The 57,671-nt window shown below is 35.8% G+C and carries 53 protein-coding genes (1 of these 53 only partly in view); 6 read left to right on the top strand and 47 right to left on the bottom strand.

Annotation, left to right across the window (positions count from 1 at the left end; genetic code table 11):
• On the top strand, nt 1-295 hold the 3' end of the coding sequence (gene dxs / locus J7E57_RS16205; RefSeq protein ID WP_215166126.1) for a 1-deoxy-D-xylulose-5-phosphate synthase. 1,634 nt of this gene lie to the left of the window's left edge; only the last 295 of its 1,929 coding nucleotides appear in the window; its start codon lies off the left edge, out of view; the stop codon is at nt 293-295.
• A gap of 470 nt (nt 296-765) precedes the next feature.
• Here dxs and J7E57_RS16200 read toward each other — a convergent pair whose 3' ends face one another.
• The 46 genes from J7E57_RS16200 to J7E57_RS15975 all read right to left on the bottom strand — a co-directional run bounded on the left by J7E57_RS16200 (nt 766) and on the right by J7E57_RS15975 (nt 52,972).
• The gene (locus tag J7E57_RS16200) at nt 766-2,361 is read right to left on the bottom strand and encodes a gliding motility protein RemB (protein WP_215166124.1); all 1,596 of its coding nucleotides are present in this window, start codon (nt 2,359-2,361) and stop codon (nt 766-768) included.
• A gap of 109 nt (nt 2,362-2,470) precedes the next feature.
• Nucleotides 2,471-3,862: an undecaprenyl-phosphate glucose phosphotransferase gene (locus J7E57_RS16195; protein ID WP_215166122.1), complete on the bottom strand. Its 1,392-nt coding sequence runs from the start codon at nt 3,860-3,862 to the stop codon at nt 2,471-2,473.
• Nucleotides 3,863-4,132: 270 nt separating this feature from the next.
• Nucleotides 4,133-5,230, bottom strand: a complete 1,098-nt coding sequence (locus J7E57_RS16190) for a mannose-1-phosphate guanylyltransferase (protein ID WP_215166115.1) — start codon at nt 5,228-5,230, stop codon at nt 4,133-4,135.
• Nucleotides 5,231-5,232: 2 nt separating this feature from the next.
• The gene (locus J7E57_RS16185) at nt 5,233-6,351 is read right to left on the bottom strand and encodes a glycosyltransferase (RefSeq protein ID WP_215166113.1); all 1,119 of its coding nucleotides are present in this window, start codon (nt 6,349-6,351) and stop codon (nt 5,233-5,235) included.
• Complete coding sequence (locus J7E57_RS16180) at nt 6,352-7,314, bottom strand: GDP-mannose 4,6-dehydratase (protein WP_215166111.1); 963 nt, start codon at nt 7,312-7,314, stop codon at nt 6,352-6,354.
• The gene (locus J7E57_RS16175; RefSeq protein WP_215166109.1) at nt 7,311-8,576 is read right to left on the bottom strand and encodes a glycosyltransferase family 4 protein; all 1,266 of its coding nucleotides are present in this window, start codon (nt 8,574-8,576) and stop codon (nt 7,311-7,313) included. The genes J7E57_RS16180 and J7E57_RS16175 overlap by 4 nt, the downstream gene beginning before the upstream one ends.
• A 62-nt stretch (nt 8,577-8,638) precedes the next feature.
• On the bottom strand, nt 8,639-9,409 hold the full coding sequence (locus J7E57_RS16170) for a glycosyltransferase family 2 protein (protein WP_215166107.1): 771 nt from the start codon (nt 9,407-9,409) through the stop codon (nt 8,639-8,641).
• Nucleotides 9,396-10,643, bottom strand: coding sequence for a glycosyltransferase family 4 protein (locus J7E57_RS16165; protein WP_215166105.1), 1,248 nt, complete (start codon nt 10,641-10,643; stop codon nt 9,396-9,398). Before J7E57_RS16165 ends, J7E57_RS16170 begins: the two co-directional genes overlap by 14 nt.
• A gap of 145 nt (nt 10,644-10,788) precedes the next feature.
• Nucleotides 10,789-12,126 carry an O-antigen ligase family protein gene (locus J7E57_RS16160; protein ID WP_215166103.1) on the bottom strand — a complete coding sequence of 446 codons (1,338 nt, stop codon included), beginning with the start codon at nt 12,124-12,126 and terminating at the stop codon, nt 10,789-10,791.
• A 162-nt stretch (nt 12,127-12,288) separates the two neighbouring features.
• Nucleotides 12,289-13,197: an NAD-dependent epimerase/dehydratase family protein gene (locus tag J7E57_RS16155; protein WP_215166101.1), complete on the bottom strand. Its 909-nt coding sequence runs from the start codon at nt 13,195-13,197 to the stop codon at nt 12,289-12,291.
• On the bottom strand, nt 13,190-14,170 hold the full coding sequence (locus J7E57_RS16150; protein ID WP_215166093.1) for a Gfo/Idh/MocA family protein: 981 nt from the start codon (nt 14,168-14,170) through the stop codon (nt 13,190-13,192). Before J7E57_RS16150 ends, J7E57_RS16155 begins: the two co-directional genes overlap by 8 nt.
• On the bottom strand, nt 14,170-14,859 hold the full coding sequence (locus J7E57_RS16145; RefSeq protein WP_215166091.1) for an NDP-hexose 2,3-dehydratase family protein: 690 nt from the start codon (nt 14,857-14,859) through the stop codon (nt 14,170-14,172). Before J7E57_RS16145 ends, J7E57_RS16150 begins: the two co-directional genes overlap by 1 nt.
• Nucleotides 14,860-14,862: 3 nt before the next feature.
• Nucleotides 14,863-15,618 (bottom strand): NDP-hexose 2,3-dehydratase family protein, encoded by a 756-nt coding sequence (locus J7E57_RS16140; RefSeq protein WP_215166089.1) that lies wholly within the window; start codon nt 15,616-15,618, stop codon nt 14,863-14,865.
• 20 nt (nt 15,619-15,638) lie between these two features.
• Nucleotides 15,639-16,796, bottom strand: coding sequence for a glycosyltransferase (locus tag J7E57_RS16135; RefSeq protein WP_215166087.1), 1,158 nt, complete (start codon nt 16,794-16,796; stop codon nt 15,639-15,641).
• The gene (locus tag J7E57_RS16130; RefSeq protein WP_215166085.1) at nt 16,775-17,665 is read right to left on the bottom strand and encodes an NAD-dependent epimerase/dehydratase family protein; all 891 of its coding nucleotides are present in this window, start codon (nt 17,663-17,665) and stop codon (nt 16,775-16,777) included. Before J7E57_RS16130 ends, J7E57_RS16135 begins: the two co-directional genes overlap by 22 nt.
• Complete coding sequence (locus tag J7E57_RS16125; RefSeq protein WP_251029939.1) at nt 17,662-18,288, bottom strand: acyltransferase; 627 nt, start codon at nt 18,286-18,288, stop codon at nt 17,662-17,664. Before J7E57_RS16125 ends, J7E57_RS16130 begins: the two co-directional genes overlap by 4 nt.
• The gene (locus J7E57_RS16120; protein WP_215166083.1) at nt 18,285-19,601 is read right to left on the bottom strand and encodes a lipopolysaccharide biosynthesis protein; all 1,317 of its coding nucleotides are present in this window, start codon (nt 19,599-19,601) and stop codon (nt 18,285-18,287) included. Before J7E57_RS16120 ends, J7E57_RS16125 begins: the two co-directional genes overlap by 4 nt.
• Nucleotides 19,547-20,449 (bottom strand): glycosyltransferase, encoded by a 903-nt coding sequence (locus J7E57_RS16115; RefSeq protein ID WP_215166081.1) that lies wholly within the window; start codon nt 20,447-20,449, stop codon nt 19,547-19,549. Before J7E57_RS16115 ends, J7E57_RS16120 begins: the two co-directional genes overlap by 55 nt.
• A gap of 19 nt (nt 20,450-20,468) precedes the next feature.
• On the bottom strand, nt 20,469-21,773 hold the full coding sequence (rfbH, locus tag J7E57_RS16110) for a lipopolysaccharide biosynthesis protein RfbH (RefSeq protein ID WP_215166079.1): 1,305 nt from the start codon (nt 21,771-21,773) through the stop codon (nt 20,469-20,471).
• Nucleotides 21,763-22,644 carry an SDR family oxidoreductase gene (locus J7E57_RS16105; RefSeq protein ID WP_215166077.1) on the bottom strand — a complete coding sequence of 294 codons (882 nt, stop codon included), beginning with the start codon at nt 22,642-22,644 and terminating at the stop codon, nt 21,763-21,765. The genes rfbH and J7E57_RS16105 overlap by 11 nt, the downstream gene beginning before the upstream one ends.
• Nucleotide 22,645: 1 nt before the next feature.
• Nucleotides 22,646-23,182 carry a dTDP-4-dehydrorhamnose 3,5-epimerase family protein gene (locus J7E57_RS16100; protein WP_262899384.1) on the bottom strand — a complete coding sequence of 179 codons (537 nt, stop codon included), beginning with the start codon at nt 23,180-23,182 and terminating at the stop codon, nt 22,646-22,648.
• Nucleotides 23,182-24,273, bottom strand: coding sequence for a CDP-glucose 4,6-dehydratase (gene rfbG, locus J7E57_RS16095; RefSeq protein ID WP_215166073.1), 1,092 nt, complete (start codon nt 24,271-24,273; stop codon nt 23,182-23,184). Before rfbG ends, J7E57_RS16100 begins: the two co-directional genes overlap by 1 nt.
• A gap of 1 nt (nt 24,274) precedes the next feature.
• Nucleotides 24,275-25,051, bottom strand: coding sequence for a glucose-1-phosphate cytidylyltransferase (rfbF, locus tag J7E57_RS16090; protein WP_215166071.1), 777 nt, complete (start codon nt 25,049-25,051; stop codon nt 24,275-24,277).
• 6 nt (nt 25,052-25,057) lie between these two features.
• Nucleotides 25,058-26,095: a ferredoxin--NADP reductase gene (locus J7E57_RS16085; protein ID WP_215166069.1), complete on the bottom strand. Its 1,038-nt coding sequence runs from the start codon at nt 26,093-26,095 to the stop codon at nt 25,058-25,060.
• Entirely contained in the window at nt 26,095-27,036 is a 942-nt protein-coding gene (locus J7E57_RS16080) for a GDP-L-fucose synthase family protein (protein ID WP_262899383.1), read from the bottom strand. The genes J7E57_RS16085 and J7E57_RS16080 overlap by 1 nt, the downstream gene beginning before the upstream one ends.
• Nucleotides 27,037-27,044: 8 nt before the next feature.
• Nucleotides 27,045-28,172: a GDP-mannose 4,6-dehydratase gene (gene gmd, locus J7E57_RS16075; protein WP_215166060.1), complete on the bottom strand. Its 1,128-nt coding sequence runs from the start codon at nt 28,170-28,172 to the stop codon at nt 27,045-27,047.
• Between the two features lie 12 nt (nt 28,173-28,184).
• Nucleotides 28,185-30,545, bottom strand: a complete 2,361-nt coding sequence (locus J7E57_RS16070; RefSeq protein WP_251029938.1) for a GumC family protein — start codon at nt 30,543-30,545, stop codon at nt 28,185-28,187.
• An 11-nt stretch (nt 30,546-30,556) separates the two neighbouring features.
• The gene (locus J7E57_RS16065) at nt 30,557-31,363 is read right to left on the bottom strand and encodes a polysaccharide biosynthesis/export family protein (protein WP_215166058.1); all 807 of its coding nucleotides are present in this window, start codon (nt 31,361-31,363) and stop codon (nt 30,557-30,559) included.
• Nucleotides 31,364-31,533: 170 nt separating this feature from the next.
• On the bottom strand, nt 31,534-32,274 hold the full coding sequence (locus tag J7E57_RS16060; protein WP_215166046.1) for a tyrosine-protein phosphatase: 741 nt from the start codon (nt 32,272-32,274) through the stop codon (nt 31,534-31,536).
• Nucleotides 32,275-32,817: 543 nt separating this feature from the next.
• Nucleotides 32,818-34,101, bottom strand: coding sequence for a nucleotide sugar dehydrogenase (locus J7E57_RS16055; RefSeq protein WP_215166044.1), 1,284 nt, complete (start codon nt 34,099-34,101; stop codon nt 32,818-32,820).
• Between the two features lie 520 nt (nt 34,102-34,621).
• Complete coding sequence (rfbA, locus tag J7E57_RS16050; protein ID WP_215166037.1) at nt 34,622-35,482, bottom strand: glucose-1-phosphate thymidylyltransferase RfbA; 861 nt, start codon at nt 35,480-35,482, stop codon at nt 34,622-34,624.
• 66 nt (nt 35,483-35,548) lie between these two features.
• Complete coding sequence (gene rfbD / locus J7E57_RS16045) at nt 35,549-36,412, bottom strand: dTDP-4-dehydrorhamnose reductase (RefSeq protein ID WP_215166024.1); 864 nt, start codon at nt 36,410-36,412, stop codon at nt 35,549-35,551.
• Nucleotides 36,409-36,957 carry a dTDP-4-dehydrorhamnose 3,5-epimerase gene (gene rfbC / locus J7E57_RS16040; RefSeq protein ID WP_215166022.1) on the bottom strand — a complete coding sequence of 183 codons (549 nt, stop codon included), beginning with the start codon at nt 36,955-36,957 and terminating at the stop codon, nt 36,409-36,411. Before rfbC ends, rfbD begins: the two co-directional genes overlap by 4 nt.
• A complete protein-coding gene (rfbB, locus tag J7E57_RS16035) occupies nt 36,957-38,009 on the bottom strand; it encodes a dTDP-glucose 4,6-dehydratase (RefSeq protein WP_215166020.1) in 1,053 nt (350 codons plus the stop codon). Before rfbB ends, rfbC begins: the two co-directional genes overlap by 1 nt.
• A gap of 967 nt (nt 38,010-38,976) precedes the next feature.
• Nucleotides 38,977-39,540 (bottom strand): DUF3109 family protein, encoded by a 564-nt coding sequence (locus J7E57_RS16030; protein WP_215166179.1) that lies wholly within the window; start codon nt 39,538-39,540, stop codon nt 38,977-38,979.
• A 2-nt stretch (nt 39,541-39,542) separates the two neighbouring features.
• A complete protein-coding gene (locus J7E57_RS16025) occupies nt 39,543-40,316 on the bottom strand; it encodes a DUF3108 domain-containing protein (RefSeq protein ID WP_215166177.1) in 774 nt (257 codons plus the stop codon).
• A gap of 102 nt (nt 40,317-40,418) precedes the next feature.
• A complete protein-coding gene (locus J7E57_RS16020; RefSeq protein WP_215166013.1) occupies nt 40,419-40,934 on the bottom strand; it encodes a DUF2480 family protein in 516 nt (171 codons plus the stop codon).
• A 65-nt stretch (nt 40,935-40,999) separates the two neighbouring features.
• Complete coding sequence (locus tag J7E57_RS16015) at nt 41,000-43,075, bottom strand: SurA N-terminal domain-containing protein (protein WP_317196560.1); 2,076 nt, start codon at nt 43,073-43,075, stop codon at nt 41,000-41,002.
• A 320-nt stretch (nt 43,076-43,395) separates the two neighbouring features.
• On the bottom strand, nt 43,396-43,968 hold the full coding sequence (locus tag J7E57_RS16010; RefSeq protein WP_215166009.1) for a hypothetical protein: 573 nt from the start codon (nt 43,966-43,968) through the stop codon (nt 43,396-43,398).
• Nucleotides 43,968-45,281, bottom strand: a complete 1,314-nt coding sequence (locus J7E57_RS16005) for an OmpP1/FadL family transporter (protein ID WP_215166007.1) — start codon at nt 45,279-45,281, stop codon at nt 43,968-43,970. Before J7E57_RS16005 ends, J7E57_RS16010 begins: the two co-directional genes overlap by 1 nt.
• Nucleotides 45,262-45,996, bottom strand: coding sequence for a type III pantothenate kinase (locus J7E57_RS16000; protein ID WP_215166005.1), 735 nt, complete (start codon nt 45,994-45,996; stop codon nt 45,262-45,264). Before J7E57_RS16000 ends, J7E57_RS16005 begins: the two co-directional genes overlap by 20 nt.
• Nucleotides 45,997-46,150: 154 nt before the next feature.
• The gene (locus tag J7E57_RS15995) at nt 46,151-47,131 is read right to left on the bottom strand and encodes a DUF6427 family protein (RefSeq protein WP_215166003.1); all 981 of its coding nucleotides are present in this window, start codon (nt 47,129-47,131) and stop codon (nt 46,151-46,153) included.
• A complete protein-coding gene (locus J7E57_RS15990; RefSeq protein WP_215166001.1) occupies nt 47,128-47,601 on the bottom strand; it encodes a hypothetical protein in 474 nt (157 codons plus the stop codon). Before J7E57_RS15990 ends, J7E57_RS15995 begins: the two co-directional genes overlap by 4 nt.
• A gap of 362 nt (nt 47,602-47,963) precedes the next feature.
• Nucleotides 47,964-48,953 (bottom strand): glycosyltransferase family protein, encoded by a 990-nt coding sequence (locus J7E57_RS15985; RefSeq protein ID WP_215165994.1) that lies wholly within the window; start codon nt 48,951-48,953, stop codon nt 47,964-47,966.
• Nucleotides 48,954-48,973: 20 nt separating this feature from the next.
• Complete coding sequence (locus J7E57_RS15980; RefSeq protein ID WP_215165992.1) at nt 48,974-49,828, bottom strand: UDP-2,3-diacylglucosamine diphosphatase; 855 nt, start codon at nt 49,826-49,828, stop codon at nt 48,974-48,976.
• A 648-nt stretch (nt 49,829-50,476) separates the two neighbouring features.
• Complete coding sequence (locus tag J7E57_RS15975) at nt 50,477-52,972, bottom strand: YfhO family protein (protein WP_215165985.1); 2,496 nt, start codon at nt 52,970-52,972, stop codon at nt 50,477-50,479.
• Between the two features lie 130 nt (nt 52,973-53,102).
• Here J7E57_RS15975 and J7E57_RS15970 point away from each other — a divergent pair, with 130 nt between their 5' ends.
• From J7E57_RS15970 to J7E57_RS15950, 5 genes are all read left to right on the top strand, one after another.
• Nucleotides 53,103-54,188 (top strand): alginate lyase family protein, encoded by a 1,086-nt coding sequence (locus tag J7E57_RS15970; protein ID WP_215165983.1) that lies wholly within the window; start codon nt 53,103-53,105, stop codon nt 54,186-54,188.
• A gap of 62 nt (nt 54,189-54,250) precedes the next feature.
• On the top strand, nt 54,251-54,757 hold the full coding sequence (locus J7E57_RS15965) for a GbsR/MarR family transcriptional regulator (protein ID WP_029278585.1): 507 nt from the start codon (nt 54,251-54,253) through the stop codon (nt 54,755-54,757).
• Nucleotides 54,758-54,898: 141 nt separating this feature from the next.
• Entirely contained in the window at nt 54,899-55,714 is an 816-nt protein-coding gene (locus J7E57_RS15960; protein ID WP_215165976.1) for a DUF393 domain-containing protein, read from the top strand.
• Between the two features lie 5 nt (nt 55,715-55,719).
• Nucleotides 55,720-56,643 (top strand): TIGR01777 family oxidoreductase, encoded by a 924-nt coding sequence (locus J7E57_RS15955; RefSeq protein WP_215165974.1) that lies wholly within the window; start codon nt 55,720-55,722, stop codon nt 56,641-56,643.
• A gap of 52 nt (nt 56,644-56,695) precedes the next feature.
• Nucleotides 56,696-57,145 carry an SRPBCC family protein gene (locus J7E57_RS15950; protein ID WP_215165972.1) on the top strand — a complete coding sequence of 150 codons (450 nt, stop codon included), beginning with the start codon at nt 56,696-56,698 and terminating at the stop codon, nt 57,143-57,145.
• A 6-nt stretch (nt 57,146-57,151) separates the two neighbouring features.
• Here J7E57_RS15950 and J7E57_RS15945 read toward each other — a convergent pair whose 3' ends face one another.
• Nucleotides 57,152-57,601: a nuclear transport factor 2 family protein gene (locus J7E57_RS15945; protein ID WP_215165969.1), complete on the bottom strand. Its 450-nt coding sequence runs from the start codon at nt 57,599-57,601 to the stop codon at nt 57,152-57,154.
• Between the last annotated feature and the right edge of the window lie 70 nt (nt 57,602-57,671).

Here is a 57,671-nt window from a genome sequence, read left to right as displayed (position 1 = left end):
GCGTTTTGTAAAACCTTTAGATGAAGCTTTATTACATGAAGTTTTTGCTAAATACAAAAATGTAATCACGGTAGAAGATAGCTCATTACCTGGTGGAGTAGGCTCTGCGGTATTAGAATTTATGGCCGATCATGGTTATAGCGCCAATGTAGTCCGCTTAGGTATTCCAGATCAGTTTATAGAGCATGGCGAACAGGCCGAGCTCTGGGCGGAGTGTGGTTATGATAAAAATGCAATTATAGCGGCAGTAAGAAAAGTTGCTGTGAAAAGGACAACAGATAGTATGGCCGGGTAATAGCCTGTTGTATTTATTGTCATTCTGAGGGGGTTAAGATAAATCGTCATCTCGACCGCAGTGGAGAGATCTTTGACTATGTTTAAAAGATCTCTCCACTCCGCGTTGCTTCAGTCGAAATGACGACCGATTTTTAGAATCTTTCAATGGTAGCCCAGCGAAGAATCTAAATCATCCAGGTAAAGATCCTTCTTATCGTCAGGATGACATGTCAATAACTTGAGTTCGATTAATAATGTGACTCTTAGCGCTATTCTTTAGGTATTTTAGTATTAGTGTCGTCACCCTGAATTCATTTCAGGGTCTTAATAGCAGGAAAGATGCTGAAATAAATTCAGCATGACGATCGCGTGAGGTAAAGTGGCTATAATACACTAACTATATTCAAATATTAATCGAACTCAGGTTAATAAACAAAAGAGCCCCAGTTAATAAGATAACTGAGGCTCTTTTGTTTATTATTTAGTTTATTAAAAATCAGAATACAAATTCCTGAACGAACTCCGTAAACCGAAAGTAATTAATCCTGTAGTATTTTTACCTAAACTGTTACTTTCTCTCCTAACCACACCGCCCAGCTCTAAGCGTAGGTTGTATTTCGGGTTAACCACATAGGCAACTTTCCCTTCAGCATAAAAAAGATCAGTGCGGATCCCTTGAGTAGTATAATTTCCATTGGGCTGCACAGCATCTGTATATGGTTCAAAAATATTTTTACCATAATTCTGTCCGGCAATATCCAAACCATATTTAGCATACATCAGTTCGCCACTAAAATCAAAGCGTTTGTAAGAATAGTTTAATAAACCAACAAGCTCTCTAAAGTTAGCCCCAAAGGGATGTGCTAGCGGCTCATTATAGTTGGCATAATTGCCAATACGGGTTCTGGAAGAAAATGTGTAGGGTTTAGCCGTATTGTATTCCAATAAGTAGTTTAAACCCGCTACATGAAATACATCTGCACCTCTTAATCCCAATTGCCATCCATATTTATTTCTGGAGCTACCTGAGCTAGAAAAGAAATTTTTAGCCTCAAACTCATCTAATGAAAACTGGCCGTAAGCCACCAATTCTTTTGCAAATTCATACTTTGTAGTAAAACCCAATAAAGCATTATCCGGAGAACCGCTCGAGGCTTCTACCGGCCTTAAAAAGATGATGGGATTGGCATAGCCCCAATCAAATCCTCTTTTATTCCCTGCATCATCAGTCTGTGCCCAAATAATAGAGTCGAAAAATCCAATTGATAATTTATTGTTGACGTTCCAATCGAGGTAATGAAAAATCCCTCCTTTTTTACGGTTACCCGCATCATACGATAGTTTGGTGGCACCTGGATCCTGCATAGATGTCCACATCACCATATATTGTACATTCCCCAAATTCCCGGTCAATTTCAAAAAGGGAGTTGGAGATGAAAAGTCAGATAACAACAAAGAACGATAGCCATCGCCAATAAAAGTTTTATCATAACCTGCAGTAATGTTCAAATATTTTATGGGTGTATAAGATACTGTTGCGGTAACATACGACCAATCTTTAGTTAATTTACCAAAGCTCCTATCGTAAGATTGGCCTGGCACAACTTTAGTCTGGTTTACATAATTATCATAATAAGCTGCAAAACGTCCTTGATTCTCAAATCCACTGGTGTAGAAGGAAAATTTCTTTCCTATTGTACCACCAACCTGGTAACCACGGGTATTTAAATAGGTCGTTTTTTTACCCGATGCATCACGACCGATCTGGAAGTCAGGCAAAAAATCGGCATAAACGGTATAGTCTTCTTTCTGAATGTCCAATAGATGCTCTTGAAATAATTTTCTCGATACCCACGATTTTCTGGTTGAGTCTGTGCCAATGCTTAACAACATGCTACTTTTATCACGCAGCAAACTATCATCAATAAAAAAAGGTTTTAAGGAACTATGAATCCGTGTATTGGGATTATAGACTTCACCACTCAATTTTTGATAAAATTGGAAGGAATAGGGTTGATAAACAGCTTGTGCTTTTAACTCATAAAAAGAAACGACTAAAAATAGGAGGAATAAGATTTTCTTCATCTGGTAAATTTTAATTCAAACGGCAAAGAACGTTATTAATTATGAAATTAACGATCCTCTCCGAATTTCGACAAAAGAAAAAGCCCTTACGGGCTTTCTTTATATATATTTAAAATGCGTTCTCTTCACCTTTGGCCATATTGATCACCGTCATGAAGATAATCTTTACATCCAGCATCGCACTCCAGTTTTCCAGGTACCAGATATCATGTTCCACACGTTTCACCATTTTATAATCTTCTTTGGTTTCGCCACGGTAGCCATTTACCTGTGCCCAGCCAGAAATGCCCGGTTTCAAAAAGTGGCGCACCATAAACTGATCTACTATACCTTTATATTGTTCAGTATGGCTCAACATATGCGGCCGTGGACCAACCACACTCATATGCCCCATAAATACATTAAAAAATTGCGGCAATTCATCCAAACTCGTTTTCCTTAAAAACTTGCCTATAGGCGTAATCCGGTCATCATTTTTACTCGCTTGTCTTTTGTCGCTATCCGCATTCATGCGCATGCTTCTAAATTTAAAACACCAAAAAGGTTCATCATCACGCCCACTACGTAATTGTTTAAACAATACCGGACCTTTACTTTGTATTTTGATCAATAAAGCAATAATAGGATATAGCCAGCTCAACACAAATAAAATCACCAAACCGCTAAACACCACGTCAATAACCCGTTTTTTAAAGCGGTTATGTATCTTCTCTAGTGGTTCTGAACGTAAAGAAATCACCGGAAATTCGTTACCCAGATAACTTACCGTGTAAGGAGACAGTAGAGCCCCACTAATATCCGGAATAAACTTTAAGCGTACACATTGACGTTCTGCTTCTTCAGTTAATAGGCTCATATCCGCCATCCGCTCCGGTGCAATGGTTACATAAATATCCTTAATACCCTTTTCGACTGCCATTTTAAACTGGCGTCCTACCATATCAGAAATCTGACCATTGCGATCTAGGTAATCTTCTGGCACGTCATTAATAAAACCGTGAAATTCGATATAACGCTGCTTTTCGAAATAGTTCGCCAGCTGTAAGCCTGTCGCATTATTGCCCATAATGGCCACAGATTTAACCCCCCTCAAATGGTTAAATAGTAAGAACTGAAAGGAGGTACCTATAAAACGGTTTACTAAAAACAAAATAGCCAACATCCCATAAAAAATGACTAGGAAGGATCTGGAGAAATCATTTTGTTTAGAAAAGAAAAGATAAATAGAAAATAAAACCGCATGTAAAACCACACTTTTCCACGTTCCTCGATAGATTCGCTCAATCCTACGCGACCCATATTCACTATAAAGTCCAAAGCTTGTAGTGCTCACAATCCAGATCAGATTACACACCACAATGTAATGCCATTGTAATTCAGAACTTACCGCTTTACCCATATAAGCGGTAAATTCGTAGGCAAAAAAGTACACAATATTGACCATAATAAGGTCAGTAATCGGTAAAATATATTTGAGTATAAATAAGTAACGTGTTTGCATAGGCTTAAAGGGAAAACTTAAACATTTATTTCCTGTTTTTGTTTTGAATGAATCATAATGAACAAAATTAATGCCCAAAATTTAAATTCAAAGTTAAATAATCATTACTAAAATAAAAATCAGTAATACTTACGCAATATAAGCTATAAAAAACCAGCTATAAAAAGGAGTATCTATATAATGATAAATAGTCGACTAGTCGTGCAAATATGTAGATACAAAAAAAGTTTACACTAATGTAAACTTCATAACTTTATGTAGCTTAGTACACTAAGCATATTTTATTCCGTGTTCGTTAACCATATCCTTAGCCACCTGCTTAATTTCTTGCTCATCCGATTTTGGATAAATCAAAAGTACCTCACCATCATCAACAACTATGTAGTTATCCAATCCTCTTATTACCGCTGCTTTATCATTGGGTAAGTGTATAATGCAATTGTTCGTGTCTTTCAAATTAATCTTAGTTAGATTAACCATATTATTATCGATATCTTTTTCTCCAACCGCATGTAAAGAAGCCCATGTACCCAGATCCGACCAACCTATATCAGCAGGAATAGTGTATACATTGTCAGCCTTTTCTAAAATGGCATAATCGATTGAGATATTAGGGCTTAAAGGGTATTTTTCAGAAATAAATTTAGCTTCATCAAGTGTATTATAAAAAGGCAAGCCACTTTCAAACAATGTAGCAATTTCAGGGGCGTGTTGCTCAAATGCTTTTTTCAACGAATTTGCTGACCAGATAAATATTCCTGCGTTCCAGACGTAATCGCCGCTTTTTAAATATTCTTTGGCTTTAGCCAAAACTGGCTTCTCCATGAAGGCATTTACCTTTTTAATCTCATTTAATCCTTCCTGATTCTTGATACTTGCTTCTTGATATTGAATGTAGCCATAGCCAGTGTCTGGCCTTGTAGGAGTAATTCCTAGTGTTAGCAATGCATCGTTTTTTGAACTAAAATTCAAAGCTTGTTTAATCTTGTCCAAAAATATATCCTCTTTCAAGATTAAATGATCAGAAGGTGCAACCACAATATTGGCATCGGGATTTAGCAGACTAATTTTATAGGCAGCATAAGCAATACAGGGTGCTGTATTGTTGCGGCTAGGTTCTAAAAGAATATTATCCTTCAACATAGCAGGTAATTGTTCAGTGACTAAATCTGAATAATTCTCATTGGTTAAAACAAATATATGTTCGTTAGGACAAATGTTTAGAAACCGTTCGTATGTAAGTTGTAATAAAGATTTACCCATTCCTAAAATATCAATAAACTGCTTAGGGAAATGATTGCGACTTTTTGGCCAAAAGCGGGAACCTACTCCACCGGCCATAATAAGTATATAGGTATTATTCTTCATTTTTATTTTAATTTAAGATTTATACTTTCGGACACAAACTTTTGCAATTCTTTCATAAATACACTTTCATCAAATTTTTCTGCATGAGCACGTATAAATTTTGAATCAAATTCTAAGGTCTCGAACAAACTAATAGCGTCAATCAAAGATTTGACAGTCTGTTCTTTGAAAAAGACAGCTGTTGCTCTAGACGCGTCATTATCATAAGGAATCATAGTCTCGAGAACCCCTCCAATTTCATAAGCAATAACTGGCCTACCCGAAGCATTTGCCTCTAAAGGGGTAATTCCATAGTCTTCATATTGAGGAAAAATCAATGCTTTGCAGTTTGCATATAATATTGCTAATTCTTCGCTAGATAATCCCTTTCGAAATTCAATATTATTTTTCGCCAGCCGTTTCAATTCTTCTGCTTTTGTCCCATTACCAACTACAATAAGCTTGAGGCCTAATCTGTTAAATGCTTCAATAGCCAAATCCGCCTTCTTGTAAAATTCAAGCCTTGATACCAATAAATAATAATCTTGTGGTTTTTCCACAACATGAAAATTACGGGTTTTAACATCAGGTGGTATAATCTTCACATCACGAATGTCATAAGCGTCTTTGATTCTTTGTGATGTTTCATTCGTCATTCCTAAATAAAAGTTTCCTTTCTGTGCAGCCTTTTTATCAACTTTTCGCAAATAGCTTACTACTTTGTCAAAAACCCATCTATGGATTCCTTTCGAATCATTATACTGACTGTAAGAAGTTGGGTTCCACGCCAAACGAAATGGAGTGTAGGTATATATGAATACTACAGCATTTTTATCAATGTCTACATATTTAGCACTATGCGTGTTAGATATTAAAACTACATCATATCCGTGAACTTTGACAGCTTTCATCGCCCAAAGTGCAAATGGAAAATATAGTCGTTGCATCCATTTTACACTTTTTGATAAAAATTGTAATGCTGAAGTCTTAATATTGTAGTTCCGGTATTCAGGATAAGTACCCTCAGGATTATATGCCAGCGTATAAACATCTGCATCGGGAAATGCTTTTAACATAGTCAACACGACTTGCTCAGCGCCTCCTCTCCTCATTAGTTCATCGTGAACGATTGCTATTTTCATCTATTTAAAATTTTTATCTTCTTCTTCAATCAATAATGTCAAGACATCGAAAAAGGACCTGTTATATTCCCAACCCAAGACTGCTTTAGCCTTTTGGTTATCTCCAAACATGTCTGTCATATCTGTTGGTCTAAACAATGTGGGATCTTCTACTAACCTATTTAACGGAATATTTAAATAATCTAAAGTATAATTGATTATGTCACGTAAATAAACCGAATTACCTGAGCAAATTAAATAATCATCTGCCTTACCCTGCTGTAAAGAAAGCCACATGGCCCTTACATAATCAGGCGCATAACCAAAATCTCTTTTTACATCAATATTCCCAACACGCAATTCATTTTTGATTCCTTTTCTAATTTCTAGTCCAGTTCTAATCACCTTCTTAACAAAGAAATTTGGGCTCCTTAAATATGATTCATGGTTAAAAAGTATCCCATTCACACAAAAAACTTTATAGGACTCACGATAGTTCACACCAATCCAATATCCAGAAGCCTTAGATATAGCATATGGGCTTAATGGATGAAAAGGGGTATTCTCATTCACTGGTAAATTATTTACTTGTCCAAACATCTCACTACTTGAGGCTTGATAGATTTTAGTATCTAGCTGTAACAACCTTACGCTCTCCAGAATATTTAACACTGATTGTGTATTATAATTTAAGGTGCCGATAGGCTGCTCAAAGGATATTCCCACTGAACTTTGCGCAGCTAAATTATAAAATTCATCAGGTTTGTATTTGAGTAAAATCTTAATAATACTTGAAAAATCAAGCAAATCACATTCTTCTATAAGAATGTTTTCTGAGATGCCTAAGTAAACAAAATTCTTTTTACTAAAATTATGACTGCTTCTCGTTAAACCTACGACCACATAATCATTCCTGGATAAAAGTTGCGCCAAATAAGCACCATCTTGCCCTGTAATGCCTGATATAATTGCGACTTTCTTCATTTATTTTGTAATACTAATTCATTTTTGCCAACTATTTGTCCATAAACGCTTACCAAATTTTTAGCATGATTCATGAGGGAATGATCCCTGTTCCAAAATTTCTCATAAGTTGCCTTACTTAAAGATGATAAAAGCTCATCGTTATTATACATGCAACTTATCTTTTCAGCCAAATCATTAACATCTTCAGAACGGAATATCATTCCATCTGTTCCATCGTTGATTAATTCGCATGCAGCGGTGCAATCGGAAACAATAGATGAAATACCAAAAGAAGAAGCTTCTTGAACTACTAAACCATAAGTTTCGTACCAAACTGAAGGAAAAACCAGAAATCTAGCACTTTTCAAGATATCTCTTATTTCCAATTTGTTCTTCCACCCTACAAACTTAAACTTAGGGTATTTTTGAATTAAATTTTTAAAATTATCTCCTTCACCAATAATTATAGCATCATCTATATTCAACTTAAGCATTGCTTCGCAGAAATATTCAACTCCTTTTTCTGATGAAAGCCTGCCAATAAAAATACAATTCTTATTTAGCTCTGCTTCAATCCTAGGGATAAGTATACTATCAACGGGGTTTTCTACATAATATGTATGCTTGAAACCCTTAATGTATGGAGTTAATACCTCATACGATAATTTTGAGATAGAAATTAGACTAAGTTTTTTCTTTAAAGCCACAAACATTGCTTTCTGAACAAACGATCTGACTATCCGATATAATTTAAAGCCATAATTTCTTGAATCACAGTTTGAAGCTATACAACTTAAAGAAAGTGGTACTTTTTTGCATATGCCTTTACTTTGAAAGTTATAAAAACTACCATTGGGGCAAGCAATAAAGTAATCATGTAGTGTAATTACTGTTAAGTAGGAGTGAAGCAGTGAACAAACAATAGGGCTAATTGATAAACCTTTGGTCCAGCCATGAATATGCACTATAGTATTCTCCTGATTAAAAGCCTTTAATAGTTTTTTCATTTGGCGATAAGCCTTAACATTCCAAATACCTCTAAAAAGAGCTTTAATCTTATTTTTAGAATACAATATCTCCTCATTATTAAGGTGACTGATGGACACATTACTATCCAACAAAGATTGGTCTACATTACCAACTGCACAAAAATAATTTACATTATATCCTGCCAAGCTTAAACCAACAGCGCTATCTACAGCAACTTTTGCAGCCCCTCCATTTATATTAGAAAAGTCATTAACAATTATAATGTTGAGTTTTGAGTTATCTTTTAACATCTTCTGTAGTGCCTAGGCTAAACAATTTTAATTAGTATCAAGTATATTATTGTTGCTTATTATTAGATATTGTAGCCAATTTTCCTCAAAATTTTCTTCAAATTACTTTTAGCTATTTGCAAACAGTAATAATATTTGGCAATTATTAAATTCAATTTCCCAGTAGAAGTAACGATTTGATAATGCTCTTTAAAAAGTTTTTTTTCATTAAAGCTCACTCCTCCCTGGGCCATTCTTACGGTAACTTTATTAAAGAATGAAGTTTTAAATGCATTTCCAGGCCGTAATAATATCTCATAATCGCTACATATTTTATATTTTGTATTAAACAGGCCATAAGTATCGAAAAAAACTCTACTGTGAAGAGAGCCAGGATGTGCAATTGTATTCATTAATCTACTTTTTTTCCAATCCCATTTTTCACCGAGTGTTTTTATATATTTATCATTTGTATTCACTAAATCCATTTTCGATGACACATACTCCAAATCAGATTTACAGGTTAAAATATGATCTACATAATCCTGCAATGCATTTGGGTAGTATGAATCATCTGATCCTATGAAACCTATCCAGTCACCAGTTGAAAAATTTATACCCTTATTCCATGCCTCATAAATACCCGAATCCTTTTCACTTATCCATTTATGAATATATTCATTATACTTCTCTATGATATCTATTGTATTATCTGTGGATGCAGCATCAATGACAATTATTTCAAAGTTGCGATAAGTTTGCCCGATTATACTTTTTAAGCAAGTTTCTAAAGTTTTACCTGCATTATAAGTTGCGATTATAACGGAAATCAGAGGTGTATTATTTTTTATCATTTTTTTTATCCAAAATCAATTCATAAAAATCAACAAGATTTTTTTTATAAATTCCCCATGTATATTTTTCACTGATTAATTTCGAAGCACTTCTACCTATTTTTTCTCGTAGCATTTTATCATTAATTAGCCTTTCAATTTCATCAGCAAGTATCATTGAATTATTTATTGGAATAATTACCCCAGTTTCATCATGTACTATAGGCACGCCACAATTCTCTGTTGTTATTACTGGTAAACCTGATGCCATGGCCTCCATGGCAGCCCTTGATGAACCTTCGGCAAAGGTTGGAAAAACATATAAATCGCTATTCTTCAAATGATCTTTAAGTTCATCATATAAAAAAATGCCATGGAAAACAATATTAGAAGGAATATCTGGTATTTTTAAATCATCTACTATGCCCAAAACATCAAGAACTACTGAAACTCCCCTTTCGTTAAGTTCCTTAATTGCTTCAATTAATATTCTTGCCCCTTTTCTAAAACAAAAATGCCCAATAAAGATAAGATGAACTGCATCTTTTTTAACAAAAGACCAATCAGTTTTTAAGCCAACAAAATCCTCCCTCACCCCAAAATAAATTACCTTTACAATATCTTCTCTATAGCCATTATCTAAAAAAGTATTTTTTACAAAGTCTGAATTTACTAGGACATAATCTGCGTCTAAGCAATCTTTTTCAACGAGCGTCCAAAATTTTGAATTAGGATCTAGGTCATATTTTTGATTAAACCTCTTATATTCTTCGATTAAATATTCTTTCATCGATATTGGGTGGGCTATACTATGATCCGCAATTGTGATCATATTTTCTTTCTTAGCCTTTTCTATCGCCCCACCTTGCCCTGCACCACTTCTAACATGAAAAATATCAGCATCTTTAATGTGTTTTTTAGTTTCTTTACCTAAATATCTCCAACCCCAAGTAAGTGCGTTATCCTCTTTTAAGAGCTTAAGTCTAACCAGAATAATTAAAAACCACAGGTAAAATTCTGACTTTGAACATGAGATAATATCATCATCATCAAGGCCTACAGGTTGCCTAACCATTAATCTTTTATAAAGATCCGCTCTTCCTACAATCTTTCCCAGAAAGTTAACAATTATGGGGTTTATTTTTTTTGGTAACCACCCGGTTAGATACTTAACCTTAATTCCACTTTCCTTTAAAAGGGCTCCAGCCTGGCCCAATTGTATTCTACCTTGGCCTTGGGATAAGATTATCTTCATAAAAATTCTTATTTTTTTGCATTTTAAAACTACACTGATTGATCATTCATTCTTTATAAAGACATGAAAATTATGCCAATAAACCTAATTGTCAGGCCTGTTTAATCTAATCATCATAGTTTTAAAGTAATGTCCTCTGCTAATATTAAATTCCATGTCTATAATCATTCTCAGCGTTAATAAATTTCGATTGATCATATCCATAGTTTGATTTTATTAATGTTTGAGCCGATAGAATGACACTAAAAAAGACCCAAATAAAAAGCATTGTAAAAGTAGGGAAAGCAAAAAAGTAGACACAAGAAGCGAGTATACCAGCCGCTAGCACATTTGATACTTTTTTAGCACGTTTATATAAAAGATAAAGAAAATATATAAAAAGTATAAATACAAAAATACCAGTTTCTGATAAAATTTCGACATATATATTATTTGGAATTCTTTTGCCTCCTAAATCGAAATCAGGTAAATTATTAAAGTGACTATAATGCATTCCATAACTAGAAAGTCCAACACCAAAGAAAGGATTAGAAGCAGCCATTTTCAGTCCTGTAATTGTAGTATTTAAACGATCAAGCCTTGAATATATATCATTAGTATTCTCAACAGAATCTTCACTAGCAAAAATTTTATTATAGATCAAACTTCTAAAACCATCACTAAATTGAGTTAATAGAGTAACAGAAATGGCAATTACAGTTATAGAGGCAATCAATTTTAGCTTATGTTTTTTGTAAACATAATATGTATATATAACAAAAAATAAAAATAAGCAAAATATTGAAGCTGTAGAAAATGTGGTTAATATAGTTCCCCAAAAAAAATAAGCCATTTTTTTTCTCTCATAAAAAAAGGAAATGATTCCCATAAGCAATAAATAGAAACCCATGTAGTTACCTTCTTTAAATGTTCCACTGCGGATAACATTCATTATCATCTGTGATTCTTCCTCCATTCCTGGTAATTTTAATACTGGTAGATGAAGTATCCCACTAAAAAAAAGGTACCATGAATATGATGCAGAAATAATTGCACCTATAAACAAAAACTTAATTAATTCTGGTTTTCTTTTTAAAATATTCGTTGTAATAAACATCCCTGCAACAACCAAAAAAACATATATAAATTTTAGCACACTGTCAACAGTCGGACTTATTCTAACGGCACTAGTAGTTAATGGGTAGTTGTAAGTATAGAGCGTATTTATAATTAATGATATTAAAATACAAATGCAAAACATTATAATTGTTAGGCTTGGTTTTCCAACCTTCCACATTTCTGTTTTTCCAGATGCTAACTTTAAAGAAATTAAACATAACAAACAAATCTCAGATAACTTTAAAGGAAACATAATATTTATTGTCAATGCCTGGGAAAAAGGTAAAAAAATCAAAAAACCCTTAATTAAAAAATCCTCGACTGAACTTGTCTTTCTAATTACTGGAACAGTGTACTGATTAGCGCTTGCCAAGTGTTGTTTCATTAAAAATTTATTAATTTTAAGTTTCGTTTATATGTTGGCACTAATTTTTGTTAAATGTTTGCAGCAAGTCTCTTTCGATCTATAAACGCTACTGTAATTATTAGATGGAAATCTGATTACCCATTTGTAGCGTTAACTTTTAATCATATCCCTCAATATATCCTATTTTAGGGTCCCCATCCAATCATTAAAAGAATGAATATAGCTATACTTAATAGTTGCCATTAATGCAGAATCATCAAACATGGTATCTCCAGACTCAATTAACATATCTACCTCTGGAAACGGAATAAAATTAACTGTAACATTAAAAAAATCTGCGATAGGCGTTGCTACATCTAATAATGAAAGATGGTCCTTTCCTCCAATGTTGTATACTTTATTATTTGTGTCACTAACCATCCCTCCAATAATTAAAATATTAGTAAGATCTTCTACATGTGTAAAAGTTCTGCATAAATTCCCGTCGCCATACAGACTGATAGGTTGCCCATTTTGTGCTTTATTTACAAAATGACCTAATGTACCATATGACAATTCCGTACCGATCATATTACCATATGGCACACATATTCTAAATATTGTGTAATCTAAGCCAAATAAATTTCTATAAATTTCCAAATAGCTCTCGCAAGCAAATTTGTTTATAGAATAAATTGTTTTAAATTCCTTTTCATCATCTTCTTTTAATAAGATACCTTTTTTGCCTTTATAAATCAAGCGTGTTGAAGGAAATATAATTTTTGGCTTTGTTATCTGATCCTTTATTAAATCTAAGACCTTTAATAATCCAAGTTCATTTATGTTAATAAAATTTTGATATTCCTCTACGCTTTTATACGTCCCCGTTAAGCCAGAAAAAAAGTAAATGTAATCTGAGTCGCATAATTTTTTTGTAGCATTATTGCTAATGTCACTACTCAAGTCAAGTTGCTCATAGAGTTCATTTTTAATTTTACCCCTAGCTTGAACGTCAAACAGGGCTATATCATGCTCATGATTTTCTAATAAATTGTAAGCTAAGTGCTGTCCAATGTATCCATTGGCTCCTAAAATTGAAATTTTACTCATGATTTAAATTTTGGGAAGCCTTATACATTTCAGAAATAATTTCCATTCTCATAAGGATATCATCCTTTTCATTCTTAAAACTTGGATCCTCACCAGAAATTTTATGATAAAAACCATCTAGCATAAGATGAAATTGATTTACTGCTCGAATTTCAACAATTTCCGTGCCCTTATCTGTTTTAATAACAATTTCTGCTGTCATATTTGCTGGTTTAGTATATGCCCTATCGACAATAATCGTGCCTTCGCTGCCCCATATTTCTATCCGATTTTTGTACGAAAAACCAAATCCGTATGTTAAATTTGCTGAATAGTTTGCCCAATCTAGCCTTAAAAATCCTCTCTCATCGATCTGCAATTCTTCATTATTTTGAAAGTAATACGACTTATTAGTATATTTTTTGCCGAAAATCTCCAAGCTCGCGCTTAGCGGATAAATTAAATTATCTAAAATCGCGCCACCTCCAATTTCATTTTGATTTCTTATATCAGTTAATGGTAAGCTGGGAAAGCCAAATGAACTCTCGAATAGCCTTATGTCTCCGATAATTTTTTGATTAATCAATTCTTTTAATTTCTCAAAATATGGATGATATACGTACGCTAAACCTTCCATAGCAATTAAATTAAATTGGGCTGCAATATTTATAAGGGATTGAGATTGCTCTAAAGTCGATGTAAAAGGCTTTTCAAGCAATAAATGTTTTTTCGCTTGTAAAACCCGCATGCCCCATTCATAATGGAGTCCCGTTGGTACAGAAACATAAACTGCATCAACTCTTGAGGAATTAAGAACATCATCATAAGATCCAAAATCGCATTTATACTTTGCAGCAAACTGTTTACCTTTTTCAACAGATCTGGAGCCTACCATTACCAAATTAAACAGCGGGTTTTCAATAATTGTTGGCAAAACAGTTTTATCTGCTATTGCCGAACATCCTATAATCGCTATATTTAAGGGTTTTTTCATTAAACAGGGGTAATACAAGCCAATAAACTTCTGGCTTCAATATTAAAATAATTATTAAATTTTATAAAGGCCTTAGCCTGCTTCACTGTCATCCATATATAATTTGGATGAATTTCATTCAATTCATCTTCTCCAATTTCAATCACAATGTTCTGATTCTGTTCTTGATAAAATCTCCCACCTTCTTCAGACTGGAGTGTATCATAGTGAACAATCCCCTTCTTGTCCAAAAAGTAATCAAGATATACAACATTATATTCTGGATTATTATAACTCCCTGTGATGCATTGAACAGTTGGCGCCATCTCTAAAACATCAAAGTTACCGGCTTCTAATTTTGCTTGAATCAGTAAATGATATATCCCATTTATCTTTTTTACGATAAAACCTATTATCCCCTCTTCTCTCTGTCTAATAATAGGTTGATACCATTCAGACATTTCTCTATTTCCGACTTTGCATTTTACACCAAGAACTTCAAAGTACTTGCCAGAATCATGTGATACTGATAAATCATCAATACTCCAGTTTTGTGTCTGGTTAATACTGCATTCTTTAATTTCCAATGAAGCGTACATCTTCAAATTAGTAAACCAGCTAATTATTAGTTCAAATGAGTTTAAATCACCATCTTTTGTAAGGATAGATTCTAGGAGTTGGTTTTTAAAATCGCTATTGTAAATTGCCATATCTTATATAATTTGAATGCATGATAAAACAGTTCTAGTATCCATATTTATCAGGTTTGGATAATTGAGCAATGTTTTTAATTGGTTTAATGTTAACCAACAAAAATTATCTGGAACATCAAGCTCTATACTCTGATCCATCTGTATAATCATATTTCTATTTCTTTTTTTCAGAAACCTTGCCCCCTGCTCAGACTGTAATTGATCAACAATTATTTTTTTTCCAAACATTTCATCTTTAAAGTATTCTAAGAATTTTGGAACATTTCCTCCGTGAACTTGTGTAAAGTTACTCTTTGTGGCCTGCAAAGTGGGTGAGAGCTGAATTTTATTGACATTTCCAGGTTCAATTTTACCCTGCATCAAAAAGCAGAGTATTCCATTTCTCTCCTGGCATAAAATCCCTAAGAATCCAACTTCTGGTTGATTGATAATTGGTTGGTCCCACTCCTTGGTTAAGTTATTTATAGTTGCCTTAACATGAATTCCTTCAATGCTAAAAAACCTGCCACTTTCATGTTTAATATTACCATTTTCTTCAACTTTCCAATTCTTAAGTTTTGATAGGGGAGTAAACTCGATTTCAAACGTTACCTTTTCGTTTAAATCGTTCAGCCACTTGAAAAAACTATCTAAACTTAACTCTGGATTATACTCTACTGCAGATGATAAAATAAGTTCAACTCCAATGGGTGAAAGTTCTGGATAAGTTTCCAATATTTTCTTCCTCAATTCCAAAATTTCTTTAATCGTTTTCATTATCAAATCTATAGTTTAATTTAATTTCTCACATCGTATTTAAATAGTTCGTTAAAGTCTCCCCCAAACTTTTTCTGAAAAAATTGATAATCTGTTTTAATAGGCTCCAAGTCACTTGTCAATACTCTATTAATTACCCTAGCTAAATCTTCGGCATTGTATGGATCAAAAAAACTACAGTTTAAATTTATTTGCTCTCTATGAAGTTTAATATCAGAAACAATAATATGCTGGTTAATTACTTTTGCATCTTCAACAACAGTGCTCCACCCCTCGAATAAAGATGGTTGTATAATGGCAATTGAATTTGCCATTAACTTAAGCTGTTCATTTCTGTCAATAAAACCTAAAAACTCAACGTATCTATCAAGATTATTATCTTTAATATATTTTTTTAATTCGCCAAAATATCCTGGATTTCTATAGTCAGACTCTTTGCCGGTAAAAATAATTTTAAAAGGCAAATCACCTTCATTTTGAAGTATTTTTAACGCTTCCAGAACAACCATGTGATTTTTGTGTACCCAAAACTGATTAGATACGATAAAAAAAGGTTTATCTATTTTAAACTTGTTAAGTAATGACTGTAAATTAATTTCCTTATATGTCTCATCAATAAAACTTGCAAAATTTAAAATGTACTTTTCGTTCTTATTGTTAGGATAAAATGTATCAAATTCATCGGCGGCAGTTTTACTGCTAAAAACAATTCTACTTTGATTTTTCACCAGTTGTTTATGTACAGTTTTTCTATTTCTAACATCTAACTTTAAGAAAAACTCTGGCAAAAAATATTCCTGTAAATCAGCAATCCAATAAAAACCGTTCTTAATGTTAGCATCGCTAACATTATAAGATAATGGATAAACATTTGGCCCAATATCATTTGGCAAAACCATATTGAATATGGATCTGCCATTAAGATAATAGAATAATTTGTTAATTACTTTCTTAGGTAATGACAATTGAAGGTCTACAACTTTGAAATCAATAAAGGGATATTCAATATCTAAAATCGGTTTTATTGAAGATTTGAGATTATGTAATACTAAAATTTTGGGTTTATCATCATCCTCAAGGGTTAATAAGGCCTTTATAATATTTAGAATGTAGTATGTACCCCCTATCCAATTATCATCATAGGAATAGATTAGCGTTATTTGTTTCCTTTTAACCATTTCACAGTATTTATTAGCCCTTCTTCAATTGTTATAGTTTGCTTAAAGCCAAAACTACTAATTTTGCTAATGTCGGCACGCCAATTGAGAGGATCTCCCGGTTTTACAATTGAGTTAAAAACAATTTTAATATTAGTATCAATTGCGCTGCAAAATATTTCTGCAGCTGTTTTAATAGAAGTTTCAACTCCAGATGCAACATTTAATGACTCTCCATTAAAGAGTCCTTTATCTATTATATTTTGGATTGCATTCAAAAGATCTTTTATGTATATGAAATCTCTGGTCTCGTTTCCTGTACCAAATAATTCAATTTCGTTAGATCTAAGACTTTTTTGATAAATATCCCAAAAAAGTTGCTTTTTTAAGTGTTCGCCATATACAGAGAACAACCTTAAATTAATGGTCTGAATTTGGTATAAATAATAATATTCTCTACATAGCTGTTCTGCATATAATTTATGCCATCCGTATGGAGATAATGGCTTTAATTCTACCGTTTCACTTATAGGTAGAACCGAAGGATTACCATACACTGCAGCCGATGACATATTAATGAACTTACAATCTGGATTGTAAACTCTTATTGCATCTAATATTTTTATCGTATTGGTTACATTTAGCTCAAAATCAAAAACCGGCTTATTTATGGATATTGGTACACTTCCGTTACCACTCGCGTTTATACAAACATCGAAACGCTGACTTTCAAAGATAAAATCGAAATTGCTATGCTCAATATGCAACTGATAATATCTTTCAAACTTTTTATCTAAAATATCAGCCCCCCAAACTTCATATGATTTAGCAAAGAAATTTTTAGCATGGCTACCGATAAAACCTTCAGAGCCTATTATTAGTATTTTCATTTTTTCCTGAGTTCTTCTGGTATATCCTTTATTTTTTTTGCTGGATTACCCCCGACAATTGTCCAGGGTTCAACATCCTTTGTAACAATACTTCCAGCTCCTACTATTGCACCTTCTCCAATCGTAACGCCTTTCAATATAATACAGTTCATCCCAATCCAAGCATGGGAACAAATTTTAATTGGCTTTGAATTTACAACATCCCATTTTTTACTATGAATAAAATTCCTTCCTTCTCTATAATCAGCCAGTTGCATTTTAACATCATATTCTCGCTCCCTATAGTCTATTGAATGAGAATCATGATCATATATATATCCACCCCACGCTATTGTTACATCATTTTCAATTTCAATTTTATTACGTGATATTATGTGTGTTCCTCCAATAAAACACCTATCACCAATAATTACCTCTCCTTCTGTCGATTCAAATGTAATTTGGCAACCAAGCATTGTATCATTTCCAATTCTTAAATATTTTTTACCAGGCCTTGGATTAGTTACAGCAAACCTAAATGTCTCTAATAAAAAAGAACTTCCTTTATTTATAAAAGGATTTGCGTCCTTAAGTCTTTTTTTATTTCGATATTCTTTAATCTTTTGTATAAATAAACCTATCATGATACGTTATTAATTATTGCTCTTGCCTTATAAATAACAAATATAGCTGATGGAACAAGAAGGATAGCACTAGATAAAGGAACTGTGCCGATGCCTACATTTAAAGTAAATAAAAACTTAGCTAAGGGAATAATGAATACTGCTGCCATAACAGCCAAAATAATTTGTCCTTTTAAATTTTCAAAGGCATTTAATATTGTTGCGCCCGCGTATGCCAAAGCCTGCACGCAAACTAATATTACGAATGGATATAATTGGAACAACTCCACTTTTATCATTTTTTTTGTCCAAATTTCAATTACAAATGGGATGAAGAAAGTAAAAATCAATGCCCCCATACAAAAAACAATTGCTATAAGTAATAGTTGATTAAATAATTTATTGAGTACTTTTTTATCTTTAGTGGCTTTTGCATGCGATATTTCTGCCCAATAAACTGAAATTACTACATTAAACACAGTCATACCCATTAAGTATATTTTGTTAACTGTATCAAATTGTGCAACGTTTGACAAAGTAAGATGATCGTAAGTTAATATATTCCCAAGGGAAAAAAGGAATAATGAAGAAACTTGAAGGAGGAAAAAACGATAACCTACTTTCAATGATTCTTTTGAAGCTACGATATGCTTAAAATTAAATATTTCTTTTACCTTGAATCCTATTCCTTTTAAAGAATAAATCATGATCATTAAATTTGTTACGAAAAATAAGCCGCTATAAAGTGCTGCTAGTGTATAAAGGCTAACTGAAAATAATCCATATCTAAAAAACATTACTATAACTAACCAAACAATTGATTGAAATAATAATAAAAAATTAAATGTGTTAAATTTTTTCCTGCCCTGTATAATAAAATGACCTAGCGTTAATGGAAACGAGAAAATAATGGGTAAATATAAAACTAATGCGAGAATTAAATTGGCTTTGAAAACAGAAACGACAAACAAGGATCCTATAAAAACAACTAAAATTCCTAAAGACATTAGTAAATAAAACTGGATAGTTCCGGCAATTAAACTATTTAATTCTGTATAACTATCAAGGGCAATGCTTTCAGTAACTTTATTTTTCAAACTATATCCAGATCCAAAATCAAATAGGTTTAGCCATGCTACCAATGCCGTTGTAGTAACCCAAATTGCATAGCTATTTGTACCTAAAGCCTTTAAAAGTAATGGCACAGTGAAGAATGAAATCAATGCAGACAATAACTTAAACGATGTTGAACCTGCAATAGATTTTATTAGATTTATTCTCATCTTAAGATTAACTTTAGTATTTGGAGTTTTGTTTTTAGATTTGCCTTCCAAGGAAATCTGTTTGAGAAAATAAACTTTAAAATAGAGGTAAACCCTTTTTGATTTTTCCTCATCACTTGAATACCGTTTAACAAATTCTGAGCATAAACTTCATCTTTCATTCTTTTAAGATTTAAGTTTTTGATATTACTTTTATCTATCTCTATAGAGATCTCATCTTGCCACCTGTCAATTTTTTGTAACCACTCTTTCGATGCGATAAGCTGATTTGTATAATTGTTAGGCCAAGTTCGATAGGCACCTAAAATTTTATCTACAAAAACAGCATTTCCATTGATTAAGCATTTTTGAATGAGTAAACTATCGCCAGCAGTAAAAGAATAGGAACTGTCAATCCCTCCCATATTTCTCACATGCTCTGTTCTAAATAAGATAGATGGAAACCGAGCATTTACTCCATATTTGAAAAGTTCAAAACCTTTTGGTGCCAATAACTCTTCTTCTCGGGTTGGCATCCATTTTGATAAGAATTTGTCGTTTTCATCAATAACATGATGCCCAAAGATAAAGATATCACCATTAGGATGTTTTTCTATAGCTTCTTTAACAGCGATCAAACCATCTTCAAAATATAGATCGTCGTCTGATGGAATAAAAAACCACTTAGTCTGCACTAAATTGATAACTTTATTCCAATTTTCATACATCCCTATAACTTCCTTTGAAGAAACAACTGTAGTTTTAGACTTATGCTTTTGAAGAGTTTCCTCTAACACATAATCTCCATTATCACTAATTACGAAAGTTGCATTTAGAAATGTAGGGATAGAATCTAGCAATTTTTTTAAATACTCATTTCTGTTATAGGTTGGAATAGCAAAAGTTACCTCTTCAAGCATAACCGATATTTATTAATTGTTAAGAATTAATATAGTTCCTAATCACAGCTGTTATATAGTCATAATGGCTTTCATTTAATCCTGGCCAAACGCCTAACCAAAATGATTGATTCATAATGATGTCTGTATTTTTTAAATCACCTACTACTCTGTGTTCAACGTCTGCATAGGCCGGTTGTCTTAATAAGTTACCAGCAAAGAGTAATCGCGTCCCGATTTTTTTCTCTTCTAGATGCTGCACCAACATATGACGATCATTCGAATCACCCTCTCTAAGTGTCATTAAAAATCCAAACCAAGAAGGATCAGAATCTGGAGTCGGTTCCGGCAATATAAATACTTCTTCAAACTCCTTCATTCTAGAATATAAAGCTTTGTAGTTTTCTTTCCTTCTTTGTATAAAATGCTCAACTTTTTTAAGTTGTGAAACACCCAATGCAGCTTGCATGTCGGTTACCTTGAGATTAAAACCCACATGTGAATAAGTATACTTGTGATCATAACCGTAAGGAAGACTCCCAAGCTGTTGCCCAAAGCGACAGCCACAAGTATCATCTTTACCTGGTAAACAATAGCAATCTCTTCCCCAATCTCTAAAGCTTTCAGCAATTTTAGCCAATTCAGGGTTATTAACTACTACAGCTCCACCTTCACCCATTGTAATGTGGTGAGCAGGATAAAATGAAAACGTAGATAAATCACCGAATGTTCCCGTTTTCTGTCCTTTATAGGTTGCGCCTAAGGAATCACAGTCATCCTCAATAACCCACAAATTATATTTTTTAGCAACACGCATCACTTCATCTAAATCAAAGGGATTTCCTAATGAGTGCGCGATCATAATAGCCTTAGTTTTTGATGAAACTGCAGCTTCAATCATATCTGCCTTAACATTATGGGTAGCAATATCTACGTCAATAAAAACAGGTATCGCACCGGCTTGTACTATTGGATTAACAGTTGTGGGAAAGCCGGCAGCAACCGTAATTACCTCATCTCCAGGCTTAATCGATCTATCACCAAGTTTAGGAGATGTTAGCGTGTAAAATGCCACCAAATTGGCTGACGAGCCAGAATTCACCAATAATGCTTTAGTAGCTCCAAAATATTTAGCGAACTCATATTCAAATTCAGTTGCAAAACGCCCAGCTGTAAGCCATCCATCCAACATAGAATCTACACCTAACAACAGGTCATCTTCATCCATTACTTTTCCAGTAACGGCAATATAATCCTTCCCTGGTATAATTTCTCGCTTTGCGTTTTTTGCGGCTATCTCAGATAGTTGCTCTTGCAAGGTTCCGCTAAAATGTTTATAGTTCATGTTCTGTTACTTTTAAGATAAAGAAATCTACATTTTCAAATGTAAATTCAGGATACTCTTCAATGAATTTTGTATTTAATAAGCCGCCATTTAAGGGTCTTAGAGCAGCTTGATTAACACTTAATGTTTTTACTGAATTAATTTTCAATGTCTTATTATCCTTAAAATAAGATAAGACTTTTGATGCAAGCTGAAATCTGTTATAATAGTCTGTGCCTGATAAATGGTAAATACCATTTTTATGGTCTTCACATAACTTAAGCGTCATACTTGCAATATCTCCGGCATATATCGGTGTTGCAAACTGATCATGTGGCAGATTAAGCTCTTTAACTACGTTATTACGAAGATCTTCAATTAATCTTGAAATAAAATTTTTTGATCTTGTTTCTTCCCCATAAACATTAGTAACCCTTAAAATTAAATGATTAGATAATGTCGAAACAAGATGCTCGCAATCTAATTTATGCCTCCCATAAACGTTTAATGGATTAACTTTGGCATCTTCTCGATATGGACCATTAGCGCCATCAAATATATAATCCGTAGAAATGAACGCTAATTTTACATTATTTTTTTTACAATAGTCAACGATTTTCTTTGTTGGCAAAACTGTTTTTTCGTAGCTTTCCTCTACATTTTTTTCACAATAATCAACATTGGTTAATGCTGCGCAATGAATGATTACATCTGGTTGAAAATTTGATTTATTAAATAAATTTTCTAAATCATCCTTTGAGAAATCAAAAGGTATGGTTGAATCAGTACTAAAGTTTAAATGGGTACCCATTACATCCCAGTTATTATTTTTGAAAACTGATAGACAATGTGAACCAACCAAACCCGATGCTCCAATGATAAATGCCTTCATGTTAAAATGGGCTTTGTATGTCAGAAAAAATTTTAAATTCTAAATCTCTGTTGGACAATATAGGTTTTTCTACTTCCCAATCATATCCAAACGAATCGAATCTAATACCTGCTTCACATTCACGGCTTTGACTGGTTGAAGTATGATACTCAACAGTGGTATCATTTTCTAAAGATAAAAACCCATGTGCAAATCCTTTTCCAATATAAATTCCCTTTCTGTTTTTTGCAGATAATTCTATAGAGAAAAATCTACCAAAAGTTTCAGATGTTTTTCGAATATCTAAAACAACATCTATAATTGATCCGGTAACAACATAAACCAACTTTGAATGGTCTTTGGGTGGCACTTGAAAATGCATTCCGCGAATTACATTTTTATTGGAAATCGAATAAAAACTTTCTGTAAAAATGTAGTCCAGTTCTTTTTCCAAAAATGTTTCCTTATGTATTGTCTTAACAAACTCCCCTCTATTGTCAAGAAAACTATTGTATTCCATGATGTATAAATCCTGGAATGGTGTATTAAGTATCTCCATTATAATGCCCAGCTAATCGCTTTATTGAAAGCTACTTTAGTGTAAAGCTCGATCTGTTTTGATCGTAGGTTAAACATATTTCCATTTTCGCTAAGATCATCTAGATAACCAGTAAGTGTAAAATCTACAGTTTCTTTAAAACCTAATGCAGGTTTCCACTTTAGAAAATTAGCGGCCTTCGAGATATCTAACTTTAATAAAACAGCCTCGTGCATTTTTCGAGTCTGTTCAGGAATGATGTATCCCCCACGGCCATCAAGCGTAAGCATTTCATCAATCAACTCCTTTACAGAATAATTAGTATTGTCTTCTGGACCAAAGTTCCATCCACCACTAAAATCTTTACCTTTTCGCCAAAGTTCCGCACCTAAGTTTAAGTAGCCACTTAATGGCTCTAATACATGTTGCCATGGCCGGGTAGCATAAGGATTTCTGATTTCTAATGTTTCTCCCTTTTTTACAGCTCTAAAATAATCGGGAATAATTCGGTCGGCAGCCCAATCGCCACCTCCAATTACATTTCCCGCTCTCGCTGAGGCAATGTTACAAGTACCCTCTAATTTAAAAAAAGATTCTAGATAAGAATTGGTAATTAATTCGGAGCAACCTTTTGAGGCACTATATGGATCCTTTCCACCCATAGGATCATTTTCCCTATAGCCCCATACCCATTCCCTGTTATCGTAGCATTTATCTGTAGTTACATTAACGGCCGCCTTAACAGATGGAGTTGCCCTTACAGCTTCCCAAAAATTAACCGTTCCCATTAAATTGGTATCAAAGGTTCCTACGGGATCTTTATAAGATAAAATTACAAGCGGCTGGGCTGCTAAATGAAATGCAAAATCGGGCTGTACATCTTGAAAATATTGTTTCAATTTAGCCCCATCACGCACATCCCCTTCTTCGTGGCAAGTATGATCAGCGAGTTTACTGGTTACGAAATTGTCCATTTCAGAATATGGCGGTAAAGCATAACCATATACATCAGCACCCAATTCCTTCAACCAGATCGCCATCCAGGATCCTTTAAAACCTGTATGTCCGGTAATTAATACCTTTTTACCTTGATATATATTTTGAAAACTCATACTACCAAATTTTCCATTTAGCTTCACCACTGCTCCAAAGTTGTTCCAATTCAATTCTATCTCTCAAGGCATCCATTGGTTTCCAGAAGCCCGAATGCTTAAAAGCAGCTAATTGACCATCATTGGCAATTTCTTTTAGCGGTTTATTTTCCCACTGTACATCTTCAACATCTCCTTCTAAATATTTAAAAATCCCAGAATCAAGAACAAAGAATCCGCCATTAATCCACATGCCATCACCCTGAGGCTTTTCTACGAAATGTTTAACGGTTCCATTATTATCCATTTCAATGTTGCCAAAACGTCCAGGAGTCTGAATACTCGTTAAAGTAGCCAATTTATCATGACTATTGTGAAATTCCACTAATGCGTTAATGTTAATATCAGCAACACCATCACCATAGGTTAACATAAAGGTTTCACCGTCAACATATTTTTGAATTTTTTTAATCCTACCGGCAGTATTCGTAGTTAATCCAGTATCAACCAAGGTAACTTTAAAAGATTCAGAATTAGAAAAATGTACATCAACCTTGTTTTTTTCAATATCAATAGAAACATCCGAATTGTACAGGTAGTAATTTAAGAAATATTCTTTAATACTTTGTGCTTTGTAGCCCAGGCACAATACGAAATCGTTATAACCATAAGCTTCGTATATCTTCATGATATGCCACAGAATTGGCTTTCCGCCAATTTCAACCATCGGTTTTGGGCGAGCTTCGGTTTCTTCCATTAATCGGGTACCTAAACCACCTGCTAGTATTACTACCTTCATATCTTTTTAACTTAATATTTCTATATGTACGTTTTCTGTTAAGGGATGGGCACAACAAAGTAAAAACTCATCTATTGCCAAATCCTCTCTTTCTTTATTTAATCCTATCATTTTAGCCTTTCCATCTAGCAATTTTCCTTTGCAGGTACTACAATTCCCAGTTTGGCACGAATAAGGCAATTCAATATCAGCATTTAAAGCCGCTTCTAAAATACTTTTCCCCTTTGCTACTTCGAGATGATAGGCTTTTCCATCAAAATTTAGGGACACATTTTGAGTATGAACATCAATCAAATCCTTTGGATCTTTCACCAGTTCAAAATCTTCAGAATATACATTTTCCAAAGACCCAAATTTATTTAGAATGGCACTTTTCACAGATTCCTTTAAACCAGCAGGCCCACAGATATAATGAGCACATTTTTTCGCATCTAAACTTTCATCCAGAATCTGTAAAGCCTTAGTTTGATCAATTCTTCCTTGAATTAAATGTGGATTAGCTTCATCCACAAATAATTTGGTATGAAAATGACGTACGATAAAACGATCAGCATGCTGTGTTTTTAATAGTTCAATTTGATTCTTAAAAATAGTGGTTTCATGGTTTTTATTTCCATAATTCAAATGAACCTTTACGGCTGTCGTAGTTGATAATATATACTTAATAATAGAAATTAAAGGTGTAATCCCACTACCTACTCCCCAGAAATATATATCTTCAAAATCTTGCCCAGCATCATAAATAAAATCGCCCATTGGTGGCATTACTTCAATAGCATCACCAACTTGTACCATATCATTAATGTGATTGGAAACAAGGCCATTCTCTACACGTTTAACAGTAACTTCTAAAAAGGAATCAACACCTGGACAGGATGAGAATGAATAAGGACGGATATAACGCCTGCCATTAATTCTGAAGATTAATGTAAGGTATTGACCAGCCTCATATTTAACCTTTTTTAATCCAGGTTGCTTAAAACACAAAGTAACTGTATCCTCAGTTTCCTGCCTAATCTCCACAACCTTTAAAGTATAATTCATTATGATAATGTTTTATTCTTAAAATCAGTATATGCCATTTTTAAACCCTCTGTTAGGTTTACGGTATATTTCCAGCCCAAATCGGATAACTTATCTACATTCATTAATTTGCGAGGTGTTCCATCTGGTTTAGAAAGATCGAAACTAATTTCACCTTCAAATCCAACCACCTGTTTTACCGCTTCAGCTAAATCAGCAATACTTAAATCTTCCCCGCAACCTACATTTACCAAGCCCTTTTCATTATACTTTTGCATCAAGAAATAACAGGCATCGGCTAAATCATCGGCAAACAAAAACTCTCGTTTCGGGGTACCTGTACCCCAAATAGTTACAATTGGCAAATTTCGTTCTTTTGCCTCGTGAAATCTTCTAATCAAGGCTGGCAATACGTGTGAATTTTGTGGGTGATAATTATCATTATAGCCATATAAATTTGTAGGCATAACCGAAATATAATTACAACCATATTGATCTCTATACGCGTCACACATTTTTATACCCGCAATTTTTGCTATTGCATAAGGTTCATTCGTTTGTTCTAATTCACCAGTTAATAAATATTCTTCTTTTAATGGTTGCGGAGCCATTTTAGGATAAATACAAGAAGAACCTAAAAACATTAATTTCTTAACATCATTTCGCCTGGATGCCTCTATGATATTGCTTTGAATCATCAAATTATCATACAAGAATTCACCTCGGTAAGTATTATTTGCAATGATGCCGCCTACTTTTGCTGCCGATAAAAAAACATAGTCAGGTTTATTCAGTTCAAACCAGCTGAAAACTGATTGTTGATTTCTTAAATCTAAAGATTTAGAATCAGCTAAAAGTATATTTTTAAAGCCCTCAGCCTCAAGTTTACGCTTAATGGCAGAACCAACCATTCCGTTATGCCCGGCGATATATATTGCAGCTGATTTATCTTGAAGATACAAATCCGACATTACTCGTACTGATTTTTAATGGTGTAACCGTGTGATTTCAGTAAAGATTCCTTCTTAAAATGATCCACATCAGTCGCAACCATTTCTTTCACTAGTGCAGCTAAGTCATATTTAGGTTCCCAACCTAATTTTGTTTTTGATTTGGTTGGGTCTCCGATCAACAAATCTACCTCTGTTGGACGGAAATAAGAAGGATCGACTCCAACTACCTCAGTACCAATAGCTACTTGAAATTCTGGATTTGAGCAAGTACTTACATATCCTTTTTCGTCAACACCCTCACCTTTAAAATCGATAGTAATACCCACTTCTGCAAATGCCATACGTACAAATTCTCTAACACGTGTAGTAACGCCCGTAGCAATTACGTAATCTTCTGCCACATCTTGTTGCAGGATCCGCCACATCGCTTCTACATAATCCTTAGCATGTCCCCAATCACGTTCGGCATCAAGATTTCCTAAAAATAATTTTTTCTGTAGACCTTGAGCTATTTTAGCCACCGCCCGAGTGATCTTACGGGTTACAAAAGTCTCGCCTCTTAATGGGCTTTCATGATTAAATAATATACCATTACAAGCAAACATACCATAAGCTTCACGATAGTTCTTAGTAATCCAAAACCCATAAATCTTTGCCACACCATATGGTGAACGTGGATAAAAAGGTGAATTTTCATCATAAAATCCTTTATCATTTTTATTTTCTGGCATACCCCCATATAATTCAGATGTGGATGCCTGATAAACCCTGGTCTTTTTTTCTAAACCTAAGATTCTCACTGCCTCCAATATCCGCAAAGTTCCGACTCCATCTACATTAGCTACATATTCAGGTGAATCAAAGGATACTTTTACATGACTCATTGCACCTAAATTATAAATTTCATCTGGTTGTATCTCCTGAACAAGTCTGATTAAATTCGTTGAGTCGGTTAGATCTCCGTAATGAAGCTTAAATGTAACATTATCGTCGTGTGGATCTTGATATAGATGATCAATCCGATCTGTATTAAACAAAGAACTTCTTCTTTTAATACCATGAACCATATAGCCCTTTTCAAGTAACAATTCTGCAAGATATGTACCATCTTGACCTGTGATTCCTGTAATTAATGCAACTTTCATTATTATATTTTTTTAGCTTGACTTAAATTTACTCAATAACTTTTTTAATCTACTCTGTTCTTCGACATTACCATAGGTTCCATACCCATACCCATACCCGTAATATTTACTTAATATATCATTTACAACAATTCCGATATTTTTCATTTTACCTGTTCGATATAAATGATCAACAATAGACAATTGTTGCTTTTGTGTTACTTTTTGCCTAACCAAATATAGGGTAACATCTGCGTAGTTTGCTAGCAATTGCGCATCGGTAATAATTCCAATTGGCGGAGCATCCATAATAATATAATCAAACTCCTCTTTAAGCTTTGCGATTAGCACGGCGGTATGTTCGCTCATCAAAGTTTCAGCTGGATTTGGCGGCAAAGGTCCAGAAGATATAATAAACATATTTTTATTAATAGATAATGGCTTAATTATATCATCAAGCGTGAGTCCGGGGCTAATAGTATAATTGCTAAAACCAATATCGTTCCTAACATCCAATTTGGCAGAAAGTCCGGGTTTTCTCAGATCCAATTCCATTAGCAGCACTTTTTTTCCCGCGAGCGCCAAAATATTTCCTAAATTAATAGCTGTAAATGATTTCCCTTCCCCACTCATACTTGAGGTTAAAAGGATAACCTTTTCATTTTTACTCTTTAAATAAAAAGATAAGTTAGTTCTCAAGGCCCGAAATTGTTCTGATATAGCTGATCGACTATGATTGGCAACGATTAGATTATCAGCGCTAGTATTATGACTAATTTCGCCTATAACAGGAACCCTTGTTAATGATAAAATATCTTCTTTTGTTGAAATGGTCGTATTGAATAATCCTTGCGCAAAAATTAAACCAATCGGAAAAATAAAACCAGCGATTAATCCAGCCAGATATACGATCTTCTTTTTAGGGCTGATTGGGATTACTTGAGATTTTGGCGGATCTATCGTTTTTGCAACAGATATATTAGAGGTTTTTGATATTGCGGTTTCTTCTGCTTTCTGCATTAAAAAAATATAAAGCTCTTGCTTAATCCCTTTATTTCTAGCTAATTTTAAATAATTTTTTTCTACCCTAGGAACGCCCGAAATTTGTCCTTCAGCTTTACTCAATTGATTTCTAAGCTTATTTCGGGTTTGCACATAACTATTTTTAGTGCTTTGTATATTTGCCAAAATTCCTTTTCTCAATCCTAAAATCTGAGCATCTATATTTTGGATGAAGGGACTCTCTTCTGTGACACTAAGCAATTGTCTGTCTCTCTCAATGAGCAAGGCATTATATTGATTCATTAATCCAGAAAAAACCATATCCGATGGCAGTAATGAAGAAGGAAAAACCCTTTTATTTTTTGTTTCATCCTTAATATAGTTTTCTAAATCAGTTAGTATAGTTACCTGAGTTTCGGCCTTTGCCAATTCTCCGCTAAATTCGCCAGTGTTCTGAACTAACAATTTTCCTTGTTCGCTCATATCGGCAAGTCTATTTTGTTGCTTAAAATCTTCCTCTTGATTTTCTACATCACCAAGTTCGGTAGCTATTACATTTAACCGTTCCTTAATAAATTTGTATGTACTATCTGCTATCGCATTCTTATCACTCAAATTCGCATCAGTATACTGTTTAATAAGTGTGTTTAATATATCCTCACCTTTTTGGGGTAGAGCATATGAAAGGCCTAAATCAATTATACTAACTTGTTTATTTGACACTCCAACAGACAGCTGATTCATCAATGCGGCTACTCTTTCATCAATCGAATTTATTAATGTAAAATATTCCTTATTTTCTTCCATGCCAAAAGGAGTTGGCTCTATGCTAATAATTCCAATCCCATTTACAGCAAACTCCTCATTCCATTTTATTGTTTTTTCAAAATCCCTTGTACTAATCCTAAGCCTGTTACTTGCTAACTTTACAACATCTAATTTAGTGGCCTTTATAGTATCAATACCCTTTAAAATGTTAATCTTAAAAGGTGCATTATATAATTCCCGACTGACAAAATCAGTTTTTCTTGAATATGTAATATTTAGTTGCATTTTACGGACAACCTGCTCCATTAAAAATCTAGTCTTCAAGATTTCAACTTCATTGTCAACCGAATTTTTAGCCCCCATCAATCCTCCTAAGTCCATTAAAGCGCCAGCCTGTTTACCTAAACTTCCGCCTTTATCATCATCATTAACAAGAAGTTTTGCATTGATCTGATAAACAGGCGGTGTATAACGTGTATATATAAATGCTATGATTAAACATAACAAAATACTGCAGACAAACCAAGCCCATTTATCCAATAGCTTATTAAAGATTTCTTTTAAATTTATACTTTCATCCTCCTCCACATCGTGCGTCATAATTCTTTCAGATAAATTACTCATTGATAAAAATGCTATTTAAAACTTGATATTGCCAAAACGATTACAGAAACTACAGATGCCAAAACACCTATTGTTTGAATTTGAGCTGAATTTGATGCAGATACTTTTCGCTTATTTGGCTCGACATAAACAACATCATTTTGTTTCAAATAATAAAATGGGCTGTTGAAAATATCTGAAGAATTGAGGTTTAATCTAGCAAATTCCTTTTTACCATTATTATCCCGAACAATTAATACATTATCACGTTTTCCATAAATGGTCAAATCCCCAGCCAAACTCAATGCATCCAAAATACTGACTTTCTCATTTGGCAAGGTATAAGCTGAAGGAGCATTTACTTCTCCTAACACGCTAACTTTAAAATTAGCAAACCTTAGTTGAACATTTGGTTGTTTATAAACTTCAGCAGCCTTATCTCTAATCAGTTCTCTTGCCTGATAAGTAGTTAAGCCAGCGACTTTAAGTTTTCCTATAAGGGACAACTCAATTTCCCCATTCTTATCTACTAAAAATCCAGTACTCTGAGTAGAAAGGCTGCTATTAGAATTACCTCCCAAGGTTGGTGTGTTGGCCGCTTGATTTACAATTGCGCCACTTTGGGGGTTAAGTGTAAATATATTAACGCTAAGGATATCGTCTGGCTGTATTGTTGGCTCAACAAATGCTGCTGCATTATCTAATTTCGCCTGATTAATAGCTTGAATATCTTGAAAATAGGCAATTTTTTTACTACTAACACAAGAAGATACAAGAACTGTACTAAAAAGTATCATTACAAGACTTAGTCCTCTAATCACATTATATTTTTTATTCATAGGTATATTTCTGTTTAAAATAAAACAACAATTTTAAACAGGTTGCAAACTTAATCATTTAATTGTAATATCTAAAAATCTCAACCTTCAGATTCAAAATAATCTTTAATTACTTTATTTATCTTGAACTAAACATCCATTTGATCTTATCTCACAGGTTGTTATATAATTTAAACTAAAATTGAACCGAAAATTTCCTGATTTTTAAAACCATATCGCCCCAATAAGTCATATAGCCGTCCCGACTGAATACCGTCAGTAAGAACACTCAAATGCTTATCATGATGCATGTCTGTACCAGCAAGATCATACATCTTATCCTTCAATAAAGCTTCAGCTAATTGTTTAACATCTTTTCCATAATAACCCAATATGGACAACAGGTTTAATTGAAAAAGACATCCTTTTTCTTTAAATCTTTTTAAGCGGCTTTTGTCTCTAAAATAAAAAGTATAGCGTTCTGGATGAGCGAGTACGGGCTGATATCCCTTTATTTCTATGTCGAAAATGGTCTGACTGATCCCCGGACTTTCAGACAAATACGACATCTCGATCAATAAATGTTTCTGATCTAAAGTACATAATGGGCCATCCATTTTAAAATCCTGATCAACCATATACTCTGCACCTGCACTTAATTTCAAAGAAACATTAGCTTTATCCATTTCTTGTTGTAGTAAATCTTTTGCACTAACTATTGTGTCCTTTGTATTTGGATACAATTCTTGATAGATATGTGGTGTAGCAATCAATTGATCAAAACCCAGTTCCTGTAATGATTTAACAAAACGCAAAGAAGTAGCCAGATCTGGAGAACCATCATCGATACCGGGAAGGATATGTGAATGAATATCAACGCCTAGCCAGGAGATATCAGTTACTTTATTCTTTTTTGAAAAAAAATTTAACATATTTATAGCAATGGAATATCAAATTAACTCGTCTTATCATAATCACTCATTTACCAAACGAAATAATTACCGCAATAATATGCGAATTGGAAAGTATTATTTATAGAACAACAATAAGCGCCTTAATTAACGAGTTAAATTTAAGACAATTCACGCTATTTTCCAATAAAGAGTAGATTAAATCAGACAAATAGTCGAAAATGACGCTTTAAAAAGAATCTATAGCATAATTTGCGCAGGAGAATTAACAAAAATATAACCTATACGCGATCAACAGTACTTCAGAAATATTATTTAAAATAGTTAAAGGTTTAAAACACCCCTTTTTTAAATATTCATCCTTTTTCATTAAATGAAGATCGGAAATAACCATATTTTTAACCGAAGCTACTAAGTCATATTTCAGTTCCCATTACTCATTCTACTTATCAAGCTCACACTAGTCAGGCCGTCTGCTGCTTTACTCATTTCCTTTTATCCGTCATTCTTATATTAACTTGGTATAGAGAAAGGGTAAACAAATATTAATGTTATATAGCAATATCATAACCTTGCATCTGCCAAATCTCTGTTGATAAAGGATTTGGTATCGAAAATAATCGAACCTTTTGCTTTAAAGTTAGCATAATCGATATGCAAGAACTGCTGGTGGGCCACTGCTAAAATGATTACATCATAATACTCAAAATCATCATTTTTAATCATTTGGATATTATATTCAGCTTTCACTTCAGCTGCATTGGCCCAGGGATCGTATACATCGACTTGCATGCTAAAAGAGCTGAGTTCTTTATAAATATCAATCACCCTTGTATTACGGGTGTCAGGACAATTTTCTTTAAAAGCAAAACCCAATATAAGTGCTTTAGCGCCATTAATCACTTTATTTCTAGCCACCAACATTTTGATCACTTTATTGGCCACAAACATGCCCATATTATCGTTCACTCTTCTTCCAGACAAAATAACCTCAGGTTTGTAGCCCAAGGCCTCCGATTTATGTGCCAAATAATAAGGATCCACTCCGATACAATGGCCTCCAACTAAACCGGGTTTATAGTTAAGGAAATTCCATTTGGTGGCTGCCGCCGCAAGCACATCAGCCGTATCAATCTCCATGCGATCGAAAATTAAGGCCAGTTCGTTTACAAAAGAGATATTTACATCCCGTTGCGCATTTTCTATTGCTTTTGAGGCTTCTGCTACTTTAATGTTGGGAGCCAAATGGGTACCTGCAGTGATGATAGATGCATAAAGTTGATCAATTTCAGCAGCAATTGCCGCCGTAGAGCCCGAGGTTACCTTTTTAATTTTGGTAAGGGTATTGATTTTATCTCCGGGATTAATCCGTTCCGGGGAATAGCCACAGAAAAAATCGATATTATATTTTAATCCTGAAATCTTTTCTAAAACAGGCACGCAATCTTCTTCGGTACAACCAGGGTAAACAGTCGATTCATAAATCACAATATCGCCTGCTTTCAGCACAATACCTAACATTTTACTGGCCGCAAGTAAAGGTTGCAGATCTGGCCGTTTGAGCTGGTCGATAGGAGTAGGGACAGTTACAATATAGATTGTGCTACTGGCTAGATCAGCCAGATTAGCACTTAAGGTTAACCCATTATCCACATTGATTGAATCACATACTAATTTTAGATCAACCAAATTAGCTTCATGTGTACGGTCTTCGAATTGATTTAATTCAGCCACACGGCTTTCATTGGTGTCAAACCCAATTACTTTATACTTTTTAGCAAATTCTATCGCTAGCGGTAGCCCAACATAACCTAAACCAATAACGGCAATCTGCTTTTGTGTATTCATGTTTTCTTTCGGTGATTGGCAAAGATAAGATAAATCAAGAAAGCTTTAATCCGATTCATGAGGGTGTGAGGCTTTTAACCACAAAGGACACAAAGAGAAAGCGCGAAGGGCACAGATTAGGTGGGGGTAATGCTTATATGAACTTATATGGCAAAATAATTGCAGTATACTTGCAAAGTTCATTCTCTACGCAACACCATTGACAGAATCCAATAGAATGGTCGTCATCTCGACTGTAGCGCCGCGAAATGGAGAGATCTTTGTACCAAGTTATTGAAATCAAATTTAAAAGATTTCTCCGCTGCGGTCGAAATGACGATGAGCGGAGGCTATTCATCCCTTAAAACCATATCGTTTATATTGATATTCCGCAATAATTATCCTTGACAGATCCCTATAGAAAGATCGTCATTGCGAGGAGGAACGACGAAGCAATCTTTCATGTAGTGATCAGCTATAAAGATTGCTTCGCTGGCTGAAGAAGCCTTCTCGCAATGACGATACGAGGAGGCCGAACTTCTTACTTAATCTGTTTCAACAGGTAACTGCCATAACCACTCTTAACCAGAGGCGTAGCGATAGCCTTAAGCTGTTCTGCATCTATAAAGCCCATACGATAGGCAATTTCTTCAATACAGCCTATCTTTAAACCTTGCCGTTCTTCGATAATCTGTACAAATTGCCCTGCCTGCATTAAAGAGGTAAAAGTTCCGGTATCCAGCCAGGCTGTACCACGGCTTAATACACCTACTTTTAATTTACCACGCTCTAAGTAGATGCGGTTTACATCAGTAATTTCGTATTCTCCACGGGGCGAAGCTTTAATATTTTTTGCAATTTCTACCACCTCGTTATCATAAAAATATAAACCTGGTACTGCGTAGTCTGATTTGGGTTGAACAGGTTTCTCTTCGATTGAGATAGCTTTTTTATTTGCATCGAACTCAACTACGCCGTAACGTTCAGGATCTGAAACCTGATAGGCAAATACCACCCCCCCATCAGGATCAGCACTCGCTTGTAATAATTTAACCATTCCATCACCATAGAAGATATTATCGCCCAGAACTAGCGCAACTTTATCTTTTCCAATAAACTCCTCACCGATCACAAAAGCCTGTGCTAAACCATTAGGCTCTGCCTGCACTGCATAACTAAATTTACAGCCCAATGTAGTCCCATCACCCAATAATTTCTCAAAATTCGGGAGATCGTGTGGGGTAGAGATAATCAGAATTTCTTTTATCCCAGCCAACATTAAGGTAGATAGCGGATAATAGATCATCGGTTTATCGTAAACCGGCATCATCTGTTTACTACAAGCCAAAGTTAAAGGATGCAAACGGGTTCCGCTGCCACCAGCTAAGATTATACCTTTCATATTAGAATTAGATTTGAGATTTGAGACATTAGATTTGAGACGAATGGCTCTATCTCAACATCTGTATTACTTCAATTTATTAATTTGTTTTATACACTCCACCAAACTATCTCTCCAATAAGGAATTTCGATATTAAATGTATGTTTTATTTTAGATTTATCCATCACCGAAAATGCAGGTCGTGTAGCTTTAGTTGGGTAAGCAGAACCTAGAATAGGATTTACTTTTACTGTAGTTTGGCTGATATCAAAAATCGCCTTTGCAAAATCGAACCATGAGGTTACACCTTCATTGCTATAATGATAAACGCCATAAGCGGCGGATGAAGAACTTATAATATCAAAAATGGCATTTGCCAGATCAATCGCGTAGGTTGGTGTACCCACCTGATCGGCAATGATATTCAGTTCATCACGCTCGGAACCAAGTTTAAGCATGGTTTTTACAAAATTGTTGGCATATTCAGAATATAACCAACTGGTGCGGATAATATAGTGAGCAGGCAGTGTTGAAACAACTACTTTTTCTCCATCTAATTTGGTTACACCATAAACATTGATTGGCTCAGCTTGATCATCTTCTTTTAGCAATTTAACTTCATTTCCTTTGAAAACGAAATCGGTAGAAACGTGTATAAGTGTTGCCCGATTTACTAAACAAGCTGAGGCTAAGTATCCGGCACCTGTTTCGTTAATGGCTTTAGCCAGCTCAACTTCATCTTCTGCTTTATCTACAGCAGTATAAGCGGCACAGTTAATTACAAAAGCAGGTCGCGTTGCAGCTAACAGATCATTCAAACCAGATTCATCCAAAATATTGGCATCCTGCTCGGCCGGGGAAACAATTTCAGTAATCCCCCTACGTTCAGCAACAGTCTTTAAACATTGGCCCAATTGCCCGCCGGCACCAATTACCAATATCTTGCTCATAGGTGCTGTAAAGCTGAAAAGGGTTTTAAAAGAAGGTCTTTATCAGAAATAGCCCTATCTCTTTCTGGAATTAACCAATCGATATTCAAATCCCTATCATTATAAATTACACCGATTTCTGAGGCCTTATTAAAAAAATTATCGCATTTATATAAAAATTCTGCTGTTTCGCTCAATACCGAAAAGCCATGTACAAATCCTCTCGGAATATATACTTGTAATTTGTTTTTAGCATTGAGTTTAATCGAAAAATGTTTTCCATAAGTTTGCGAATCGGGGCGGGCGTCTATCGCAACATCCAAAACTTCGCCTTTAATTACACTCACTAATTTAGCCTGCGCAAATTCTCCGGCTTGAGCATGTAGCCCCCTAATTACACCGTAGGAAGAAAACGACTGGTTATCTTGAACAAAATTACCAGACATACCTGTTTTCTCTTCGAAGGTATTCCTGTTGAAGCTTTCGAAAAAATAGCCTCTTGGATCTTCAAATATCTTTGGTTTAATAATCAGACAGTCTTTTAATCCTGTTTGCTCGATTTCCATTATTTATTGTTGTACTGCTGTTCGTAATAAGATTGATAATTACCAGAGGTTACATTGTTTAACCAGTCTTCGTTTTGTAAATACCAGTCTACTGTTTTGGCCAACCCTTCTTCAAATTGTAAGCTTGGTACCCAATCCAATTGATTTTGCAGTTTACTCGAATCAATCGCATAACGCAAATCATGCCCCGCGCGGTCGGTTACATAGGTAATCAGTTTGGCCGATTCACCAGCTTCTCGGCCTAATTTTTGATCCATAATGGTGCAAAGCAAATTGATCAGATCAATATTTTTCCACTCGTTATGTCCACCAATGTTATAAGTATCTCCTGTTTTAGAATTATGGAAAATCACATCAATTGCTCTGGCATGGTCTTCTACCCATAACCAATCACGTACGTTTTCGCCTTTACCATAAACGGGTACAGGTTTGTTGTTTTTGATATTATTAATGGCCAATGGAATCAATTTCTCAGGAAAATGATGAGAACCATAATTATTAGAACAATTAGAAATTACACAATCCATCCCATAAGTATCATGGTAGGCCCTTACAAAGTGATCTGAACTCGCTTTTGATGCCGAATAAGGGCTATGTGGATCGTAAGCAGTGGTTTCGGTAAACATCCCTTCTTCACCTAAAGCACCGTAAACCTCATCGGTACTTACATGGTAAAAACGCTTTTTGTGATAATCACCTTTCCAATATTCGCGGGCAGCATTCAATAAATTTACTGTCCCGATTACATTGGTAATGACAAAAGCTGTTGGATCAGAAATAGAACGATCTACATGGCTTTCTGCCGCTAAGTGAATAACTGCGTCGAAGTTTTCTGTTTTAAACAGATCGAACATCGCATTCGCATCAGTAATATCTTCCTTTACAAATCTATAATTTGGCTTATTTTCAATATCGGTTAAGTTAGCCAGATTACCAGCATAGGTAAGTTTATCTAAATTGACGATCTCATATTGAGGATAGTTGTTAACAAAACGGCGAACTACATGAGAGCCAATAAAGCCTGCACCACCAGTAATTAAGATTTTTTTCACAGTTATTAAATGATTTTTCAGTTCCGCTAAAGTAAGTTAGATTTCGGCAAAAAACAACTTAATTTTGACATTCTTAATATCTGAATGACTAAATATCAAAATTTTATAAGACGAATTTCGTCGTGATATTGCTCGATATTGTATTATTTCCTAAATTTTAGTCGATCATGTTATTTAAGCAGTAGATATTACTGTTTTATTGTTTAATCTTTCCATCGGTTGCTCTTTACCCGACAATGCGCCATTTGCGCTTTTTGAATACATTGCCATAATTTTTGTTTTTTATTGAAAAAATGTTTGTTCAAAATGGATGCTGTTTATACCGGTATATTTAAATCCATACTCAAACCTAGCGGATTGGCAGCAAGGCACCGCATTTTGAGCTAAAATGGACCAATTTACACGCAAAATGAGCTAAAATGAACCGTTACAGCTGGCCTGCGGTGCAATAACCGGGTATTTGTTGCAGCCTGCTTTAGGGCAACGTAACCATAACGAGTGTGGCCAATCGGCCAATACCGGCCCTGGCTTTACCTTTTAGGTAACCAGAAGGTAAAGAAAAGGTAACCCTGGGGTAACCTTGGGGTTAACTTGGTAGCAACAAAGGGTACAGAACACGTAAAGCGGGGGTAATTAAATACGGCCCTTTTGCTGGCTTTCCAGTAGTGTCCTATACTATAGGTGATTTAATTTTATTGACAAGAGAGACGTTTTGTGTTACGTTACCTGATCTTTTCTGGGAGTGTTCTTGAACTGAGTCAGGTCTTAAATTAATGCTCCTCAGCAAGTATTTTTTTCCCTGGAGAATTCCTCTCAAAATTAAAATGAGGTAAAGATCAATCCCAAAAGATGTGTCCACACGGTAGCTGAAAACGGGAACTTTATACAATAGAACGGCAACTAAATAAGTCCCTACCAAGCATTAAGATGCCCAGTCAAGCTGAGCATGACGACTGCTCCAGGCATATTACATCGCCGCCACAGAACTTTCCAGTTCTTTATACCACGCTTCACCGTATTTACGGATGAGCGGTCCTTTTAAAAAACTATAAACGGGAACCTTTAATTCACGGCCAAAGGTACAGGCGTCGTGACAGATATGCCAGCGATCGTAATTTAGCACGTCGAATTCTGGATATTTCGTTATCCGGATAGGGTAAAGGTGACAAGAAATCGGCTTCTGCCAATCTACAATACCCTGCTCATACGCTTTTTCAATGGCACACTTCGTAATACCACCCTCAAAAAGCACGTAAGCACATTCTTTATTTTTATCTACGCAAGGGGTGGTTAAATCGCCATCTTCATCAACTACGTAAACGCCTTGTTCCTCAATGGCTTTAATGCCTTTTTCATTCAACAGGTGTTTTATTTTCGGATAAATCTCTTCCAAAACGGCTTTTTCGTCATTATCCAATGGTGCACCCGAATCACCTTCCACACAACAGATTCCTTTACATTTGCTTAAATTACAAACAAAATTTTCCTTCAATACATCCTCGTGCACCAGCACCTGTTCAACTTCTATCATCATTATTCTTTTGCTAAAGCATATTTCAGGCCACTGGCCGATTTTAATTCCATGGTTACCGCACCAACCAATATCTCTACCTGAGCCTTTACCGGTACGCGGTTTCCATCGTCAGTTACCCAAAGGTATAACCGGCTATCTTTTTTAAAGATCCTTCCCGGTTTAATGGATGGACTAAATTTTAAACAGCGGATGTTCCCTAATTTACTTTTTATCGTTTCCTTACCAACATATTCTACTTCAAGTGCCGAAATCTCATCTCCTAAAAAATAGTTCAGTTTAAACTTATCGCCCACTTTTATTTTACCGATATCCAGGCTCCGGGCAAAATAATAAGCTGAAACCAGATCAAAAGTCTGATTAGTCGGTGTTGTAAAAGTCCCTCTGTTCGAAACTACTTTCTTTGCATCCTGCGTAAAACGTGCCTTATCCTGGCGTCTATAACTGGCCTCACGGATATTCTCTTGATAGAAGTAAGGTAAAAGGTCAGTTTTATCGATATATGAATCGTAATGATCTCTTATCTTATAAAACACATCAAAAGTTCCCGAAGTCTGCGCATCAACCGTAAGTTTATAGGTAGGCTTGTTATCAAACTTTAAATCAGAATTGGCTACCTTAATCGTGGCTTCTGCCGCCGTTATAAATCCGTACCTTAATTTATATTGCAAAACTTCACCTTCCTGAAATACGGCCTCTTTCTTCAGGGGAAGTTGCTGAGCCGTTGCCAAAAGACTGCATAAGCCAGCCGTGACGGTTATAAATAATTTCTTCATTGCTTTTGTACTCATTTGTGTGTTGTTGGGAAAGAACTGTTTCCTAAAAAAATGTGGTTAAATTCTTTCCTCTATGAAGATATACAAAAAGCAAACCAAAATTTAATCTTTTCTTTTATATACGGGAACAGTAGAGCAGGGCTCGCCAAACATAATGCTTTTAACTACCGGGGTAAGTAAATTGGTTACCTCAACATAGGCTGAAACCGGAACTTCAATATCTCCACATCCTTTTACCACCACGCGCTCGTTGGCATAATCTTGCGGATTAATTTTAGCCAATGCCTTGGTAAATAAAACAGCTTCCAATGTATTTAAATCGCCAAATACTACTTCATTGGCATATGGCTTTAGTTTATTCGCCAGCAGCATATAAGCCCAGGTAGGTACAATTGCATCAGCAGAGCAGATAATGGCTACATTCTTATCCTGATATTGCGCCCAATCGTGAGTTTTGATAAACTCTCTAAAATCCTTTTCTCTTAACATTAAACCATGAAATAGATTATCCACTATATCATAAACCACTCTTTCGCCTTTATGATAAAAATCTTCGAGATTTAAGGTTATTAAACCGCTATTAGCTACTTTATTAATAATGTTTTCCTGAATTTCCATGGCCTTAAATAAAAAAACCGTTCCGACTAATCATCGGAACGGTTACAAAATTACGTATTTTCTATTTAATAGAATTTCACGCGATTGTCTTTTATCTTTGCATTTTCCTGTAAAGCCTGGAAAGCCGATCCTAATGAACGCTGTCCTAAACTTAACATCATGCTTTCTTTTTGTTTGAACATGTTGGCAATTGGTGCAGGACTGGTAAATCCATCAACTGAAAACACATAAATACCGCGTTCGCCCTGAACAGGAGCAGATACTTTACCTGGCTGTGAACCGAAAACGCTTCCTACTAAAGCATTTTCCTGTGCCACACCCGGGATTACCGGGTTAGCAAATACGACATTCTGTACTGGATTAACCGGACGTGCAACTTTAGCTGCAACCTGCTCAATACTTCCCTTACCTGCGTTAGCTAGTTTTTCTTTCAGCTGTTTTGCTTTAACGGCATTAATTACCATTGGTTCGATTTCTTTCTTCGCATCAGCTAGTGATAAAATACCTTTCGGGCTGATGGTAGTTAAACGCGCCACAACATAAGCATTGCTCATGGTATAAATTTCAGGTAATACATCACCTTTATCTGCTGCGTAAGCATCCTGAATTAATTTACGTGGATTATCTAATCCAGCTGCAAATCCTTGTGTTGATGCAACCTTATCAGCAACAGCAACTTTTAATCCTTTTTGTGCTGCAAATTTGCTAAAGTCGTTACCTTTTACATCAGTTAAGAAATTGCTGGCGGCTTTGTAAGCAGCTGCTTGAGTTTTGCTACTCGCATTTAATGCTTTTTCTACGTAAGCTAATTTAGCTACTTTAGATGAACCGATCTGTTTTTCGATTTTCATCACATGATAACCAAATTGAGATTTTACCACTTTAAGATCGCCTACTTTACCATCAAAAGCTGCGTTTTCAAATTCAGGCACCATTTGTCCGCGGGCAAAAGCTGGCATTTCACCACCTTTATCTTTCGAACCATCTACACTGTAGTTTTTAGCCAGTTCGGCAAAGTTTCCTCCTTTTAGGATTAAGCCTTTTAATGAATCTGCTAATTTGATCGCCTTATCTTCACCACCCACTTTAGCCGGATCGATTAAGATATGTGCTGCTTTTACCGAGTCTGGTGAAATACGGGTAGACACTACCTTTACAATTTTGTACGAGTTACCGCTTAATTTAGGGCCGTAAAAACTGCCTGCCGGTAAAGCAAATACTGCTGAATCAACCGCTGGATCTAATTTCCCTTTTGTGATATAAGTGAACGGAACTTTTACGTCTGAATTGATCGCTGCGAAAAGTGAATCGTTTTTAGCCACCTGGAAATCAGCAGCAATTTTATCTACCTGAGCTTTGATTGCCAATGAATCTGCTTTGGTTGGGCTGATACTGAAAGTAACGTATTCGAAAGCACGTGTTTCTTGTGGATTGTTAAACCGTGCTTTGTTCTGCTCATAATATTCTGAGTAGTCGTTGTCTGTTAATTTAACAGAAGCATCAGGAATAGAAGTATAATCTAAACTTACGTATTTAAAATTAGCCAGTTTATTGCGGTTGGTATATTCATCAGTAGCTTCTAAAGAAGTTACATAAACCGAATTACGGATCAGGTTAGAATATTTTGTCTGCAGGGCCTGATTTTTAATTTCTTCCTGTAACATGGTAGATTGTTGCAAAGCCTGAGGTTCTTTCGATTTTAGAAAGTTCATCAAGGTAGCACGGTCTAACTGTCCTGTCTGAGGATTAGAGAAATATTGTTTAATAAGGGGGCTAGGGTTTTGGCCTTGTAATAAATCTACCAGTTCATCTTCAGAAACTGTTAAACCTAAACGATCGTACTCTTTAGTTAACAAAACTTTTGCTAACTCTGCATTCCATGCCTGGTCAACAGCCATAGCAGTCATCTGTGCATTTGCACTGCCGCCATATTGTTGTTTCATCTGGTTTACACCCTGATCAACCTTTGGTCCGAATTCATCAATACTGATATCCTTACCATCAATTGATCCTACAACTTTTTGATCTGCTGCCCAAAAAGGTTTACCCACGTTAATTGCATCACCTACTAAAAATGCAACAATTGCAAAACCGATGGCAAAAACTAGAATATAGCCTGCACGGTTACGCAAAAATGTCATTAATCCCATATTGTAATTATAAATTTATTTAGTTCTTTTTTAAGAGGGCGCAAGATACAAATTTGCCTCAAAAAAGAAAACACAAAATTTTATTTATCAAGTGTTTAATTTTTAAGCAAATACAAGCCCTGTTTTAATGTTTGAATGACAGAACTATTGAATGATAGAATGACTGAATTTTGAATGATTAAATCCCCGAGTTATTTGAATTGGTGCATTATTAAATGTTGAATTTGTAGTTGATGGAATTATTGAAGGACATTACAAAGTAAATCCATTAACATTCACTCATTCAAAATTCTATCATTCACTCATTTAGACTACGGCGCTACACCTTCCTTCATATTCAGTTCACCGTTTCCACTATCCATTTCATAGGTACTAAAATCCTGCGGAGCTTTAAAGTTGATGCCCTCACCTATGCTTCCATCTACTCCTTTCACATATACCCTTTGATTGGAATAAAAAATCTTCTTCGATTCATCCCAGATCAGTTCCTGCGAAGAGAAAGTATCGCCCTTACTGTTTTTTACGACTACATTTTTCCTAAATTCGGTTTTAAGCTCATTATCCTTCCTGATGGCGTAATCGCAAACCAGGTTTCCATCAATGGTTCCGTTAGGGTTATAAAAATCGATATTTACACCCTTAATCATTTCCTGATAAGCGCTTCCGTTCGAAGGCGTAACCTTATCCATTATCGGGGCATAACCTTTAGCCTTAATTCTGGCCGAATCGCTATAAGTGATATCGACACCAATGGTCCGATCCCTGGACAGGATTACTTTATTTGCTGAGACTGAATTGGCATTTTTTAGATCGTCGTCTCCACAGGAAGCCAGAAAAAAAGGCAACACCAGAAACAGACCATATAAAAATGTTCTTAAATTCATTAGTCTACACGGTACTTACGGAACCAGGTATCGTTCAAGGTAAAGCCTAAGTGGAAATTAATAAACTTCTCTTTAACAAGATTATCGGTTAATGTTCCCCTTTGTCCGAACTCGGTTGTAAAGTTGATTTTATAAAATGCTGAACCACCATTAGCAGTAGGCAACGGGAAGCCAAAACCTAACGATGCACCCATTTGTTTGATATCCTGATTACCGATTTTGATATAAGTTTTATCGTAATTAAAACCAAGGCGGTAATCTACACGTTTCATATAACTGTTGTAAGAAAATGCATCTGGCGTCCACTGGCCACCCAAAGAAGCGCCCCAGCTATCTTGCAAACCTTGGTTTACATTATTGATACTTGTTGCAGACCATTTACTCATTCTAAAATCGGCACCAATCATCCACTTATCATTTTGCTGGATAGAGATCCCAAAATTGTGCGTTAATGGCAAGGTAAGGTTAGATTTTCCGTTATTCGCGATATTTAACGTATCGGCTGCAGGGTTTTCATTACCATTCAGATCTCTTGTGTAGAACGTAGCAAAAGAAGTTTGCGTTGAATTTATTTTCCCGGAAGTACTTCCAGAATAACCCAGGGTCATAATTGTTTTCTTACCGATATTAAAATCGTACTGTATGCCATAAGAGTAATTTATACCGCCAACACTGTTTTTATTTTGAAGTTTAGCATTGTAAGACCCAGCCGATTGAAATTCGGTAGCCCGGGTAGTTTGAAGGTTACCAAAAATATATTCTAAGTTACCACCAATTCTTAAATGATCGCCAAAACGATAACCATAACCTAAATAAGCCTTTGATAAGCCGCCTTCGCCTTCATAAAGCTGGTCTAAAGTGGTTGTATCAACTTTGGTGGTATTTCTGTAAGAATAACCCAAATCCGAGTAAGGCAAAATACCAAAACTCAAGGCCGATCTTTTGGTAACCGGAGCGGCAAATGCCAAATGACTAAAAGTAGAATTGAAACTCGTTTCGCTTAAATTGTTTCGCGAAAGATTGGTTAAACCAGCACTCATTCCCACATCAATGGTGGTTAAAGTTATCCCGGCATAAGATGCAGGGTTTTGCATATTAATATAATTGAACCCTGTAACTTTACCCACTGCGGTAGAAATTCCACCCATTGCTCTAAGCTGGGGCAACAAAGATCCCTTTATATTTCCAAGTCCATATCTTGAATATGGTGATGAAGTGGTAACCTGTGCCTGAGCACTTAAACCACAAACTAGAACGAGTATGGCTGCAATATAATTTATTCTTTTGTACATTTTAATCTGCAATAGCTTCATTTAATCCTTTTAATACTAAGTAAGGATCTTTTATAATTTGAGGCGCAAAGATGCTGTTTTGTAATTGTTTATACAAAAAATTAGCATCACCCCCCGTTATAATTACCTTCAGAGCACTTTCTTTTTTATTATTTAGGGCAATAAAGCCTTCAATTTCGTTTATTATTCCTTGTAAAACGCCGTTTTTGATTGCCGATTGGGTATCAGTACCTTCCACAATAGCCTCATTTGCATCCCACTCCACCAAAGGCAAACGGCCAGTAAATTCGTGTACAGCTTTAAAACGCATGCTAATACCAGGGCTTATACTTCCGCCAAAATATTCCTTCGTGCTACTTAAAACATCGTAAGTAATACAGGTACCTGCATCAACCACTAAACTTGCGTTTGTTGGATGTAAGCCATTTGCACCCAAAACAGCAGCCCATCTATCTAATCCTAAAGTAACTGGCGTTTTATATCTATTTTGTACACCGTTCGTCAACATGGCTGAAAAACGGATGTACTCGGTATGCTTTTTTAAAAATACTTCTAATGGTCCAACTTCCTGGTTAACACTACTGATGATGGATTTCGCTGGCGAAAATTTCTCAATCAATTGAGCCAGATCAAGTATCCCAATTTTATTGAAACGCTGATGGTGAATAATTTCCTTATCTGCAAAAACTGCAACCTTAACAGCAGAATTTCCAATATCAATGCTTAGCCTACGCATTTAAAATCTCCCACTGCAAATATATGTTCTTAGAAATTCCAATGACTCCATTTTTTATCCATCTTGATTAAAACTAAAAAAGCTTTAATTCTAAAATCATGCACAAAGCTATTAATCTTTGTCAAGTTTCGCTCTAGTTATTTGTTAAAAAAGGTTAAACAAACAGAAAATACTGTATCGAAAGCACAAATAAAACGAACAATGTTTCGTAAAACCAACGTTTTTTAGCATTGCTGAAATAATACGCCAACAGTACCGATCCTGGCGGTACACACAGCAAAAAATGCCAGGTCCTGAAATCCGGTTTGAGGTAAAAACTTGCTGCAGAAATAATAAACATAAAAAACAACAGCTGAAAACTTTTCCGTGTACTGATAAAACTCCTGAAGAAATTCTCCCGGAGCTGTAGTGATGCCAGTATGATAATTACCGTTACCGGGATCAGCACCAGGTAATCGTTATAGTTGATTTTAAAAACCGAAGGAAACTTATTGCCTAATGGCTTCCATATCTGATAAAACGAGCTTAAATTATCATTCCAATAATAAAATACGGCCAGAAAAAAGAAAACCGTAATAAAGCCAATCAAGCCAGCTACCCATTCGCGCCAATTAAACGATCTAAAAAGCAACAGTGCTAAAAAGATCATAAGCAACATGGCCATAAACGGAAAATAAATCAATGTTCCAACCCCAATAATCATCCCGATATCAAAAACAGTGGTAATGGAGTTCGCACTTTTACCCAGTTTTAAAAACTTATCTATAATCCAGATCAAGAGAAAGTTGCATAACAATGCCGGACTTAGGATCATAAAAGGCATGAACAAACTTGTTCCTGTTACAAACATCAGCCCAGGAAGGAAACTGGGTTTGGTCAATAAATTATGATTGTTTACAACTCGATTGAAAATTAAAGCCTGTACATAAACCAAAAGTGCTGCGATAAAAATATTGGTATATGGCGTAAAGGCATTGTCTAAATCTATATTGATCAATAACCGGGCAAATGGCTCCAAAAAATCAAAGTTCAGCTTATCGTGCGTTTCATGAAAAATGGCAATACGCAAAAAGAATGTGTACGCCAGCAAGAATACGAGGTTAATTGGATTTAGTTTTCTAAACTGATTAATCATGCCTTTTTAAAGAGTAGGCAAAGTAAAGAAAATAATTTAATAGTAGCAGAAGAAAGACTAAAGACCAAAGCGGAGAGCGATACGTTAAATTTGTCAGTCTGAGCGGAGTCGAAGACCGTTTGATAATAAAAAGCAGAAAAGCTGATGAAGTGAGTTCTGCTATTTTTAGAAAAGCAGGTTCCTGTTTGTATCGGTTCCGATAGCCCTGCCATCCGCTTTACCGCTCTACGTTCGGTGCCCGCTCCTGTCAGGTTTAGATTGCGCAGTACAATGCTACCAACTGAGCCTAAGCCGAAAAACCAAAGCATAAAGACTAAAGACCAAAGCGGAGAGCGATAAGCGTTAAATTTGTCAGTCTGAGCGGAGTCGAAGACCGTTTGATAATAAAAAGCAGAAAAGCTGATGAGGTGAGTTCTGCTATTTTTAGAAAAGCAGGTTCCTGTTTGTATCGGTTCCGATAGTCCTGCCATCCGCTTTATCCCGATGAAAAATCGGGATGTCCGCTCTTGTCAGGTTTAGATTACGCAGTACAATGCCACGGATTAGAATAAGCCTAAAGACCAAAGCGAATAGGTAACAGCGGAAGGTACCAATACGCGATGTATAAGCTAACCATCCTCAAAAGTGCTGCTTTGCGTTAAATAAACCCGGGAGTAGCGGCAGCCCCGATCCTTTATCGCGCTAAAGCGAATAACGGAGCTGTGCAAGCCAAAAGCTTCTGGTATTCATTTCCAAAATCAAACAGCTAACTCTGGTGAGTAAAATCATGATAAGGATCCTTCGACTACGCTCAGGATGACAAATCATAGGCAAATTGACTTTGGACTCAGGACTAAACCCTCGCGTATTTCTTCACCATATCGTCAATGATCTGCGCTGTTTCATCCGGAAAATTAAACTCATGCTGTTGAGGATTTTCTACCCAGTTTTTAATAATCGGCAACCAGTTCCTGGTACTTCCCCAAATTACAGGCAAACCAAACTGTTTTAAGGCATAGGCATTACATTGTTGCTCAAACTGGAAACGCATAGGCGCCACCAGCAGTTTTTTCTTTAGATAAAGTGCTTCAGCAGGTCCTTCGAAACCGCCACCGGTAAACAAACCTTCGCAGGTGGCCAGGCTTTTATTAAATTTTTCGTTGTTAACAGGCTCTACAAAAACATTCCCTTCCTGGTAGGCAACTTTACTGTGTTTAGAAAAAACCTGCCATGTAACCTCAGGTAACTGTGTAAAAAGCTTTACCAAACGTTTATCGTCAATGGCTGGAAGATATACCGTATAATGTCCTAAATTTTCACTTTTCAGATTTCGGATCTCTGTCCTGATTACCGGGGTATGGATAAAAGTATCGTAACGGTCGAAATGAAAGCCAATATGGTATTTGGTAGGTGCGTAACGGCTCAAGATCAGTTTCCCCCAATCTAAAGTTCTAGGACGGGGTACTTTTTTAGATTTAAATGCAGCCTGATGGCTCAATGATACACATTCTATGCCCTGTAGTTTACAGGCCCAGGCGCTTACAGGTTCAAAATCGTTAACAATTAAGTTGTACTCTTTCAGTGGCAGCTGCTTCATGTCTTTTCTAAATCGGAAAAGATTCATGTTCAGCCACGTTTTAAAATGGTCTACACCGCCTTTTTTCCCAAAAATAAAACTGAAACCATGCAATTGATATTTTACAGGCTGACTGAGTTTCACATCGGCCTGTGTTCCACTTACTAAAATATCCAATTCGCCATACTGCTGAAGTAAAGGAATAATTTCCCGCGCCCTGCTGATATGACCATTACCTGTTCCCTGTATTGCGTAAAGTATCTTCATTTATGCCCGAATATCTAAAATTATTGGGCAATTTCATATTTTATATTCTGTAAAAGAATATTTATGTCGAGTTTACTTTTTAAATCCTCCGCATCAGAAAGGATTCCTTCATCCAATTCGTCTTTCGTAAAATGTTGATGTTCGTACTTAAAAACCGTCCAGTTTTTATTTTCATACTCTAAAGCGGTTAAACTTTCCACCCAATCTCCACTGTTCAGGTAAATTACTTTTCCATCCTCGGTAACAATTTCGCGTTGCTCGGCCTGGTGGATATGACCACAAACTACATATTGATAACCTTTTTCGATGGCCAGTTCTGCTGCAGTTTGCTCAAAACTATTGATGAACTTAACCGCGTCTTTAAACTTTGCTTTTATTTTTTTCGAAAAGCTCATTTTCTCCTGCCTAAATGCAGTAAGTACCCAGTTTACAAAACTATTAATGAGGATCAGTGTATCGTATCCAACCGCACCAAGTTTAGCCAGCCATTTAGAATGCTGCATGGTAACATCAAAAACATCGCCATGAAAAAACCATGCCTTTTTACCGTCCAACTCTAAAATTAATTTATTCTGGAGATGGAAAGTACCCATTTCCATGCCATCAAATTTGCGGAGCATCTCATCATGATTTCCTGTCAGGTAGTGAACCTGAACACCCTCCGACACGAATTTCATCAGTTTACGGATCACTTTCATGTGCGATTCGGGCCAATAACTTTTACTAAACTGCCAGATATCGATGATATCGCCGTTTAAAATCAACGTTTTTGGCTTTATACTCTTAAGATATTTTAAAAGTTCTTTCGCATGGCAACCATAGGTGCCTAAATGTACATCGGATATTACGACTACATCGACGTTTCTTTTATCCATAAACGGGAAATTTTAGGGGGGAAGAATTTTGTTACCGCTTGATTTAAGCAGTTTAGAGATAAATTAGCTGTGTTACCACTCTTCTTCCTCATCGAGTTTTACCTCAAAAGGGCTAAAGAAATAAAGTACAACAATTAACAAACATACGGCAAAGAATGACTCTAACATATTACCTGATTTACATTACAAAGGTAAGACACTGGATATCAAACAAATGTTACGACATTGTTAAATTATTATTCTATTTGATAAAGATTGTTAAAATGACACTCAAAGGTTTGTTTAGTTCAATAGTCATTGGCTCATTACCCACAGCTGTTATTACTGAGACGGATCCTGAAACAAGTTCAGGAGGGCCATCACAAGTGTAAATGCCAAGAATCACAAGGTGAGCAGGTGAATTCATCTTAAAGATCCTTCGACTACGCTATCATTGACAGAATCCGGTAGAAAGTCGTCCTCTCGACTGGAACGCAGTGGAATGGAGAGATCTATCTGGACAGATTTCTCGACTGCGTTGCACTCCGCTCGAAATGACGGGAGAAAAGAAGGGATGATAAGTTGCGGGGAGTGAACGACTTAGAACTGAAAAAACAAAAACCCGCAAGATTTTTGATCTTGCGGGGTGTAAATCTATTTAAAGAAATATTAAGCCTTAACTGCTTTCTTTTTCTTCTTTTCTTCTGAGTAAAACCCAAAACCTAATCCGGCCAGCAATAAGATCGATCCAGCTAAAGAGATTTTCTCTCCGGTATAATACGATGTTGGGTGGAAAATAAACTCAAGTTTATGGTTGCCTGCTTCTAATTGTGCTGCACGTAAAACGTAATCGGCCCTGAAGTATGGCTTTTCAACACCATCGATATACATCTTCCAGCCTTTATCATAATAGATTTCGGAAAACACTGCGATTACATCTTTAGCGGTTGAGTATTCGTAAGTTAAATGATCAGGGTTGTAGTTTGTTAATTTAATAAAACCTTCCTGACCAGTTCCTAAACGCTTGGTATCAATCGAATTTTTGAAACTTTCATCAACAATGGCTTCTTTTTTAGCATCAAAACTGCTAATGGCCTTCATTTCTTCATCAGCATTTTTAGCAAACTGAACACTTTGTACAAACCAGGCATTACCCGCGGCTGTTGCATTACGCTGCATTTTATACGATCCGTTCTGAGGATCTTGTGTAATGATGTACTTCGTATTTAACATATCCAACACATCCTGGTTAATACTTTTTGTTAATTGGTTATCTACCAACTCCTGAAAACGTTTTAACCTCGCGGAGTGGAAACCACCAACGGTTTTATGGAAATAAGATGTTTCAGCACTTTTAAATGGATCGCCTAACGACATATCGAAAACCCTGAAGTTTGGATCTTTATCAGCCGCGATAAAATTATCTACATCCCTAGGTTGATAATGGTTATCTAAATCGGATTTACTTACAAAATTCTGGTTGTTTAAGTAACGGCGGTCTACCTGCCACAAATCAATTAAAACAAATAATGCCAATAAACCAAAAGCCAATTGCATGTTCAGTTTTTTGGTAATGAAAGCCCATGTAATTCCAAAACCGATGGCTACGAACAATAAAGAACGTAAAGCATCAGCACGTGCTAAAGCCACACGGTCGGCAACAATGCCATTTAAAATTTCCATTGCAGCACCTCGGTTATTCTGCAAGGTTTGTGTTAAAGCATCTAAAACCTGTGCCTGGTTGGCCTGCGTAAAGCTAAAGAACGCCGTAGGGATCACCGCAATAATTAAAGCAAAACCACCGGTAATACCTGCTGACCAGGTTAATCGCTGCACTAAATATTTTTGATCGTATTTCCCTTCTTGTGCTTCCTTAATGGCCAGTATAGCCAGCAAGGGTACCAACAAACCTACAACGGCTAATATCGATTCAACAGCCCTGAATTTGTTATAACCGGGAAGGTAATTAAAGAATATATCTGAAATAAACGGTAAGTTACTTCCAAAGGAAAGGAACAGCAATAAGACACTTGATCCCAAGATCCACCATTTCCAGCGATGTTTTACAATAAACAGTCCGAAAACAAATAAGAAACAGATAATGGCTCCAAAATAATACGGACCGGAAGTACCCGGTTTATTGCCCCAATACTGATTGGTACCCAAATTTTGCGCCACATAACCAATGGCCTGCTTTGGATCAACACCTTGAAGATTTTTTTCAACTGCTTTATAAGTATTGCTTTCAGGTTTAATAATTTCGTCGATACTGCTTGCACCACCATAAATATTCGGAATCAGAAATGAGAAACTCTCTCCAACACCCTGGCTCCATTGGTAGGCATATTCTTTATCTAAACCATTTGCAGGTTCAGCCTTATCGGTAGTTAAGTTAGATTTACCACGGATGGTTTCTTTGCCATACTCGTAGGTGGTCCACAAGGTACCCGCATTTACTAAAACCGACAGTAAAACACCCGCTGCAATATAAGTTACAGATTTACCAAAGGCCGGAAGCTGCTTTGCTTTAAAGGCATGGTAAAGTTCTATACAGCCCAGAATAAATAACGCTATAAATAAATAGTAGGTCATTTGGATGTGGTTAGATCTGATCTCTAAAGCCATAAACAGGGCTAGCAAACTTCCACCTACCAAGTATCTGCCCCTTAGGGTGAGGATAATGGCGGCTAAAATAGGAGCAAAAAAGCCAATTGCTAGTGCCTTATTGCTATGCCCGGCAGCAATAATGATAAAATTATAGGATGTAAATGCAAAAGCGATTGCCCCCGCAGCAGCAAGCCAAGGATTTATTTTTAATACACAGAACAATAGGTATGCGCCTAAAAGGTATAATAAAACTGTTCCAACGGGATCTGGGAATATACCTTTAATTACATCGATACCATACGTTGTAATATTGAGGGGGTACTGTACCCAAATTTGGTAAGCTGGCATACCACCGAACATCTGGTTGGTCCAGAGTGGGCCTTTACCATCTTTCGCCTTAATATCCATAATTTCTTTTTGCATGGCCTTAGCCTGCAAAACATCGCCCTGTTGTGGTGCTTTGCCCTGCAAAACAGGACTGAAGTAGGCAAAAGTGATGACTACAAAAAATGCAATAATGGCCAGGTGTACGCCATTTTTATTAAACCAGTTATTCATTAAGGTTTGTTTAAGTTTAAACGAACGTCAAAAATAAAAAATTGGGCGGTATAAAAAAGTAATAAATTATAATGCATGCTGAATAAAAAATTAGATTTGTAGCAAAGAATAAAAATTCAACCTATTTATTATGAGAAAGTTTGTCGTTACAATCGCTCTGACTTTATTATCTTTTTCTTCGTTTTCGCAAATTGTAAGTTTAAATACCAATGAAATTAAAAAGCTGAAAACCCAGGTCAAAAATGATAAGGAAACCCAAAAACTATACCTGGGCTTTGAAAAATCGGCATTAAATTATCTAAACGAAAATCCGAATCCAATTGATACCATCAGAACCGAGGGATTATTAAAGGGAAATCCAAAAAAAGAGAAAACCAGATTAGCCCTGGCAGATATGAATAAAATGTTTGTACTGGCCTTACAATACCGCATTACCGATGATCAAAAATATTTAAACAAATGTGTAGAATTTCTTGGTGCATGGGCCAAAATCAATAAACCAAATGGCGATCCTATTGACGATACCAATCTGGATAAAGCCATTGAAGCTTATGACCTGATTAAAAAAGATATCCCAACAGCTGATAAAAAACAGATTGACCAATGGCTTACTGAAACGGCTTTGGCAGAAATTAACAGCAAACGGATGAAAGCGGGGAGAGCTACCGCCATTAATAACTGGAATGCGCACCGGCTAAAAGAAGTTGGCGAAATTGGTTACACCTTAAACAATCAGGATTTTATTAAATGGACTATCGACAATTTAAAAAGCCACATCAATATCAATCTATATGCTGACGGAACAAGCTTGGATTTTAAAGAGCGCGATGCCATGCATTACCACATTTACGACCTGGAACCTATGTTAAAGTTGGCCATTATGATCGACAGAGCGAAAGGCACTAATTTTTATACTTATGAGTCACCTAAAGGATCATCGATCAAAAAATCTGTAGAATGGATGATCCCGTACATTAATGGTGAAAAACAGCACGAAGAATATGTAAATACGACCGTTAAATTCGATCGTGACCGTGCAAAGAACAACGAGCCTGGATTTGCTGCCGGCACAATGTTTAAACCAGATTTGGCATTACCGGTATTAAAACTATCTGTCTATTTCGATAAGGCACAGGCTGATCTGTTAAAAAAAGTAAATAACAATGATACCAACTGGCAGACGGTATTGGATAAACTACAGCAAGAAAGCAAATAGCTTCCAAAACAAATAAACTTTCAATAATTACTGAAAGTTTAAAAATAAGTTTATATTTGTGTATGGAATTAGCAGCAGCAAAATTAAAATTTATAGAAGCCTGGGGCAAATTAGGCTCCGAATGGGGAATTAACCGTACCATGGCCCAGGTACATGCGCTATTACTCATTTCTCCTGAAGCGCTTACCACCGAAGAAATTATGGAGGCGTTGAGTATCTCCAGGGGAAATGCCAATATGACCCTGCGCGATTTAATTGGATGGGGCTTAATTGAAAAACAGCACAAAGCAGGCGAGCGCAAAGAATACTTTTTTGCCGATAAGGATGTTTGGAATATTTCCCGCCAGGTAGCTAAAGAGCGTAAAAAAAGAGAGTTAGAGCCTGTTTTAAAAGTTTTAAATGAGCTGTCAACGGTAGTGGGCGATGAAAAAGATCCTGAATTTAAAACCTTTAAAAAATCAGTAAGCGATATTAACAAACTTGCCCTCAATGTAGATAAAACTTTAGAAACGATGCTTAAAGCAGAAGAAAGTTGGTTCTGGGGTTCGGTATTGAAAGTGTTTAAATAGAGAGGTATTCAGTATCAAGTAGTAAGTATCGAGTATCAAGACATATTCACCCTAACCACTAAAAAGCCTTACCCTTAAGTTCGGCTTAATTTTTTAACCATAACTTTCATTTTTTACTGAAAGTATTAAAATTTAAATAAAATGAAAACGCTTAAGAACCATGTGATTTTATTTGATAATGAATGCCCAATGTGTTATGCCTATACCAAAACATTTGTAAAAATAGGTATGCTGGCCAAAGGTGGGCGTGAGGCTTATCAAAGTATGCCTGAAAACATTTGTCCTTTGGTTGACAAACAAAGAGCCGCCAATGAGATTGCGCTCGTAAACACCGAAAACGGTGAAGTAACTTATGGCATTCAGAGTTTATTTAAAATTATTGCGCATGCCATGCCCATCTTTAAACCGCTGTTTTTATTTGGGCCTTTTGTTTATTTGATGCGTAAGCTTTATGCCTTTATCTCTTACAACCGTAAAGTAATTATTCCTGCGGCCATTAAAGAAAACACTATACAGCCCAGCTTTAAAATCCAATACCGTTTGGCCTATCTGCTTTTTACCTGGTTTGTTACAGCTTACATTTTAACCGCCTATGCACATCTGCTTACCGATTTTGTCCCACTGGGGAGCCAATATCGTGAATACCTCATCTGTGGTGGACAAATATTTTTTCAGGGCGCCATCATTGTTTTTTATAGAAAAGAAAAACGCTGGGATTACCTGGGCAACATCATGACTATCTCTTTTGCTGGTGCACTTTTGCTCTTGCCTGTTTTGGTTATCGCACAATACCTCATCATCCCCTCTATATTTTTTATCCTTTACTTTTTGATGGTGGCAGGACTTATGTTTCTGGAGCACCTCCGCAGAAGCAAGCTGTTACAATTGGGCTGGGCGATGAGTCTTACCTGGGTGCTTTACCGTCTAATTGTTTTAGGTTTAATCTTTACTTTATAGGAATCATGAAATACGGAAAAATTGTACTCGCAGGAGGAAACGGATATTTAGGTGCCGTACTGGCCAAACACTTTAGTCGCCTGGCTGATGAAGTGATTATCCTATCTAGAAAACCACAAGCCGCAGCAGGAAACATTAAAACCCTGCTGTGGGATGGCCAAACCCCGGGTGACTGGGCAACAAGCCTTCAAGGTGCCGATTTACTGGTTAACCTTTGTGGTAAAAATGTAAACTGTAGGTACACCCCTAAAAACAAGAAAGAAATTATCAGTTCGAGGTTAATCCCTACCCGTTTACTCGGCGAAGTAATCAAAAGCCTGCAAAACCCACCAAAACTTTGGATCAACATTACCTCCGCGACTATTTACCGGCATGCCGAAGACCGTCCGCAAGATGAACTGACGGGAGAAATCGGTGATGGCTTTTCGATTGAGGTGTGCAAGGCCTGGGAAAGTAGTTTCTTTGAAAACGAAACCCCAAAAACTAGAAAAGTGGCCCTCAGGATGGGCATTGTACTGGGACTAAAAGATGGCGCATTTCCACGCTTGCTCAACCTGGTTAAACTGGGCATGGGTGGTAAACAGGGCAGTGGCGAACAGTATGTAAGCTGGGTGCACGAGTTAGATGCCGCAGGCAGTATTGAATGGTTACTGAACCACAATGAGATTGAAGGCATAATAAACTGTACCGCACCCGAGCCAATTAAAAACCATGTGTTTATGCGCAGCATCAGAAAAGCTTATGGCATCAACTTTGGCTTGCCTGCTCCAGCCTGGCTACTGGCCATAGGCGCAAAAATAATTGGAACCGAAACCGAACTGATTTTAAAAAGCAGGTGGGTTAAACCAAGAGGATTGTTGAACAATGGCTTTGAATTTAAATATGCGAAGATAGATGAGGCAGTGAAGGGCTTGAGGGCGGAGGGTTAGAAGGATATACGGAGGACGCGGGGGGCTCAACGGGAGCATGAGTAAATTAAAAATGGCAACAATTATTTTAAAGATATTAATTAATGCGCCGATTGAACGCTGTTTCGATCTGGCCAGAAGTATCGACCTTCATCTACAGTCTATGCAAAGTTCCGGTGAGAAAGCCATCGCTGGGAAGAAAGATGGTTTGATCAATTTACATGAATCGGTTACCTGGCGGGCCAAGCATTTTGGCATTCCATTCGAAATGACAAATAAGATTAGTAAAATGGAATACCCAACACGCTTTGTAGATGAGATGGTTAAAGGCCCCTTTAAAAAACTCCACCACCAACACCTGTTTAAAATAATAGATTCTCAGACAGAAATGACTGATGTTTTTGAGTTTCAGGCACCATTTGGCTTATTAGGCCGGCTTGTAGAAAAAATATTTCTTAAAAATTATATGCTTAAACTAATTGAGAAAAGAAACGAGGTAATCAAATTTCAAGCTGAACGGTAATATGCGCTATTTGTGCCTCGCACTATCATTAAATTGCCAAAGCACATTAATAATCTTCCAGACCCCATTCAATTTAACAAGGTGCATATAATCGATCCATTCATCTGCAATTAGTTTAACTGAGGCTGTTTTCTCTGAAATATCAAGCATTTTAACTTCCTTTTTTGGAACAGCAGGGAATTTATCTTTTTTGCGGTTATAACTTTCAGCTAGGATAACCATTGATTCTGCAGCCGTTTCACGAACATAATCCTTGTTTGTTTCCTTATCCGTCCAAAACGTGCGTTTAACCAGCCTTGGGTGCAAAGCCTGCTCCATTTGTTTAGGGTTTGGGGTATGCTGCGATTCTATATAATCAAGGACTGCACGTTTGATTTCTAAGCTATCCTGTTTTGTCTGGCTAAAGCATTTCGCACTTACCATCCACAAGGAGATAAAAACAATAAAATATTTCATAGTTGCTGGTATAGTTTTGGTTTTCGGGTTGAGGTTTAAAAGTATAAACTTAAACTATATACTTTAAATT

Origin of the sequence: Pedobacter sp. ISL-64, assembly GCF_018613605.1 — a bacterium.
Classification (GTDB): Bacteria; Bacteroidota; Bacteroidia; order Sphingobacteriales; family Sphingobacteriaceae; genus Pedobacter.
Note: the sequence above shows the minus strand (reverse complement) of the source record. Positions and strands in the feature narration are given on the sequence as shown.

Bases quoted from the DNA above. Each gene is read 5' to 3' on its own strand.
- J7E57_RS16200 (WP_215166124.1), bottom strand. From the start codon at position 2,361: ATGAAGAAAATCTTATTCCTCCTATTTTTAGTCGTTTCTTTTTATGAG.
- J7E57_RS16195 (WP_215166122.1), bottom strand. From the start codon at position 3,862: ATGCAAACACGTTACTTATTTATACTCAAATATATTTTACCGATTACT.
- J7E57_RS16190 (WP_215166115.1), bottom strand. From the start codon at position 5,230: ATGAAGAATAATACCTATATACTTATTATGGCCGGTGGAGTAGGTTCC.
- J7E57_RS16185 (WP_215166113.1), bottom strand. From the start codon at position 6,351: ATGAAAATAGCAATCGTTCACGATGAACTAATGAGGAGAGGAGGCGCT.
- J7E57_RS16180 (WP_215166111.1), bottom strand. From the start codon at position 7,314: ATGAAGAAAGTCGCAATTATATCAGGCATTACAGGGCAAGATGGTGCT.
- J7E57_RS16175 (WP_215166109.1), bottom strand. From the start codon at position 8,576: ATGTTAAAAGATAACTCAAAACTCAACATTATAATTGTTAATGACTTT.
- J7E57_RS16170 (WP_215166107.1), bottom strand. From the start codon at position 9,409: ATGATAAAAAATAATACACCTCTGATTTCCGTTATAATCGCAACTTAT.
- J7E57_RS16165 (WP_215166105.1), bottom strand. From the start codon at position 10,643: ATGAAGATAATCTTATCCCAAGGCCAAGGTAGAATACAATTGGGCCAG.
- J7E57_RS16160 (WP_215166103.1), bottom strand. From the start codon at position 12,126: ATGAAACAACACTTGGCAAGCGCTAATCAGTACACTGTTCCAGTAATT.
- J7E57_RS16155 (WP_215166101.1), bottom strand. From the start codon at position 13,197: ATGAGTAAAATTTCAATTTTAGGAGCCAATGGATACATTGGACAGCAC.
- J7E57_RS16150 (WP_215166093.1), bottom strand. From the start codon at position 14,170: ATGAAAAAACCCTTAAATATAGCGATTATAGGATGTTCGGCAATAGCA.
- J7E57_RS16145 (WP_215166091.1), bottom strand. From the start codon at position 14,859: ATGGCAATTTACAATAGCGATTTTAAAAACCAACTCCTAGAATCTATC.
- J7E57_RS16140 (WP_215166089.1), bottom strand. From the start codon at position 15,618: ATGAAAACGATTAAAGAAATTTTGGAATTGAGGAAGAAAATATTGGAA.
- J7E57_RS16135 (WP_215166087.1), bottom strand. From the start codon at position 16,796: ATGGTTAAAAGGAAACAAATAACGCTAATCTATTCCTATGATGATAAT.
- J7E57_RS16130 (WP_215166085.1), bottom strand. From the start codon at position 17,665: ATGAAAATACTAATAATAGGCTCTGAAGGTTTTATCGGTAGCCATGCT.
- J7E57_RS16125 (WP_251029939.1), bottom strand. From the start codon at position 18,288: ATGATAGGTTTATTTATACAAAAGATTAAAGAATATCGAAATAAAAAA.
- J7E57_RS16115 (WP_215166081.1), bottom strand. From the start codon at position 20,449: ATGCTTGAAGAGGTAACTTTTGCTATTCCAACCTATAACAGAAATGAG.
- rfbH (WP_215166079.1), bottom strand. From the start codon at position 21,773: ATGAACTATAAACATTTTAGCGGAACCTTGCAAGAGCAACTATCTGAG.
- J7E57_RS16105 (WP_215166077.1), bottom strand. From the start codon at position 22,644: ATGAAGGCATTTATCATTGGAGCATCGGGTTTGGTTGGTTCACATTGT.
- J7E57_RS16100 (WP_262899384.1), bottom strand. From the start codon at position 23,182: ATGGAGATACTTAATACACCATTCCAGGATTTATACATCATGGAATAC.
- rfbG (WP_215166073.1), bottom strand. From the start codon at position 24,273: ATGAGTTTTCAAAATATATATCAAGGTAAAAAGGTATTAATTACCGGA.
- rfbF (WP_215166071.1), bottom strand. From the start codon at position 25,051: ATGAAGGTAGTAATACTAGCAGGTGGTTTAGGTACCCGATTAATGGAA.
- J7E57_RS16085 (WP_215166069.1), bottom strand. From the start codon at position 26,095: ATGAATTATACTTTAAAGGTTGTGGAGATTAGGCAGGAAACTGAGGAT.
- gmd (WP_215166060.1), bottom strand. From the start codon at position 28,172: ATGAAAGTTGCATTAATTACAGGAATCACAGGTCAAGATGGTACATAT.
- J7E57_RS16070 (WP_251029938.1), bottom strand. From the start codon at position 30,545: ATGAGTAATTTATCTGAAAGAATTATGACGCACGATGTGGAGGAGGAT.
- J7E57_RS16065 (WP_215166058.1), bottom strand. From the start codon at position 31,363: ATGAATAAAAAATATAATGTGATTAGAGGACTAAGTCTTGTAATGATA.
- J7E57_RS16060 (WP_215166046.1), bottom strand. From the start codon at position 32,274: ATGTTAAATTTTTTTTCAAAAAAGAATAAAGTAACTGATATCTCCTGG.
- J7E57_RS16055 (WP_215166044.1), bottom strand. From the start codon at position 34,101: ATGAATACACAAAAGCAGATTGCCGTTATTGGTTTAGGTTATGTTGGG.
- rfbA (WP_215166037.1), bottom strand. From the start codon at position 35,482: ATGAAAGGTATAATCTTAGCTGGTGGCAGCGGAACCCGTTTGCATCCT.
- rfbD (WP_215166024.1), bottom strand. From the start codon at position 36,412: ATGAGCAAGATATTGGTAATTGGTGCCGGCGGGCAATTGGGCCAATGT.
- rfbC (WP_215166022.1), bottom strand. From the start codon at position 36,957: ATGGAAATCGAGCAAACAGGATTAAAAGACTGTCTGATTATTAAACCA.
- J7E57_RS16030 (WP_215166179.1), bottom strand. From the start codon at position 39,540: ATGATAGAAGTTGAACAGGTGCTGGTGCACGAGGATGTATTGAAGGAA.
- J7E57_RS16025 (WP_215166177.1), bottom strand. From the start codon at position 40,316: ATGAAGAAATTATTTATAACCGTCACGGCTGGCTTATGCAGTCTTTTG.
- J7E57_RS16020 (WP_215166013.1), bottom strand. From the start codon at position 40,934: ATGGAAATTCAGGAAAACATTATTAATAAAGTAGCTAATAGCGGTTTA.
- J7E57_RS16015 (WP_317196560.1), bottom strand. From the start codon at position 43,075: ATGACATTTTTGCGTAACCGTGCAGGCTATATTCTAGTTTTTGCCATC.
- J7E57_RS16010 (WP_215166009.1), bottom strand. From the start codon at position 43,968: ATGAATTTAAGAACATTTTTATATGGTCTGTTTCTGGTGTTGCCTTTT.
- J7E57_RS16005 (WP_215166007.1), bottom strand. From the start codon at position 45,281: ATGAAGCTATTGCAGATTAAAATGTACAAAAGAATAAATTATATTGCA.
- J7E57_RS16000 (WP_215166005.1), bottom strand. From the start codon at position 45,996: ATGCGTAGGCTAAGCATTGATATTGGAAATTCTGCTGTTAAGGTTGCA.
- J7E57_RS15995 (WP_215166003.1), bottom strand. From the start codon at position 47,131: ATGATTAATCAGTTTAGAAAACTAAATCCAATTAACCTCGTATTCTTG.
- J7E57_RS15990 (WP_215166001.1), bottom strand. From the start codon at position 47,601: ATGGCAGGACTATCGGAACCGATACAAACAGGAACCTGCTTTTCTAAA.
- J7E57_RS15985 (WP_215165994.1), bottom strand. From the start codon at position 48,953: ATGAAGATACTTTACGCAATACAGGGAACAGGTAATGGTCATATCAGC.
- J7E57_RS15980 (WP_215165992.1), bottom strand. From the start codon at position 49,828: ATGGATAAAAGAAACGTCGATGTAGTCGTAATATCCGATGTACATTTA.
- J7E57_RS15975 (WP_215165985.1), bottom strand. From the start codon at position 52,972: ATGAATAACTGGTTTAATAAAAATGGCGTACACCTGGCCATTATTGCA.
- J7E57_RS15970 (WP_215165983.1), top strand. From the start codon at position 53,103: ATGAGAAAGTTTGTCGTTACAATCGCTCTGACTTTATTATCTTTTTCT.
- J7E57_RS15965 (WP_029278585.1), top strand. From the start codon at position 54,251: ATGGAATTAGCAGCAGCAAAATTAAAATTTATAGAAGCCTGGGGCAAA.
- J7E57_RS15960 (WP_215165976.1), top strand. From the start codon at position 54,899: ATGAAAACGCTTAAGAACCATGTGATTTTATTTGATAATGAATGCCCA.
- J7E57_RS15955 (WP_215165974.1), top strand. From the start codon at position 55,720: ATGAAATACGGAAAAATTGTACTCGCAGGAGGAAACGGATATTTAGGT.
- J7E57_RS15950 (WP_215165972.1), top strand. From the start codon at position 56,696: ATGGCAACAATTATTTTAAAGATATTAATTAATGCGCCGATTGAACGC.
- J7E57_RS15945 (WP_215165969.1), bottom strand. From the start codon at position 57,601: ATGAAATATTTTATTGTTTTTATCTCCTTGTGGATGGTAAGTGCGAAA.